The following is a 56,429-nucleotide window of genomic DNA, read 5'->3' as shown; positions in this document are numbered from 1 at the left end:
GACCTGGGCGTAGGTGAGGCGGGCGCGGGAGCGGACGAGGGCGCGCTCGACGCGCGCCGAGAGGACGCGGCCGGTGACGTCGAGCTCGATGGTCCACAGGCAGCTGGGCCGCTCCTGATTCGGGAGGAGGGAGGCGGCGCCGTGCGAGAGGACCTCCGGGTGGAGGGGAGTCGAGTGGTCGGGGGCGTAGACGGTCTCGCCGCGGCGGGAGAGCTCGGCGTCGAGGGCGCCGCCGGGGACGACGAAGGCGGCGAGGTCGGCGATGGCGTAGGTGACGCGGTAGGCGGCGGGACCGGTGGCGCTGCCGCAGGAGACGGCGGTGGGCGCGACGGAGCCCGTGCTGACCGCCTCGTCTGCGGCTGCCGGCGGGGCCGTGGCCGCAGCCGCCTCACGGGACTCCTCGGCCGCGTCGAGGCGCTCGAGGAGGACCGCCTGGTCGAGGTCCATGGAGCCCGGCGGGTCGATGGTGACGAGGGCGAGGTCACGGGCGTCGCGCACCGGGATGCCGTCACGGTGGCCCTGAGCCAGGTAGCGCTCTGCACCGCCGTCCTCCCAGGCCTGCGCCGCCTTCTCCGCCTCGGCGAGGGCCTCGGACGGGAACGCGGCAGGGACGCCGGCCTTCTCGCGCAGGGCGTCGAGGGCGGTGACGACGTCGGCGGGCGGGGCGGTGTAGGAGGTGAGACGCGTGCGAGCCATGTCACGAACCTACCCGGGGCACCCCGACCCGGCAGGCCGAAGCGCCAGGGCCGGCCCCCTCCTGCAACGCGCCGTCGGGCGGGTCCCGGTGGTCCGGGGCCCGCCCGACGGCGGTTGGTGGCGGTGCCGCGCCAGGGGGCACGACTGGGGCGCTCGGGCGCCGCTGCTCAGGCCGCGGCGGCGGCGGGCACCTCCGCGGAGGCAGCCGTCTTGCGGGCCCCCATCCGCTTGAGGAGCAGCGTGAGGGCGCAGGAGATGAGGGCGCCGATGACGATCGACAGGACGAACCAGAGCTTCCCGTCGATGGCGAAGAGGACGAAGATGCCGCCGTGCGGGGCGCGGGAGCCCACGTGCATCGCCATGGAGAGGGCACCGGTGACGGCGCCGCCCACCATGGCGGGCGGGATGATGCGGGCCGGGTCCGCGGCGGCGAAGGGGATCGCGCCCTCGGAGATGAAGGAGGCGCCGAGCAGCCAGGAGGCGCGCCCGTTCTCCTTCTCCGCGGCGGTGAAGAGCTCGGGGCGCAGGGTCGTGGCAAGCGCGAGGGCGAGCGGTGGGACCATGCCGGCGGCCATGACGGCCGCCATGATCTCGTAGGAGGCGGTGGTGGCCGAGGCGAGGCCGGCGGTGGCGAAGAGGTAGGCGGCCTTGTTGACGGGACCGCCCAGGTCGAAGCACATCATGAGGCCGAGGACGATGCCGAGGAGGACGCCGGCGCCGTTGTTCGCCATGGAGGTGAGCCCGTTGTTGAGGCCGTCCATGAGGGCGGCGAGGGGCTTGCCGAGGAACATGTACATGAGGGCGCCGACGACGAGCGTCGTGACCAGCGGGATGATGACGACGGGCATGAGGCCGCGGAGCCACCTGGGTGCGTTGAGCCCGGCGAGCCAGGCGGCGAGGTAGCCGGCGAGGATGCCGCCGATGAGGCCGCCGATGAAGCCGGCGCCGACGGCGACGCTCACGAGGCCCATGATGAAGCCCGGGGCGATGCCGGGACGGCCCGCGAGCCCGAAGGCGATGTAGCCGGCGAGCGCGGGGACGAGCAGGCCCATGCCGGTGGAGCCGAGCAGGTAGAGCACGGCGCCGAGGTAGGCGCAGAAGGCGGAGTGCCCGAGGGCGTGCGGCGCGGCGTAGGCGGCGTTGCTGAGGTCGGGCAGGTGCCACAGGGAGGTGGCGGTGATGCCGTTCGTGCCGTCGCCGACGACGATCGCGGAGGCCGTCTTGGTGATGTCGTAGCCGCCGAAGAGGAAGCCGAGGGCGATGAGGAGGCCGCCGGCCGCGACGAAGGGGATCATGTAGGAGACGCCGGTCATGACGGCCCGCTGGAGCCGGCGTGCCCAGTGCTCGTCCTTCTGCTCGGCCTCGGAGTCGGCGTCGCCGGTGGCAGCGGGGACCGTGGGCGCGTTCGGGTCGTCGATGAGGGCGAGGGCCCGGTCGAGCAGGGAGCCGGCGTCATTGACGGCGGCCTTGACGCCGACGTCGACGACCTTCTTCCCGGCGAAGCGGGACCGGTCCTTGACGGGGAGGTCGTGTGCGAAGACGACGGCGTCGGCGCGCTCGATGAGGGCGGGGTCGAGCCAGTCGATCTTGCCTGAGCCCTGTCCCTCGGCGTGGACCTCGACGCTCCTGTCCTTGCCGGCCTGCTCGAGGGCCTCGGCGGCCATGAAGGTGTGGGCGATGCCGGTGGGGCAGGAGGTGACGGCGACGATGAGGCGCTCGTTCCCGGCCGCGTTCGCGGGGGCGCTCGTGCGCTGGGAGGCGGCGTCGCCCGCGTCCGCGGCGGTGGCCCCGGCGCTCCGGCCTGCGTCGGCGTCGGCGTCGTCGAGGAGCTCGGGCTGGACCTGGCTCGTCACGAGGCGGACGACCTCCTCGGGGCTGCTCGCGGCGCGGAGGGCGTCCGTGAAGTCCTTGCGCATGAGGCCTCGGGCCAGCTTGGCGAGGAGCTGGAGGTGGAGGTCGTCGGCACCGGCGGGCGCGGCGATCATGAAGACGAGGTCGGCGTCCTCGCCGTCGGCCGCGCCGAAGCTCACGGGGCTGGCCAGGCGGGCGAAGCCGAGGGAGGCCTCGAGCACGTGCGGGCTGCGGCAGTGCGGGATGGCGATCCCGCCGGGGATGCCGGTCGGCGCGGTGGCCTCACGGGCGAGGGCGTCGGTGGCGAGGCCGTCGGGGGTGTCGGCGCGTCCGGCGTCAGCGACCACCTGGGCGAGGTACTCGATGACGTCCTTCTTGTCCGAGCCCGTGGGCGCGTCGAGACGGACGAGCTCCGGGACGATGAGCGGCGTGCTCGCCGTTGCTGGTGTGGACATGGTGCTTCCTTGCTGTCCGGGGGTGGGGATGTGCGTCGGTGCGGGTTCAGGGGCCGTCATGCGGGCGGCGAGGGCTCAGGCGAGCCGGGTGACGACGGAGGCCTGGGCGGGCAGGTCCTCCGTGGTGGGCAGGGTGGTGCCGGGCAGGCCTGCGGCCGCGGAGCCGTAGGCCATGGCGGTGGCGACACGGGTCTCCTCGTCACCGCCGCGGACGTCGGCGAGGACGTAGCCGGCGACGGAGGAGTCGCCCGCACCGACGGTGGAGATCACCGGGACGTCGGGTGCGGTGGCGTGCCAGGCGCCGTCGCGGGTGACGAGGACGGCGCCGGCGGGGCCGAGCGTCGCCATGACGGAGCCGATCCCGAGGTCGACGAGGACACGGGCGGCGGAAACGACGGGCTCGAGCTCGCCGCGGACCGCGCCGTCCTCGAGGGCCATGGCGCGCTCGGCGGGCAGGCCGGCGAGCTGGCCGAGCTCCTCGCCGTTGGGCTTGATGAGGTCGGGAGCGGCGTCGGGCAGGTGCGCGGCGAGGGCGGCGAGGGGCGCGTCGGAGGTGTCGACGGCGATGCGCAGGCCGGGGACGGCTGCGCGCAGGCGCGACACGAGCCGGACGTACCAGTCGGTGGGGACGCCCGGGGGCAGGGAGCCGGAGAGGACGGCCCAGTCGTGGTGCCCGGGGTCGGTGCTGCCGGCGGCCGCGGTGCGCGCCGCCTCGACGAGCGCGTCCTCGACGGCGGCGGCCTCGGCCTCGGTGAGGCCCGCGCCGCGCTCGTTGAGCTTGGTGGTGGTGCCGTCGGGCTCGGTGACGGCGGTGTTGACGCGCGCGGCGCCGGCGACCGGCACGGGCAGGACGGTGAGGCGCTCGGCGTCGACGGCCTCGAGTGCCCGGACGAGCGGGTCGTGCTCCGCGGCGGGGAGGACGGCGGTGGCGGCCTCGCCGGCTGAGGTGACGACGCGGGCGACGTTGACGCCCTTGCCGCCGGGCTCGACGGTGACCGTGTCGAGCCTGTTGACACCTCCGCGGACGAGGGCGCCCGGGAGCGTGACGGTTCGGTCGAGCGAGGGGTTGGGGGTGAGTGTGAGGATCATGCGACGAGGACCTCGGTTCCGGTGTCGGTCAGGTGGGTTGAGAGAGGGGCTGGGACGGGGGCGTCGGTGACGAGGAGGTCGACGTCGTCCGTGTCGGCGAAGGAGACGAGGTGCTCCTGCCCGATCTTGGTGGCGTCGGCGAGGACGACGACGCGACGTCCTGCGGCGGTCATGGCGCGCTTGACGGCCGCCTCGTCCGCGTCCGGGGTGGACAGGCCGTGCTGGGCGCTGAGCCCGTTGGTGCCGAGGACGGCGACGTCGGCACGAAGGTGCGAGAGGACGTCGAGAGCCTCAGGACCGACGGCGGCCTGGGTGAGGCCGCGGACGAGGCCGCCGAGGGCGCGCACGGTGAGGTCGTCGCGGGCGGCGAGGCCCGCCGCGATGAGCACCGAGTCGGTGACGACGGTGAGCCCGAGCCCCTCCGGCAGGTGCCGGGCGAAGGCGCCCGTGGTGGTGCCGGCGTCGAGGAGGACCGTGGCGCCACGGGGCAGGTCGAGGGCGGCGACGGCGCGGGCGGCGATGCGGTCCTTGGCAGCGGAGCGGGAGGCCTCGCGCTCGACGACGCCGGTCTCCGGGGTGGCGAGGGCTGGTGCTGGAACGGCCCCGCCGTGGACCTTGCGCAGGGCGCCGGCTCGGTCGAGGGCGGCAAGGTCGCGCCTGATGGTCTCGACGGTGACGCCGTGGGCTCGCGCGAGATCGGTGACGGCTGCACGGCCGTCGCGCTCGACGGCGGCGACGATCGCGTGCTGACGTGCCTGGGCGTTCACGCGGCCTCCTCGCCTGCCCGGGGGCGGTGCCGTCATGGCACTACCCGATGTCCGTTCGGGCACCATTGTAGACATTATTGCGTCCGAGCGGAAGGCTGCGGCACAAATGCTGGTCGAAGTGGGGAACAAACATGCCCGAACGGGCAGCGAGGACGTGGGGTCGGGGTGCGCCCGCTCTCCTCTCAGGCGCGAACGAGCGGGAGGTAGGGCGAGAGGTCGCAGCGCTCGCCCGAGGCGTGCAGCGCCCCGGAGGCGAGGGCCTCGTCCCAGGAGAGACGACCGGTCGCGAGGGCGAGCCAGGTGGCGGCCTCGGTCTCGACGACGCTCGGCGGGGTGCCACGGCGGTGGACGGTGCCGGAGACCGCCTGGGTGACTCCGTGGGGAGGGACCCGGACCTCGACGGCGTGGCCCGGCGCGCAGGCCGTGAGCTCCTCAAGGGTGAAGCGGACGGCCGTCGCGAGGGTCCTGCGATCCGGTGCCGCGCCCGACGTCGGCGCGCCCTCGTCTGCGGCGGCGTCCTGGGACTCGGCCCACTGGCGCAGGGCGTGGACGCCTGCGGCGGTCTCGATGCGACGGCGTGCTGGCATGGCGGCCACGCTACCCCGCGCACGACGGAGCCCCGGGCCGCACGTGGCGGTCCGGGGCTCCGTACCGTGCACCTGGGTCTGCGCGACACTTCCCCGAGGGGCGCGCCCGGGTCAGGCCCTCATGGGCGGGTGCTCACAGGCCGGGCCAGAGAAGGCCGATCCAGTGGCCGATGTGCCCGATGACGTGCTTGAGGAAGGAGACGAAGCCCTCGACGAAGCCATTGCTACCGGCGCCAGGGGTCGGCCGGACGGTCGGCCACGCGGTGGGCTGGGCCGTCGGTGCGGCGGTCGAGCTCGCGCTCGGCTGCGCAGTGGGCGTGCTCGTGGGCTCGATGGTCGGCGAGGCCGTCGGCTCCGTGGTCGCCGAGTCAGGCACGGGCACCTCAACGGCGTACGTGCCGGTCGTGTCACCACCGTTGCTCGTCACCGCGAGAGTGACCGTGGCGCACAGGGTGATGGTGGACGAGGTCGAGGTCGAGCACGCCTGGGTGGCGGCGTCGGCCGGGAGCGTGAAGGAGAGCGTCGCCTTGCCGGTCTCCGGCAGACCGGCGGTGACGGCGCCGTCGACGTCAGCGGTCGCGAGCGTCATCGTGTCTCCCTCCGTCGTCGGCACCATCGCGGAGACGGACTTCGCCGCGCCGCTCGCGGCCTGCTCCGAGGCCGGGGTGAAGAGGAGCCCGGTGAGGCCGACCGTCGCCTCACCGGTCGCCGAGTCCGTGCTCACCGACTCGCCGACCTGGCGCTTCGTGTATGAGGCGGACAGGGGCTGCTCCGCCTTGAGGTACTCCGCGGTAACGTCACGGTCGAGGAAGCCGGTGTCGCTCATGGTGGCGTCGCCGAGGGTCGTGAAGCTGTCACCGCCGGCGAGGAGGAAGGTGCTCGACGCGACGACGACGCTCGCGGTGTCGGAGAGCTCCTTGCCGTCGATCGTCACCGTGGAGATGACCTTGGCGCGGGCCGCGGCGATCTTGTCCGCGAGGGAGTCAGCGCTGGCCGCTCCGCTCGAGATCTGGGCGAAGTAGCCCTCGAGCTCGGTGGCGGCGTCCTGGTCGACGACGACCTTCACGTTGCTCGAGACGCCGAGCGTGAGGGTGGCACGGGTCGTCGTCGGCTGCCACTGCTCGGCGAGGACCTCCTTGATCTGCGCGCCTGTGTAGGTCGCGTAGGCCATGTCGTTGCCGAAGGGCTGGACCATGTAGGCGTCGCCCGAGGTGAGGTCGCCCGCGGCGAAGTCGGCGCGGACGCCACCGGGGTTCATGAGGCCGATCGTGAAGTCACCGGTCGGCTTGATGTCCTTCGCGATCCAGGACTGGAAGGAGTCGGCGAGGAGGTTCGAGGCGGTCGACTCGGTCGAGCGGTTGGAGCCGGCCGAGGAGGAGTCCGTCGAGCCGTCGTTCGTGCCGCGGTAGAAGGCCGTGTCGAGGGTGGCGATCGTCTTGCTGCCCTCGGTCTCGGCCTGCGAGTCGGCGTCGCTCACGATCGTCGAGACGCCGTAGGCGTCGGTCGTGCAGTCGGACTTCGTGAGGTCGGTGTTGGTCGCGGTCGCGGCGGTCACCTTCTTCGTCGTCGTGTTGACAGTGAGGTCGATGTCGCCGAGCTTGTAGCCGTAGTGGTCGGCCTGGACGATCGGCAGGGGGGAACCGTCAGCGCGCGTGATCGTCTGGGCGTAGGGCAGGTGCGTGTGCCCGCCGAAGACGGCGTCGACGTCGTCGGTGAACTGGCTGCCGTAGATCTCGGCATCCTCGTGGGCGAGCACGACGACGACGTCGGCCTCGCCGGAGTCCTTGAGGGTCTTGGCCTCAGCGTTGGCCGTCTCGATGGAGCTCGTCATCGTGAGGTCGGAGAGGGCGGACTTGGAGACGAGGCTCGGCAGGTCGTCGGTGACGACGCCGATGAAGCCGACCTTGATCCCGTTGACCGTCTTGATGTACGTCCCGTCCCCGTTCCCCTCGGAGCTCAGGACCGAGCTGCCGGTGACGTTGGCGGACAGGACCGGGGCGTCGAGCTCGGGGATGATCCGGTCGGCGAGGTCCGTGATGCCCTGGTCGAACTCGTGGTTGCCGGCCGCCGTGACGTCGAGCTTCATGGCGTTGAGGGCGGCGATCGTCGGCTCGTCGTCGAGGACCGACGAGGTGTAGGCGGAGCCGCCGACGTTGTCCCCGGCGGAGACGAAGAGGGTGCTCGGGTCGGCGGTGCGCGCCTTCTGGACCTCGCAGGCCAGGGTGACGGCGCCCGGCTCCGAGACCGTGCCGTCGGCCGCGACCGAGCGGTCGATGTGACCGTGGAAGTCCGTGATGCCGAGCAGGTTGACGGTGGTGGTGTCGCCCTCGGTGGCGGCGGCCGGGGCAGGGGTCACCGGGAGGACGGCGGCGAGGGCGAGCGTCGCGAGGGCGGCGGTCGCGCGCAGGGGCGGAGTGGTGCGCATGGGGATCCTCTGTGGGGACGGGGTGGTCCCCATCAGGCTAGCCCGGCGCCGTGACCATATCGAGACACTTTTCGACGTGGTCACCGCACGGTTCCTGCGGCGTCGGTCCGGACGCGACGAGGCCGACGCGACCTCTCAGGGCGCCCACCGCGGCCGTCTCCCCCGGGGCGGGCGCACGGCCGCCAGCCAGTGACGCACGTGCGCGCGACCGGGTCAGACGACGCCGTGCGCGATCATCGCATCGGCCACGCGCGTGAAGCCGGCGGCGTTGGCGCCGAGGACGTAGTCCCCCGGGCGTCCGTAGGTCTCAGCCGCCTCGACGCACGAGTCGTGGATGTCCACCATGATCGTGGTGAGTCGGGCCTCAGCGGTCTCAGCGTCCCAGCGGTTCCTGCTGGCGTTCTGCTCCATCTCGAGGGCGGAGGTGGCGACGCCGCCCGCGTTCGAGGCCTTGCCCGGCGCATAGAGGACGCTGGCCTCCTGGAAGGCCTCGATGGCCTCCGGGGTGCAGGGCATGTTGGCCCCCTCGGCGACGACGCTCACACCGTTCCTCAGGAGATCACGAGCGTCGTCGAGTCCGAGCTCGTTCTGCGTGGCGCACGGGAGGGCGACGTCGACGGGCACGGACCAGGGCCTGCCCTCGGTGCGCAGCTCTGCACCGGGCTTGCGCGCGACGTAGTCGGAGACGCGTCCGCGCTCGACCTCCTTGACCTGCTTGAGGAGCTCGAGGTCGATGCCGTCCTCGTCGAGGACCCAGCCGGAGGAGTCGGAGATCGTCACCGGCTTCGCCCCCAGCTGCTGCGCCTTCTCGATGGCGTAGATGGCGACGTTGCCGGCACCGGAGACGGCCACGCGCTTGCCCTCGAGGTCCTGCCCGGTGGTGGCGAGCATGGACTGGGCGAACAGGACGGTGCCGTAGCCGGTGGCCTCGGTGCGGATGAGGGAACCGCCCCAACCGAGCCCCTTGCCGGTGAGGACGCCGGTGTCGTAGCGGTTGGTGATGCGCTTGTACTGGCCGAAGAGGTAGCCGATCTCGCGACCACCGACCCCGATGTCACCGGCGGGGACGTCGGTGTAGGGGCCGACGTGGCGGGAGAGCTCGGTCATGAAGGACTGGCAGAAGCGCATGACCTCGGCGTCGGAGCGGCCGTGCGGGTCGAAGTCGGAACCGCCCTTGCCGCCGCCGATCGCCTGGTTCGTGAGGGCGTTCTTGAAGACCTGCTCGAAGCCCAGGAACTTGATGATCCCGGCGTTGACGCTGGGGTGGAAGCGGAGGCCCCCCTTGTAGGGGCCGAGGGCGGAGCTGAACTCGATGCGGAATCCTCTGTTGACGTGGATCCGGCCGCCGTCGTCGGCCCACGGGACCCGGAACATGATCTGCCGCTCGGGCTCCACGAGCCGCTCGAGGAGGGCGTTGTCGGCGTAGTCGGGGTGCTTGTCGAGGGCGGGGCGCAGTGAGTCGAGCACCTCGCGCACAGCCTGATGGAACTCGGCCTCACCCTGGTTGCGGGCGACAACCTGCTCGAACACGTTCTCGATGACGTCCTGCATGGGGCTTCCTTCGCATGTCGCGCGGGGCCGGGCGCCCCACCGCGATTCCATCATGCCAGGCGTCCCACGGCTCGGACGATTCGTGACCAGTGACCGAGCACTTCGCCCGGCTGACGCGCGAACCGCCGCCTCCCCGTGCCGGGGAGACGGCCGCCCGGGTGCCCCTCACAGGGCCGTCGCCCGCGAGGACGCCCCCCTGACCGCCTCCCCGACCTCTGGGGGCGTCGCGACGAACGGTGTCCGCGCCGTCGGTGGCGCCGCGCGGGGCTGCGCCCTCGGGTATGGGGGCGCCGTGCGCGCCGTCCGGAGCGCGACCGCGGTGGGACGCGGCGCCGTCGGAGAGCCTCAGCGGCTCGGCGGGGACGTCGGTGGAGCGCACGGCGGTGACCCGCACGGGGCGCAGGACGTGCAGCTCGCGCTCGGCCTCGTAGCGCCTGTAGTACTCGGGGACGATGGCGCTGCTGGGCCGGGACTCGTCCATGTGCCCGGCGGGGAAGCGGGGAAGGTCGGCGATGCGGTGGGCCCTGCCGATGGTGAGGGAGTCCCAGCGGTGGCGCCAGGCACCGCCCGGGCCGTCCTCAGCGTCGAGGACGAGAAGGTCCTCGCCGACGACGGCGCCGCGCCGCACGAGCTCGCCGGCCGCGGAGAGACCCGCCTGGCCGGCACCGATGACGATGACGCCGAGGGGGATCTCAGGGGACTGGCCGGGGACGGGGCGCTCGGTCGCGTGTCTTCCGCTCACCGGGCCATGCAACCACGGGTGCCAGGCGGGCGACGGCAGCCCGGAGCGATGCGCCGGCTGCCCCCGCCCAGCAGCACCCCGTCAGCGCGAGTCAGCCCGTTCGGCGCGAGACCGCCGGCTCAAGGGGCTGACTCGCGCCGAACGGGCTGACTCGTCGTCACCGCCGGCGTCCTCGCCGCCGAGTCGTGTCAGCCGACGACGGGCAGGTAGACGCGCGACCCCTCCTCGCGGAACTCGCGCGACTTCTCCGCCATGCCGGCCTCGATCTCCTCGACGGTCTCCATGCCGTTGGCCGCCGCGTAGTCGCGCACGTCCTGGGAGATGCGCATCGAGCAGAACTTCGGACCGCACATCGAGCAGAAGTGCGCCGTCTTGGCGGGCTCGGCGGGCAGGGTCTCGTCGTGGAAGGCGATCGCCGTGTCCGGGTCCAGGGGGAGCGCGAACTGGTCCATCCAGCGGAACTCGAAGCGCGCCCGGCTCATGGCGTCGTCGCGGTCCTGCGCGCCGGGCAGGCCCTTGGCGAGGTCGGCCGCGTGGGCCGCGATCTTGTAGGTGATGACGCCATCCTTGACGTCATCGCGGTCCGGGAGACCCAGGTGCTCCTTGGGCGTGACGTAGCAGAGCATCGCCGTCCCGGCCCGCGCGATCATCGCCGCACCGATCGCCGAGGTGATGTGGTCGTAGCCGGGGGCGATGTCCGTGGTGAGGGGCCCGAGCGTGTAGAAGGGCGCCTCGGCGCACTCGCGCTCCTCCTCGGTGACGTTGACGTCGATCATGCGCATCGGGATGTGCCCGGACCCCTGGATCATGACCTGGACGCCGTGCTCGTGGGCGATGCGGGTGAGACTCACCGAGGGTCCGCAGCTCGGCGAGCTGTGCCTCGTCGTTGGCGTCCGCGATGGAGCCGGGACGCAGGCCGTCGCCCAGGGAGAAGACGACGTCGTAGCGGGCGAGGATGTCGCACAGCTCGGCGAAGCGCTCGTAGAGGAAGGACTCTCGGTGCTCCTGGAGGCACCAGCCCACCATGATGGCGCCACCGCGCGAGACGATGCCGGTGACGCGCTCGGCGGTGAGCGGGATGTAGCGCAGGAGGACCCCGGCGTGGACGGTCATGTAGTCGACGCCCTGCTCGGCCTGCTCGGTGACGGTGTCGCGGTAGATCTCCCAGGTGAGGGCGGTGTGGTCGCCGTTCACCTTCTCCAGCGCCTGGTAGATGGGGACGGTGCCGACGGGGACGGGGCAGTTCCGCAGGACCCACTCGCGCGTGGCGTGGATGTCGGGGCCGGTCGAGAGGTCCATGAGCGTGTCGGCACCCCACCGGGTCGCCCACACCATCTTCTCGACCTCCTCGAAGATGGAGGAGGTGACGGCGGAGTTACCGATGTTGGCGTTGATCTTGACGGCGAAGCGCTTGCCGATGATGGCGGGCTCGAGCTCGGGGTGCTTGGGGTTGGCGGGGATGACGGCCCGTCCGGCGGCGACCTCCTCGCGGACGACCTCGGGGTCGACGTCCTCACGGGCGGCGCAGTAGGCCATCTCGGCCGTGACGACGCCGACGCGCGCCCACGCGAGCTGCGTGCGCACGGGGGTCGAGTCGGTCGGGGAGGCGGGGACGGCGTCGTGCACGGGCCAGTCGGAGCGCACGGGCGGCAGGCCGCGCTCGAGGTCGAGGTGCTCTGCGGCGTCGAGCTCAGTGTAGGGACCGGACGTGTCGTAGACGTCGAGGCGGTCGCCGTTGGTGAGAGTGATGCGGCGTGCGGGCACGTGCAGGAGGACGCCGTCGTGCTCGACGTCGGTGTACCGCTTGCTCGAGCTCATGAGCGGCCCGGTGGTGACCGTGCCCGGCTCGGGCGGCGCGGGCGGACGCAGGGGTGGCGGGCTGGCTGGCGGCCATGGTGTCCCCTCTCCTCAGTCGGCATTACCCGACTGGTGACCGGTCGGCGCTCCGGGGGACGGGCCTCGTGCCCGCTCCACGCCCTCTCAGCCCGTCCGACGGGCTCCCGTGGTGTGCCTCCAGGCTAGTCCGCGAGGCGCCGACGCGCGGCCCGTCGCCAGGAGCACCGCACGCGCGAGTCAGCCCGTTCGGCGCGAGACCGCCCGCTCAGGGGGCTGGCTCGCGCCGAACGGGCTGACTCATCCGTCCAGCGGGGCTGGGACTCAGAAGATCGCGGGCAGGGTGCCCTCGACGCCCGCGCGCAGCTCGTCCAGGTCGAGGACGAGCGGCTGGCCGTCGCCCCCGTCGGCGAGGACGTCGGAGCCGTTGATGACGAGGAGCTCGCCACCGGTGGTGCCGAGGCGGCCCCAGGCGACGTCCTCCGCCTCGGCGGCCGCGGCGACCACGGGCAGCGCGTCCTCGGGGACCGCGATGACGGCGCGGGCGCCGGACTCCGAGAAGAGGGCGGTGAAGTCGTCGACGTCGCCCGGCAGCGCGGACAGGTCGACGCTGGCGCCGACACCCTGGCGCAGGACCCCATCGACGAGGGTCTGAACCAGGCCGCCGGCAGCGAGGTCGTGGGCGGCGCGCACGATGCGTGAGCCGTCGGGCATGTCCGCCTCGGACAGGGCGAGCAGGACGCGGCCGAGGGCCATCTCCTCCTCGAGGTCCACCTTGGGGGGCAGGCCGCCGAGGTGGTCGTGGACGACGCGGGTCCAGGCGGAGCCGTCGAGCTCGTCCTCGGTGGTGCCCAGGGCGATGATGGCGAGGCCCTCCTCGGACCAGCCCGAGGGGTTGGCGCGGCGCACGTCGTCGATGACGCCGAGGACGCAGACGACCGGGGTCGGGTTGATCGAGGAGTCGAGGAGGCCCTTGACGTTGCCGTGCGAGTTGTAGAGGGAGACGTTGCCGCCGGTGACGGGCACGCCCATGACCTTGCAGGCGTCGGCCAGGCCCGTGATGGCCTCGACGAGCTGCCACATGGCGTCGGGGTCCTCCGGGGAGCCGAAGTTGAGGCAGTCGGAGACGGCGAGCGGCTTGGCGCCGACGGTGCACACGTTGCGGTAGGACTCGGCGAGGGCCTGGGCGGCTCCGGTGGCCGGGTCGAGCTTGGTGAAGCGGCCGTTGGCGTCGGTAGCGATCGCGATGCCGCGGCCGGTGGACTCGTCGACGCGGATGACGCCGGCGTCGTCGGGCTGGGCGAGGCCGGTGTTGCCGCGCACGAAGCGGTCGTACTGGTTGGTGACCCAGGCCGGGGAGGCCTGGTTGACGCTGGTGACGACGGCGGTGACCTGCTCGGCGAGGGCCTCCTTGGTCTCGGGGCGCTCGAGGCTCTCCGAGGTGTCGGCCTGGAGGTCGTCCTGCCAGGAGGGGCGGGCGTAGGGGCGGTCGTAGGTGGGGCCCTCGTGGGCGACGGTCTTGGGGTCGACGTCGACGATGCGCTCGCCGAAGTGGTCGATGGTGAGGCGGCCGGAGCCGTTGACCTCGCCGATGACGGCGGCCTCGACGTCCCACTTGTCGATGACGGCCATGAAGTCGTCGAGCTTGTCCGGGGAGACGACGGCCATCATGCGCTCCTGGGACTCGCTCATGAGGATCTCACCGGCGGTCAGCGACGGGTCGCGCAGGAGGACGTTCTCAAGGTCGACGTGCATGCCGCCGTCGCCGTTGGAGGCGAGCTCGCTGGTGGCGCAGGAGATGCCGGCGGCACCGAGGTCCTGGATGCCGAGGACGAGGTCCTCCTTGAACAGGTCGAGGCAGCACTCGATGAGGACCTTCTCCATGAAGGGGTCACCCACCTGGACGCTGGGCCGCTTGGCCGGCATGCCGTCCTCGAAGGACTCCGAGGCGAGGATGGAGGCGCCGCCGATGCCGTCGCCGCCGGTGCGTGCGCCGAAGAGGACGACCTTGTTGCCGGCGCCGGAGGCGTTGGCGAGGTGGATGTCGTCGTGGCGCAGGACGCCGACGCACAGGGCGTTGACAAGGGGGTTCTCCTGGTAGGAGGGGTCGAACTCGGTCTCGCCGCCGATGTTGGGCAGGCCGAGGCAGTTGCCGTAGCCGCCGACGCCGGCGACGACGCCGTGGACGACGCGCTGCGTGTCGGGGTGGTCGGCGGCGCCGAAGCGCAGCTGGTCCATGACGGCCACCGGGCGGGCGCCCATCGAGATGATGTCGCGGACGATGCCGCCGACGCCGGTGGCCGCGCCCTGGTAGGGCTCGACGAAGCTGGGGTGGTTGTGGGACTCGACCTTGTAGGTGACGGCCCATCCGTCGCCGATGTCGACGACGCCGGCGTTCTCGCCCATGCCGACGAGGAGGTGCTCCTTCATCTCGGGCGTGACCTTCTGGCCGAACTGCTTGAGGTGGATCTTGCTCGACTTGTAGGAGCAGTGCTCGGACCACATGACCGAGTACATGGCGAGCTCGGCGTTGGTGGGACGGCGGCCGAGGAGCTCCTTGATGGAGGCGTACTCGTCGTCCTTGAGGCCGAGCTCCTTGTAGGGCATCTCCTGGTCCGGGGTGCCGGCGGCGTCCTGGACGGTGTCGGGGTGCTCGACGGGGACAGGCTGCGCCTTCGGGATCTGCGTCGTCTCGCCGGCGGCGTCGGTGGTGGACGGCTGCGCGCTCTCAGCGACCATGGGTGCTCCTGTGTGAGGACGGAGGGGGACCGCCTTGAAGGATACCCGCGCCCGGCTGGGCGGTGACCGCCCCGTCCGCGCTCGGGGCAGGCTGCTCCGCGCGTCGAGAGGACGAGGGGGACGACGCACCAGCGATAGTGCTGCACCTCACACGAAAAGGGGGCAGGATCGGTCCATGAGAACGATCGACGTCGCACCGCTGCCCCTGTCGGATCTCGAGAGTCACCTCGATGAGCTCGCCGTCCGCCGTCTCCACGACGGGGTCGAGGCCGCGCACGGCCTGCTCGAGGGGCGCACCGTGTGGACGGTGACCCCCTCGGCCGCGCCGGGCTCGGGCCCCGCGGAGACCGTCGCCCCGCTGGTCGGCTACGCCCGCGGGCTCGACGTCGACGCCCGCTGGCTCGCCCTGGACGCCCCGGCCGACTTCGTCACGCTGGCCGCCCGCCTGCACGCCGGGATCCACGGCTCGGAGGGGGACGGCGGCCGCCTCGGCGAGAAGCAGCGCGACCTGTACGAGCACGTCCTCGCCTCCAACGCCGAGAACGTGCTCGACGAGGTCCGCGAGGGCGACGTCGTCATCCTCCACGACCCGTCGACGGCAGGCCTGGCCAGGGCCTTCCACCAGGCCGGGGCGACGGTCGTGTGGCGATGCCACGCGGGCGTCGCGGAGGCGGGCGAGGCCGGGCAGCGCGTCTGGGCCTTCCTTGACCGCTACCTCGAGGACGTCGACCTCGTCGTCGTCTCGCGGCCCGAGTACCGACCGCCGTACATCGAGGAGGAGCGCTGCGCCGTCGTCCGCCCCTCCATCAACCCCGACTCACCCAAGAACCGACCCCTGGACCGCGACGAGGCCTGGGCGGTCGTGCGCCTGGCGGGGATCGCGGACGGCGAGGCTCCCTTCGACGCCGTCCCGCTCCTGCGCGACGACGGTCGCCCGGACGCCTTCCGCGGCCTCGAGGACGAGGCCGTGCTCGCCGACGGACCGGTTCCGCTCGGCGCACGGCTCGTGACGCAGGTGCAGCGCTGGGACCGCCTCAAGGGCGGACTCGAGCTCGTCGAGGCATTCGCCTCGCAGGCCGGCAGCCTGCCGGAGGACGTTCACCTGCTCCTGGCCGGGCCGGCCGTCGACCCCGAGCGCGAGCCCGGGGCGGCCGCGGTGCTGCGGGAGGTGCTGGAGCGGGTGGAGACGCTGCCGCCGTCGGTGGTGGCGCGCGTCCACGTCCTCGGCATCCCGACGGCGGACCGCGAGGTCAACGCGACCGTCGTCAACGCGGTCCAGCGCGTGAGCGACGTCGTGACGCAGCGCTCCCAGGTCGAGGCCTTCGGGCTGACGGTCGCGGAGGCGATGTGGAAGAAGGCGCCCGTGGTGGCGAGCGCGGTCGGCGGGATCGTCGACCAGGTCGAGGACGGCGTCGACGGCGTCCTCGTCGCCCCGGATGACGCCAGGGCGTGGGCGGAGGCGGTCAGGGACCTGCTCCTGCTGTCGGAGAGAGCGACGGAGATGGGGCTGGCGGCGCACGAGGCCGTGCGCCGTGAGTACCTGCCGGACCGGCACCTCATCGAGGTGGTCGACGTCATCGGAAGGGCTGCCGAGACCTGATCGTCCGGAGCGACCGAGCCCGGCACGCAGGAGGACCGCGCCACGCCGACGAGGTTTTCCACAGACTGAACCCACAGCCTTGTGCACAGCAGTGCGGAAGCGCGCGATGACGCGATTCGCCCTGTGGCTACCGACCGGAGCGCTCCCGTGCCACCCGCGTGCGTGCAACTTCGTGTCGGCCGGGTTGCGAGATCGCGTCCGATAGACCGACACGAGGAACGACGTCAAATCGTTGATATTTCGGGCATCTTGCGGAGATCTCTTCGGGGCTTCACACCCCGGATCCGCACGAGAGCGCGGTTTTCTGCCTCAATCCGAACGCTCCGGGCCGACCGGACGTCAGCACGGGAGGATCCGAAATTCACCCTTTCGTGACCTTTCCCGCACATCGTTATCCACAGCCGCACCCCTCACATCTGTGGACAGAAGGAGGGCGTGTTCCGGGTGCGGCACGAGGCCGATGACGTCGGCCAACGCCGCCCGCTCGAAGGGGCACGATGAATCGGGTACGATGACCACCGTCATTGACGTGAGCAACGAGCTACTTTGGATCGTGGTCGACCGCCCTCGTGGACACATCATGGAGAAGCACAGAGCAGTGCCGTCGTCCATGCAGTGGAAGTCGCTCCCGCACCTGCACCGACAGGAGCCATCGTGACACGTGCGAGCTCAGCTCGAGTCGCAACGGCGATGAACAGCGTGACCGCCCTGAAGAAGACGGTCACGCCTATCGGAGCCATCAGTCCCACACTCGCTCCGGCTCGGAACGGCTCCCAGCACAAGCGGTACGGCGCTGCAGTCGAGCGGACACTCAAGGCATTCATGGACCAGGGTAAGAGCGCACTCTTCGGCGCCCTGGGAATTGGCGGTTGCTACGACGCGTACACGGAGTTGCGCCGATGATCGGGGGCCTGCTGATCGGCGTCACGGCGATGGCGGTGGCGTCCGTCGCGCGCTCGATGATCCGCGGCCGGGGCGGAAGGGGCGAGCTGCTGCGGAACGCGGTCTCCGTCTGCGGAGTGGTCCCCTTGGCTCTCATGTGCGTGCGCGGTGCGCTCACGACGGGCTGGACGGCACTCGGCATCGTGTTGGGAATCATTCTGAGCACGGTCATCCAGCTCGTCCTCGATCGACTGCGGTCTCAGTCGTCTGAAGCCTGAGTCCGGCTCAGCGCCGCGCCAACGCGGCCCACGCGACAGGGCCGCCGCCTCCGAGAGGGAGGCGGCGGCCCTGATCGTGATCGCTGCCGGGCTCAGGCGCTCACGAGGGAGCTGATCGCGGACTGGAAAAGCCGCAGGCCGTCGGTGCCGGTGCGGGGGCCGGCGGCGGAGTCCGGGCCGAAGCCGGGCTCGACGGCGTGCTCGGGGTGCGGCATGAGGCCGACGACGTTGCCGCGCTCGTTGCGGACGCCGGCGATGTCGTTCGCGGAGCCGTTGGGGTTGTCGAGGTAGCGGAAGACGATGCGCCCCTCGCCCTCGAGACGCTCGAGCTCGGCCGGGGAGGCGATGAAGTTGCCCTCGCCGTTCTTGAGCGGAACGGTGATCTCCGCGCCGTCCTCGAACAGGCTGGTCCAGGCGGTCGTGGTCGACTCGACGCGCAGACGCTGCTCGCGGCAGATGAACTTCTGCTGCTCGTTGCGGATGAGGGCTCCGGGCAGGAGATGGGCCTCGGCGAGGATCTGGAAGCCGTTGCAGATGCCGAGGACGGGCATGCCCTTGCCGGCGGCCTCGACGACCTCGGTCATGACGGGGGCGAAGCGGGCGATGGCGCCGCAGCGCAGGTAGTCGCCGTAGGAGAAGCCTCCGGGGACGACGACGGCGTCGACGCCGTGGAGGTCGGCGTCCTTGTGCCACACGGAGACCGGCTCGGCCCCGGCGAGGCGGACGGCGCGCAGGGCGTCGACGTCGTCGAGGGTGCCGGGGAAGGTGATGACGCCGATGCGGGTCACGCCTGCGCTCCCTCGCCCGCGCGCACGGAGATGACGTCCTCGATGATGGGGTTCGACAGCAGGGTCTCCGCGGCCTTGGCGGCGGCGTCGAGGTCCTCCTGCGTGACCTCCCCGTCCACCGTCAGCTCGAAGCGGCGCCCCTGGCGCACGGAGGTGAACTGGTCGAATCCGAGTCGCGGGAGGCTTCCCACGACCGCCTTGCCCTGCGGGTCAAGGATCTCCGGCTTGGGCATGACCTCGACGACGATGCGTCCCATCGGTCCTCCTGGGTTGTCTGGGGAGAGGAAGGTCCGCGCACAGGGTACCCGCTCACTGACGGCGAGACCCCACGGTCTCAGGCCCCGACCGGAGGCGGCCAGGGAGCCCGCCCGCCTGGTCAGACGTGCCCGAGCCAGTCCCCGGCGAGACGGATCGCGAGGGTCCCGCCGACGGCGAGGGCGGCGGTCCCGAGCAGCCAGGCGGGGCCGAGGACGAGGGCGACGACGGCGCAGACGACGGCCCCGGCGAGCATGAAGCCACCGATGGCGCCGGCGACCCCGGCAGGAGCCTGTCGGGAGGTGTCGAGGGTCGAGGTGCCCATGACGTGGACGGGGGCAGGCAGGCCGTCCCGGGCGGAGCGGTCCTCGGTGAGGCCGGCGAGCGCGTCGACCTCGCGCGGGGTCCAGCGCTCGGACTCGCGTGCGACGGGTGTGCCGCCCGCCCAGGCGAGGTACCCGGCGGCCGAGACGAGGCCGGCACCACCGAGGACGACGACGAGCCACGGCGGGACCCAGGGGTGGCCGGCGTCGGCGGCGGTGGCGAGGTTCATGGCGGACCAGGTGGCCAGCACGAGGCCGAGGAGCGCGTAGAGGACGCCGGTGAGGCGCTGGCGCCGAAGGGCGGCGGGCCAGGGCGTGCAGGCGCGCTGGCCCGGGGTCGGCTCCGGCTCGGGGCCCCCGCGACCGACGCCCCAGTCGACCTCGGGCTCAGCCGGGGCGGAGGCGCCTGCCGCGCGCGCGGTGCTCGGACCGTCCGTGCTGGGACGGGGCGCGCCCGTCCCCCAGTCGACGGGCTCGTGCTCCTGGGAGGGGCGGCTCTGGCGGCCGATCGGCGGCGTCACCGGATCACCTGCCCGAGGACGCTGGCGAGGCCGAGGGCGACGAGGACGAAGCCCACGCAGCCGCCGAGCAGCTGGAGCACGCGCATGAGCCCCTCCCCCGCGCTCGTGCCGGCGAGGCGCTCGTCGGCGGCGATGCCGAGGCGGCTCGATGCCAGGATCGTCGAGACCGGCCCGGTGACGACGTCGCGTGTGGTGAGCTCGCGCCGCCCGGTCGAGGGCGGGAGGCTGAGGTCCGTACCGAGGACGGGGCGCACGAGGTCCGTGCCGGGGGCCGGGCGGGACGCAGTGGCACCGCGGCCGGCCGCCCTGCCGCGCGGCGAGGCGTCGGCCGGACGCGGGGCGCTGGAGGCGCCGTCGGCGTCGTCCCCCTCAGCCCGACGCCGCTGGGCCGCGACGGCGCGGTTGCGCTCGAGGCGCAGGCGCGGGGCGTTGACGACGAGGGAGCGTGCGGGGACCCGGAGCCAGGCGATGAGCCCGCCGCCGAGGATGACGAGGGCGATCCCGCCGAGGACTGCCGATGCGCCCTTGGCCCCGAGCGAGGCGGTGACGGCCGCGGCGAGGGCGAGCACGATGACGAGCAGGACGCCGGCTCCGACCACGATGAGGCCGGGGCCCGGCGTGAACCGGCGCTGCGTCGTCGGCGCCCCGTGGGGTGCGGGGCCGTCACCCGCCGGCGTGCTCACAGCGCGAGGGGCGAGCCGGTGAGGCGCTCGTAGGCCTCGAGGTAGCGGGCGCGCGTACGCTCGACGACCTCGGTGGGCAGGGCGGGGGGCTCGGCGTCACCGTGGCGGTCCCAGCCGGACTCCTCGGTGAGCCAGTCGCGGACGAACTGCTTGTCGTAGGAGGGGGTCACCTCGCCGGGGACCCACTCGGTGGCGGGCCAGAAGCGCGAGGAGTCCGGGGTGAGGACCTCGTCGCCCAGGACGACCCGTCCGGAGTCGTCCGTGCCGAACTCGAACTTGGTGTCCGCGAGGATGATGCCGCGCTCGCGCGCGATCTCCGCGGCCCGGGAGTAGAGGCGCACGGTGATCTCGCGCAGGGCGGCCGCGGGGCGGTCCCCGATCATCTCCTTGACGCGCTCGAGGGAGACGTTCTCGTCGTGGTCGCCGAGCTCGGCCTTGGCGGCGGGCGTGAAGATCGGGCGCGGGAGGCGGGACGCCTCGGTGAGGCCGTCCGGCAGGGCGACGCCGCAGACCTCACCGCCGGCGCGGTACTCGACGAGCCCGGAGCCGGTGAGGTAGCCGCGGGCGACGCACTCGACGGGGTACATGTCGAGGCGCTCGCAGACCATGGCGCGGCCGGCGACCTGCTCAGGCACGTCCATGGAGACGAGGTGGTTGGGGACGACGTCGGCGAGCTGCTCGAACCACCAGGCGCTCAGGGCGGTGAGGACCTTGCCCTTGTCCGGGATCTCGGTGGAGAGGATGTGGTCGTAGGCGCTGATGCGGTCCGAGGCGACGACGAGGAGGACGTCCTTGCCCTCCCAGTCTCCGCCGGCGGCGGGCCGGTAGACGTCGCGGACCTTGCCGGAGGAGACGTGCTCCCAGCCGGGGACCTCAGGGGCAGGGGGGATGACGGGCTTGCTCGCGCTCATGGCCCCATCCTGCCACCGGACTGTGACACGCATCGCCAGCGGTCCGAGTGCCGTGACCGGTCCCAGCAAGGCGAAGGGCGTGACCCCGGCCGGTCGTCGGTGGGGCCACGCCCTCGTGAGCGCCGGGCCGTGGTCTCAGCGACCGAGCGCGATGTCGGTGCGGTGCTGGGAGCCCTCGAGGTGGATGCGGGACAGGCCCTCGTAGGCCCGCTCGCGCGCGGCCTGGACGGAGTCGCCGAGCGCGACGACCGACAGGACGCGGCCACCGGTCGCGATGAGGTTCCCGTCGTCGTCGATGCCGGTGCCGGCGTGGAGGACGTGGACGCCCTCGACCTGCTCGGCCTCCTCCACGCCGGTGATGACGCCGCCGGTGGTGACGGCACCCGGGTAGCCGGGGGCGGCGAGGACGACGTCGACGGCGGCCTGGTCCGCCCAGGTGGGAGCCGGGACCTCGTCCAGGCTCCCGGTGGCGGCGGCGAGCAGGAGCTCGGGGAGGGAGGAGGTGAGGCGCGCGAGGACGGCCTGGGTCTCCGGATCGCCGAAACGGACGTTGAACTCGACGACGCGGGTGCCCTTGCTGGTGAGGGCGACGCCGCAGTAGAGGAGGCCGGAGAAGGGGGTGCCGCGGCGGGCCATCTCGTCGACGACGGGCTGGGCGACGTCGCGGACGACCTCCTCCGTGAGGCCCTCGGGGGCCCAGGTCAGCGGGGTGTAGGCACCCATGCCGCCGGTGTTGGGGCCCTCGTCGCCGTCGCCGAGGCGCTTGAAGTCCTGGGCGGGCGCGAGAGGGCGGACGGTGGCGCCGTCGCAGACGCAGAACAGGGAGACCTCGGGGCCGTCGAGGAAGTCCTCGATGACGACGCGGCCACCCTCCTTGTCGAGGCAGGCGCGGCCGTGGTCGAGGGCGGCGGCGCGGTCGGAGGTGACGACGACGCCCTTGCCCGCAGCGAGTCCGTCCTCCTTGACGACGTAGGGGGCGCCGAAGCGGTCGAGGGCGGCGGTGAGCTGCTCCTCGGTGTCGCAGACGGCGGCCTCGGCGGTGGGGACGCCGGCGGCCTCCATGACCTCCTTGGCGAAGGCCTTCGAGCCCTCGAGGCGGGCGGCCTCGACACCCGGGCCGAAGACGGGGATCCCGGCGTCGCGCACGGCGTCGGCGACACCGGCGACGAGCGGCGCCTCGGGGCCGACGACGACGAGGTCCGCCTCCATCTCGGTGGCGAGGGAGACGACCGCGGCGGGGTCGGAGGCGTCGGCCTTGAGGTTCGTGGCGACGGCCGCGGTACCGGGGTTGCCGGGGGCGACGACGAGCTCGGTGGTGGTGGGATCGGCGGCGAGGGCGCGGGCCAGGGCGTGCTCGCGCGCGCCGGACCCGAGAAGCAGGATCTTCACGGGATCAGCGTAGCGGGACTGCGCGTCGCCCGGCGCGGGTGACTGCCGCACGACCGACGGCGAGCCCCCGGTGCCCTCGCAGCCGTCGGTGAGGAGGCAGTCTCTCATCACCTGCCCGCTCCACTCCCCGTGGCGGTCCCGCTGGGAGCGCGTCATCCCTCGGAAACGCGGGAAGCACGACGGCAACCTCGCGCGAACACGCCCGTGACCGGCGTCTCCCTACGGTGCGGTCATGGCACGTGAGCCCGCCCCCGCGGGCGCCGGATCGCAGCCGAGCGAAGGAGAGCACCCATGAGCGCCCTGACGACCACGGCCGCCCCGACCGCCGCCTCGCGGACCTGGGTGCGGGTCTACCGCGTCGAGCAGCTGCCGCCGAGCCGCGGACAGGCGGCCCTCATCAACGGCCAGCAGGTCGCTCTCTTCCGGCTCCACTGCGGGGAGCTCCACGCCGTCTCCCGCAAGGACCCCGTGTCCGGCTCCAACGTCATGGCCCGCCGCATCGTCGGCTCGACCGGCGGCGACGTCCCCACGATCACCTCGCCCCTGTACAAGGAGGTCTATGACCTTCGTGACGGCTCCAGCGTCTCGGACCCGCAGTACAGCCTGGGGGTCTGGCCGGTGCGCGTCGACGGCGACGTCCTCATCGCCGTCGACGCCGCCTGAGCCGCACAGGCACCCGACACGCCGACGGGGCGGACGCGCATCGTGCGCGTCCGCCCCGTCGGCGTCTGCGAGGGCCGTCCTGACTGGTCAGTCCCCGTCGGGCGTCTCGGTCCGGTCTGTTCCAGCGCCGTCCGCGCCGGAGCCGGCGCCGGTCGCGGCGCTCTCCCCCACCGACTCGTCCTCGTCCCGCCGACGGCGTCGGGCGAGCAGCCAGACGCCGAGGGCGACGAGGGCGATGGCGAGGAGGCCCACGGTGATGCTCGCACCGGTGTGGGCGAGGGCCGCCTTGCGGACGGGCTGCGGCAGCGGCCGCGTCACCACCTCGACGACCTTGTGGGTGGCCTTCTTGCCCTGGTCGATGATCTTGTCCGGGACGCTCGCCTTGGGATCGGCGACGAGCCTGGCGTTGCCGGTGGCGGGGTCGTCGAGGGTGAGGGCGGCGACGGCGCCGTTGAGGTCGGTCGCGGCGCCCACGGTCGTGAGGTCGAAGGGCACGGGGTCGGACAGGAGCCGGTACCCGGCCGGCGCGTCGGTCTCGACGAGGCAGTAGTGCCGCATGCTCGAGCCTGAGACGACGGCGCCGTCGACGTAGTCCGAGACCTGGATGCCCCGGAGCACCGCCACGCCCGTGTCGTCACTGGTCATCGTGCCGACGCGGCGCTCCTCGGTAAGGGCGTCGGAGCCGCAGGCCTGCGCGAGCGGGACACCGGTCGTGCCGCGGTAGACGGCGAAGGCCGCCCCGGGCAGGAGCCTGGTGCCGTCGATCGAGACCTTCTTGATGATGAGGTCGCCGAGGTGCGTCTCGACCGTGGTCGCCTCGAGCGGGTCGCTCGTCCCGTGCGTCTCGGCGTAGCGGGCGTTGGGCACGAAACTCGCGGTGTTCTTGATGACACCGCTGGTGAGGCCCGTGCCGACGTAGCTGTCGGCGCGCGTGCGCAGGTCGGTGAGGACGACGGCGTCGGGGTGCGCGTTCTTCGCGGCCGCGAGCTTGGCGAGCCCGGAGGCCGTCATCTCGATCTCGATGAGCGGGCCGCCGCTGATGCCGGCTGCCTCGGCGGCGCTGACGCGGCGGCGCACGCCGTCGGTGCCGGTCGCCCAGATGAGGTAGTCGCCCTCGGTGGAGTCGGCGGCCGCCGCGCTGAGGCTGGCGAGGACGGTGCCGTCGGCGTCGACGACGCTCACGACCGCCCCCAGGTAGGACAGGCGCGGGTCGAGGTCGTCGCTCACGGTGTAGGTGCCGATCCCGTCGGCGGTCTGCGGGATGAGCTTGCCGTCGGCGTCCCGGCCGAGGAGCGAGGGGGTGATGGTCGAGCGGATGAGGTAGCGGATCCGACGAGACGCGACCGCCGCGTGGTTGGGCTGCTGCTCGGTGACGACGCCGTCGTCGACGACCTCGATGCTGATCGAGTCGACGGCGTTCTTGGGGTAGACGTCGATGTCGTACTGGAGCGCGGCCCCTTCCGCGGGGTAGCCCGGCACGGAGACGACGAAGGGCAACGACGGCGTCACGCCGGCGGGCGTGGAGGTCTCCTCGACGTAGTAGAGACCGAGGGGCAGGTCGGAGAAGGCGAGGCTGCCGTCGGCGGCGGTCGTGCCGGTGCGGGCGGTCGTCCTGTCGAGGTGCGCGGCGGCGCTGGACGGCGAGGCCTCGTAGGCCGCGATCTTGTCGCCCGCTGAGCCGCCCAGGACATCGACGCCCTCGACCTGGGTCACGGTGAAGGTCACTCCGGCGACCGGGCTCGCGTCCCCGGCGCACTCGGTCGGGAGGCTGGCGCCGTTTGCGGGGCAGGTGACCGGGTTCCAGTACGGGGTCTCCATCTTGTGGAGCGTGAGGGAGCCCTTCGCACTCGGGTCGACGGCCAGCGGCGCCGTGCCGACAGCGGCGTGGGCCGTGGCGGAGGCGAGGAGCGGCGCCGCCAGTGCGACGACGAGGGCGAGGGCCAGGAGCACTCCGAGGAGGGCCCGTGCGCGACCTCGGCGGCGGGCGCGTGCGGCGCGTGCCTGGCGCTCGACAGTGGCGTGGTGCGTCGTCATCTCGGTCATCTCCTCTCGTGGGTCGCGGGTCATGGGCGAGTGCCGTCGGGATCGGTCGGCTCGGCGGCTGGTTCAGGGGCCGGGCCGACGTGCTGCGGCCCCTTGTTTTCAGTGCCCGCGCCCACGCTGGCCTCGTTGTCCTCGTCGTCGTCCTTCTTGCGGCGCAGCGCGGCCCAGAGGTTCCACAGCGCGCCGAGGAGGGCGAGGAGCGCACCGACGCCGGCGGCCCACATCCAGATCGTGAGCGTCCCGAGAAGGCTCCAGCCGTCCTTGCTGCCGGCGACCTTCTGAGCCTGGTCGAGCGGGATGCGCTCACCCGTGACGAGGAGCCGGTGGTCGTTGACGCCGTAGGGGGTGCAGGTGATGAGGGTCGCGAGGTCCTTGCCGGGTACCCGCTTGAGGAGGTCGGTCTGCTCCGGGAGCACGACGTCGACGCGGGTGACCTTGTAGGCCATGGTGCGGCCGTAGGTGTCGATGTAGAAGACGTCGCCGACCTTCATGTCGATGAGGTGGTCGAAGAGCGTGGCGGTGGGGATGCCGGTGTGCCCGGTGAGGACGGTGTGCCGGTTCGTACCGCCGACGGGGAGGTCGGTGCCGTAGAGGTGGCCGACTCCCTTGGCGAGGGTCGAGTCCTCGGTGCCGTGGTAGACGGGCAGGTCGATCTTCTGGGAGGGCACGCGGACCCGGGCCATGACGTCCGTGGTGGAGAGCTGGTCGAGGTAGTCGAGGTACTTGCGGTAGGCGTCGTCCTGCTTCACGCGCTGGAGCCAGGGGTCGAGGATGGGGAGCCCGTCGATGGACTCGTTGTACTTCTCCGCGGCGGCGAGGACGTCCTTGAGCTCGCTGGGATCAGCCGCTGCGACGGCCTGGTTGTACTGCTCGGAGAACTGGTGCTGGCGCCAGTTGTTGTAGAGCGTGGAGGTGACGGGGTACCCCAGGATGATCGCGCCGACGAGGAAGAGGACCACGGGCAGCCACCATCCGCGGGGACGGCGGCGTTGTTGCTCGTTCCTCGTCTCCTCGTCCGTCGCCTCGCCGACGCCGGTGCCGGTCGTGCCGGCACGCGGCGCGGTCGGCCGCCCGGTGCGGTCGCGGCGGCGGAGGAGGTTCATGGGGCTGGGCGCTCCTTGTCTCAGGGTGGATCGTGGTGGTGCGCTACGACCCGGCTGGGGGACGGTTCCAGGTCACCGTCCCCCGCCGGGTCATCCGCTCAGGCGCGCTTGTTGCGGCGCGACGCCCAGATGGCTCCGCCGACGACGGCGCCCCCGACGATGATGATGAGCGCCATGCCCATGCCACCGGTCGAGGGCAGCTTGTTGAGCAGGTTGTCGGGCTGGTCGACGACGCTGGCCGCGGCGGCGGCGAGCGTGGTGCTGTCCGCGGAGCTGACGTCGAAGACGATCGGCTCGGCCTTGAGCTGGTAGCCGCTGGGAGCCTTGGTCTCGACGAGGCAGTAGTGCTGGAGCGTCGTCTGGGTCTCGCCGTTGTAGTAGTTCGAGGCGTCGAGTCCCTTGAAGGTCACCGTGCCGTCAGCTCCGGTCGCGGACGTATCACCGATCTTGTTGGCGTCCGTGATCTGGCTGGAGGGGCACGCGCCCGAGTCATTGGCGGTGGTGGAGGTGGTACCCCGGTAGACGGCGAAGGTCGCGCCGGCGAGGGCGGCGCCGTTGTTGTCCGCAGAGGTCTTGGTGACGGTGACGTCGCCGTAGCGGGAGTCGACCGTGTTCGAGGTGATCTCGGCGACCTCAGGCGAGCTGTTGGGCACGAGGGTCGCGGCGTTCGTGATGACGCCGGTCGTCACGGCCGGATCAACACCATCTGCGGTGTTCTCCGTCTTGACGTCGGCGGCGATGGTGGTGCGCACCTGGGCGGTCGTGTTCGCGTCCTTCTGCGTCTTCATCTTCGTCATGCCCTCAGTCGTCATGGACATGGTGACGGTGTTGGTGCCGGTGTCGTACGCCCAGGTGTAGTCCGTGCCCTCAGCAAGGGTCGCGACGCTCGTGTAGGGAGCGGCGGAGCCGGTGACGATCTCGACCGTGGACTCGCCCTGGTTGAAGGTGAGGCGGGAGTCGAGGGGGTCTTTCACCGTGTAGCTGCCGCGCTCGGCGGCCGTGAGCGCGGAGATCGAGGAGAGAAGGGTGTACGCCAGGGTCGTCTGCGAGCCGTCGGTGCCGTCGGTGGAGGCGTTCTCCGCGGTGTTGGTGCCCGCGTCGGCGACGGTCTTGGTGATCTTGTCGACCGAGTTCTTCGGGTAGACGTTGACCGAGTAGTTCCAGCCGTCGTCGGTCTTGTTCGTCATCGGCAGGACGATCACGAAGGGCTCGGCCTTGGTCGTGCCGGCGGGAGCCTCGGTCTCCTGGACGTAGTAGACGCCGAGGGGCAGACCGCTGAGCGAGGTGACACCGTGAGTACCGGTTGGGTCCGTCGTGTGGATGTCACCGGCGGCCGTCGAGAGATGCTCCTCAGCGGTCGTCACGCCGTCGGCCGACATGTAGCTCTGGGCGGCAGCCCAGCCGGCGTTGGTCGCGAGGTCGATCTCCGAGCCGTCCGTGTTGAGGACGCGGGTCGCCGTGAAGGTGACGCCGGCCAGCGGGCTGTTCCCGGAGAGGCAGCTCGACGGCAGCTCCTCGCCACCATTGGCGTTGACCTGGCACGAGTCGTCAGAGCTGTACGGCGTCTCGTACTTGTGGAAGGTCAGGGTCGCGGTCTGCGACGAGTCGATGAGGTGCTGGTCGGCGGCCTGCGCGGCCGGGGTCAGTGCCTCAGGGGCGACGCCGGCGATGCCGGACACGCCCAGCGCGAGGGCGGCGAGCCCGGAGAGCAGAGCTCCGGCCCGGGTCCTGGTCTTGGTCATTCGAGTCTCCTGGCTCGTGGGGTGGGGATCCGGCGGGTTACCGGGAGCGCGTCGCGCCATCCGGTTGCGAACCGGAGGGTCAGCTTCCTTGCCTCGCCGAAACGGGTTGGGGAAGGGACGACTCGTGAACTGCTGCCGGGGTGCCGTGCCCGTCAGACAGTTCCCAGTGTAATCGTGTCACACCTGATGAGTGGAGAGGTACTAGCACCCGCGTTTGAGAGGGTCGTCCCACCGCCCCTTTGAGCACGGTGGGAGCACCGCCTGATGGCTCCGACGTCGGGACGGGGACTACGGGCACCACCCGCCCCCCCTCACCACGCGTCGGCCCCGACCCGTCACGGGGACGGACCGGGGCCGACGCTGCTGACAGAACCGGTCGAGCCGGCGTCTGACGTCGTCCTGGCGCGGCGCTCAGGCCTCCTTGGTCGTCGCGATGCGCTCGCGGAACCTCGCGAGCTGCTCGGTGATAGCGGCGGGGACCTTGTCACCGAACTGCTTGAAGTACTCCTCCGTATCATCCATCTCGGCCGCCCAGGCGTCCGGGTCGACGTCGTACATCGTGTCCCAGGCCGCGCGGTCCACGTCGACGCCCTCGAGGTTGAAGTCCTCGAACTTCGGGTAGCGGCCCGTGACGCCGTCGACGGCCTCGACCTCGCCGGCGGCGCGCCGGACGATCCAGTCGAGGACGCGGGAGTTGTCGCCGTAGCCGGGCCAGAGGAACCTGCCGTCGTCGTCCTTGCGGAACCAGTTGACCTGGTAGACCTTCGGGAACTTCTCCCCCAGCCGCTCCTGCATCTCGAGCCAGTGGCCCCAGTAGTCGGCCATGTTGTAGCCGCAGAAGGGCAGCATGGCGAAGGGGTCGTGGCGCAGGGAGCCGGCCTTGACGTCAGTGGCTGCCGCCGTGACCTCAGAGGCCACGGAGGCGCCGATGAAGACGCCGTGGGCGGGCTCGTACTGCTCGGCGACGAGCGGGACGTTCGTGGCGCGGCGGCCGCCGAACAGGATCGCGTCGATCGGGACGCCCTCGGGGGCCTCCCAGTCGGGGCAGATGATCGGGCACTGCGAGGCGGGCGTCGTGAACCGCGAGTTCGGGTGCGCCGCCTTCTTCCCGGCGGCGGCGTCCGCCGGGGTGAAGTCGTTGCCCTGCCAGTCGATGAGGTGCTCGGGCTGCGGGTCGTCGATGCCCTCCCACCACACGTCGCCGTCGTCCGTGAGGGCGACGTTGGTGAAGATCGTGTTGGCCTTCATCGTGTCCATGGCCATCGGGTTCGTCTTGTAGGACGTGCCCGGGGCGACGCCGAAGAAGCCGGCCTCCGGGTTGATGGCGCGCAGGGTGCCGTCCGGGCCCGGGCGCATCCAGGCGATGTCGTCGCCGACGGTCTCGACCTTGTAGCCGGGGATCGTGGGCTGGAGCATGGCGAGGTTCGTCTTGCCGCAGGCGCTCGGGAAGGCGGCGGTGACGTGGTAGCGCTGGCCGGACTTCTCGTCGGTGAGACGCAGGATGAGCATGTGCTCGGCCATCCAGCCGTCCCGGCGGGCCATGGTCGAGGCGATGCGCAGCGCGTAGCACTTCTTGCCGAGGAGGGCGTTGCCGCCGTAGCCGGAGCCGTAGGACCAGATCTCGTTGGTCTCGGGGAAGTGGGTGATGTACTTCTCCTCGTTGCACGGCCAGGCGGTGTCCTTCTCGCCCGGGGCGAGCGGCGCCCCGACGGAGTGCACGGCCGGGACCCACGGGCGCCCCTCGGCGATGAGGTCCATGGCCGGGGTGCCGGTGCGGGCCATGATCCGCATAGAGACGACGACGTAGGGAGAGTCCGTGATCTCGATGCCGAGCTGGGAGATCGGGCCGCCCAACGGGCCCATCGAGAAGGGGATGACGTACATGGTGCGCCCGGCGTAGGTGCCGTCGAACTTCTCGTTGAGGATCTTCTTCATCTCGGCCGGGTCGTACCAGTGGTTGGTCGGGCCGGCGTCCTCCTCCTTCTCGGAGCAGATGAAGGTCCGGGACTCGACTCGTGCGACGTCGCTCGGCAGCGAGCGGGCGAGGAAGGAGTTGGGGCGCTTCTCGGGGTTGAGGCGGGTGAGCATCCCGGAGGCGACCATCTCGTCGGTGAGACGGGTCCACTCCTCGTCGGAGCCGTCGGTGAAGACCACCTTCTCGGGCTTGCCGAGAGCCGCGATCCGTGTCGCGAAGTCGATGACGTCCTGCGGAGCGTTGGCCGGCGCGGCGTTGCGCACGTCCTGCTCAGTCACAGCCATTGTGATTCCCTCCATTGGGTTCAGCGCGTGTGGTGAGACCAATGGTGCCGCACGAACCTGGCCCGCGTCTCCGTTCCGGGGTGATGATCGCCTGCACCTATGCACGACCTGCAGGAGACCCAATGCACCGAGGTGCAGCGGCCGTGCACGACATCGCACGTGTACCGTCCAGGCGTGTCTACCTCCGTCCTCACCGTGTCCGACGCCGAGCCCACCGCGCCCAGCGGCCCGCGCCCCGCGCCCGGGCGCCGTCGTCGACGCCTGGTCGGTGCCGCCGTCGCCGCGAGCGCCCTGACCCTCGCGGGCTGCACCGCCCACATGGACATGACGATCTCCGCCGCGGGCACCTACGACGTCACCCTCGACATGCGGGACACGACGGGCTCCGTCTTCACCAGCTCGACGGACTGCTCGCAGTACGCGGATCCCTCGCTCATCGGCGCCACGCAGGACGCGAAGGTCACCGCGAAGCAGGTCGGCTCCGCGGACGACGACGGGGGCGTCGGCTGCGAGGTGACGATCACGGGCGTCGCGGTCCCTGACGCGAGCGACGCGGCCACGGGGACGAGCGCACCCCTCGTCGTCCGCGACGGCGACCTGTACAAGGTCAACGTGTCCGGCTTCGACACGGGCAGCGAGCTCACCGACTCCCAGTCCTCCACGGCGCAGCAGCAGGCCGGGGCGAGCGCGACCGCCACGGACGGCGCCGCCGCTGAGCCGACGGCCTCCGGCAGCGCGGCCGCAGGATCGCTCAACTCGGTCGTCGACGCGAGGGCCTCCATCACCTTCCCGGGCGCCGTCGTCGACGCCGACGGCGGCTCCGTCTCCGGCACGACCGTCACCTGGACGGACGCGGACGCCCTCTCCGACGGCGTCACCGCCACCGGCTACGCGACCACCAACGAGGGACGCAGCGTCTGGAACCGCTTCAGCGCCTGGATCATCGCCGGAGTCGTCGCTGCGGGCGTCGTCGTCGGGGCGCTGGCCTGGCGCCGTCACCGCCACTGAGGGCCCGGGCAGCACGGGGGCGCTCCCCGGTCACGGTCCCGCATCGGCACGCCTCCACGACTGTGACGCGCCTTACACTCCCGGGCATGAGCACCCACTCACGAAGCTCCCTCAGGCGCGTCGGCGCCCTCGCGACCATCCCGGCCGTCCTCCTGCTGAGCGCCTGCGGGCTCAAGCAGGACTACTCGATCTCCAAGGACGAGACCGTCAACCTCACGTACACGATGACGGACGACTCCGGCAGCGGCTACCTCACGGAGTCCAGCTGCTCGGCCGGCTCCTCGGACACCTCGTCGATCCCCGCCGGGGCCCACGTCACGTACAAGTACTCCCAGAGCTCCTCGGGCGATGACGTCTGCACCGTGACGGCGACGAACATGCCGCTGTCCGAGTTCGACGGCTCCGACAGCAGCGTCCCGAAGATCACCCACGAGGGCAGGACCTTCGTCTTCGACCAGAAGGTCTCCTCCTCCGACGTCTCCGACATCGAGTCCTACGGCGGCGACGTCGACGCCACGGTCAACGTCACCTTCCCGGGCAAGGTGAAGTCCGTCTCCGGCAACGGGACCAAGAGCGGCAACACGGCCACGTGGAACGACGTCCTGAGCGAGAAGGAGAACCTGCACGCCGTCGGCGCCGACGGCTCGACGAACGTCCTGCTCTGGGTGCTCATCGGGGTGCTCGCGCTGATCCTCATCGCCGGCGCCGTCGTGGCGGTCATTCTCGTCAACCGCGGGAAGAAGAAGGGGGCCGCACCGGCCGACTACGTGCCCGGTCAGCCGGGCCAGCCCGCCGCTTACGGGCAGCCGACCCCCGCGAGCCAGGGCGCCTCCGCCTACGGCCAGCCGGGCGCAGCGGGCTACAAGCCCGCCCAGACCAGCGGTGGGGCCTACGCCCAGCCGTCGCAGACCGGCGGCTCGCCCTACGGCCAGGCGCCCACGGGCCAGACCGGCAACCAGCAGGGCTCCACGGGGACGGGCGATGAACGGTTCCGACCCAACACCCAGGGCTGAGCACTTAGTCATCCCCCACGCAGAGGAAGACATCCTCGGCAGACAACGACGTCGACGACGTCACTGCTTGCCGAGGATGTCTTCCTCTGCGTCTTGCTCTCGGAGGCGGTGCAGCGAGATCAGCCCAGCGGACGCCGCAGGCGGTGTAGCGAGATCAGCCCAGCGGACGCCGCAGGCGGTGTAGCGAGATCAGCCCAGCAGGTCGTGGCGCACGATGGTGGCCTCGCGGCCAGCACCGACGCCGATCGCGGACACGCGCACGCGGGCGAGCTCCTCGATGCGCTCGACGTAGCGCTGCGCGTTGACCGGGAGGTCCTCGAAGCGGCGAACGCCGGTGATGTCCTCGGTCCAGCCGGGCAGCTCCTCGTAGACCGGCTTGGCGTGGTGGAAGCCGGACTGGGTCAGGGGCATCTCGGTGACGCGCTCGCCGTCGACGTCGTAGGCGACGCAGACGGGGATGGTGTCGTGGCCGGTGAGGACGTCGAGCTTGGTCATGACGAGGTCGGTGAGGCCGTTGACGCGGGCGGCATACCGGGTGACGACGGCGTCGTGCCAGCCGCAGCGGCGCGGGCGGCCCGTGGTGACGCCGTACTCGCCGCCCTCCTCGCGGAGGCGGTCGCCGTCGGCGTCAAGGAGCTCGGTCGGGAAGGGGCCCTCGCCGACGCGGGTGGTGTAGGCCTTGACGACGCCGACGACGGAGTCGATGCGGGTCGGGCCGACCCCGGTCCCCGTGCAGGCCCCGCCGGCGGTGGGGTTGGAGGAGGTGACGAAGGGGTAGGTGCCGTGGTCGATGTCGAGCATGGTCGCCTGGCCCGCCTCGAACAGGACGGTCTTGCCGGCGTCGAGGGCGTCGTTGAGGACGAACGAGTCGTCGATGACCAGGGGACGGACGCGGTCCGCGTAGGAGAGGAGCTCGTCCGCGACGGTCTCGGGGTCGATCGGCTCGACACCGAGGACCTTCTCGAAGAGGTCGTTCTTCTGGTCGAGGGCGCCGCGGACCTTCTGCCGCAGGATGGACTCGTCGAAGAGGTCCTGGATCCGGATGCCGATGCGGTTCATCTTGTCCGCGTAGGTGGGGCCGATGCCGCGGCCGGTGGTCCCGAGCTGGCGGTCGCCGAGGAACTTCTCGGTGGCACGGTCCATGAGGCGGTTGTAGCTCGGGATGACGTGGGCGTTGGCGGAGATCTTGAGGGAGTCCGCGGACTTGCCGCGCTCCTCTATCTCTGCGATCTCGGCGAAGAGGACCTCGAGGTCGACGACGACGCCGTTGCCGATGATCGGAGTGACACCGGGGGTGAGGACACCGGCCGGCAGGAGGTGGAAGGCGAACTTCTCGCCGTCGATGACGACGGTGTGGCCGGCGTTGTTGCCGCCGTTGAACTTGACGACGTAGTCGACGTCCTGACCGAGCTGGTCGGTCGCCTTTCCCTTGCCCTCGTCGCCCCACTGGGTTCCGACGACCACGACGGCTGGCATGTGCTGCTCCCTGGCTCGCTTGCGGCATGACGGCGGTCACGCCGTCGCCCAGCCTACCGGAGGGGCGCGAGGCCAGCGAAGACGGTCCGAAAACCCACGAGTCAGCCCGTTTAGCGCGAGACCGCCCACCGGACGGGCTGACTCGCGCCAGACGGGCTGACTCGCGCGGTCAGAGCGAGAGCGACGCCAGCTTGCGATAACCGTCGTGAGTATCATTATCCTTCAGGGCACGAGAACCCCCACCCTTCGACGTCCCCTGTCCATCGTCGCGACGCTCGGCGCCGCCCTCGCCCTGGCCGCCTGCGGCTCGAACGGCTCCAGCACCGCCGCGTCCGGCTCCGCCACGTCCGGTTCCGCGGCCACCGCGAGCGCCGGCGCCTCCACCGACGCCACCGCCTCCGAGTACAAGGAGGTCGAGGTCTCCGACCTCGAGCCCCGCGCCGCCATCGCCTAAGACGGCGGCGTCCAGGTCCTCGACACGGCCACCGGCGAGGTCCTCGCCGACATCAAGAAGGAGGGCTTCCTTCGCCTCAACCCCGCCGGCGACGGCCGCCACGTCCTCGTCTCCTCCTCCGAGGGCTTCGAGGTCCTCGACCTCGGCCTCGTCGTCAAGCCCCATGGCGACCACAACCACTACTACGAGGTCACCCCCCACCTCACCGGCAGCGTCGTCGCCGCCGAGCACCCCGGCCACGTCGTCACCCACGCCGGCCGCACCGCGCTCTTCGCCGACGGCACCGTCACCACCTTCAGCCTTGCCGCCCTTGACGACGGGCAGCTCGCGAAGAAAGAGCTCACCAGCTTTCACACCTCCTCCCCGCACCACGGTGTCGCCGTCCCGCTGACCAACGGCAACTGGCTCGTCGCCGACGGCATCGAGGACGAGCGGCGCACGATCCAGGAGCGCGACGCCTCGAGCACGGTCGTCACCGAGACCACTGACTGCCCCGGCGTCCACGGCGAGGCCACTGCCAAGGGCGACGGCGACGTCGCCTCCTTCGGCTGCGAGAACGGCCCCGTCGTGTACTCAGGCGGCGGCTTCCACAAGGTGAGTGTCCCCGAGGAGTACCAGCGCTCCGGAAACCAGGCCGGCTCCGAGGACTCCGAGTACGTCCTCACGGACTACAAGGTCGTCAAGCCAACCGACGACGGCCAGCCCGAGCACCCCACGAGTATCGGGATCCTCAGTACCACCGACGCCACGGTCTCCACCGTCGACCTCGGCTCCGCGTACTGGTTCCGCTCACTGGGGCGGGGTGAGGACGGCGAGGCGGTCGTCCTCACCGGGGACGCAGGCTCCAGGTCATCGACCCCGAGCCCCGCCAGGTGCTCCGCACCACCGACGTCGTCAAGCCGTGGAAGGAGAACGAGGACTGGCAGAAGCCCGGCCCGAACCTGCGCACGGTCGGTGACCTCGCCTACGTCACCGACGCCGCCGCCAGGCCCCTCAGCCTCGTCCAGGTCTCCACCGGTGACGTCCCGTCCACCACGCGGCTGAGCATCACGCCCAACGAGATGGCCGTCGTCGACGCCGAGGAGGCCGCGGCGCACGGGCACTGAGCCCGCGCGCCCAGCTCCACCCCGAGTCAGCCCGCTTGGAGCGAGACCGCCCGTTGAGAGGGCTGACTCGCGCCAGACGGGCTGACTCGCGCGAGGACACAACTCAGTGCCTGGATGGCAGCTCAGCGAGCCGCGTCGCGCAGGCGGTCGATGACGCCACGCTGGACTAACGCGATGAGGTACCAGGCGAAGGCCGTGCCGAGCAGCACCTCGAACCAGGCGACGGCGATCCGCGAGGCAGGCAGGACAGCTGCGAGTACGGCGGGGGCGACGAGCACCGCCAGGCAGACGACGGTGCGGCCCAGTCCTCCCACCGCGAGACGGACGGCATTGCTCACGTGCCCCGCCACGGTGTTCTCGAAGAACGCGACAAGCGGCACGAGCCAGACGAGAACACCCGCGAGCGCGGCGCTCCCGGCGATCACGAGACCTGAGACGACGCCCGCCTCGCCCGCTCCCCCGGCGGCGCCGGTCCCGGCGAGCACGAAGGCGGAGCCGCCCACCGCAGCGAGCGCGAGCGCGGGCAGCCACCAGGCGAGGGACTGGACGAGGTTGCCCCGGAAGGAGCGCCACCAGGTTCGAAGGACGTACCCCTCCTCCTCGCGCGCCACCTCCATCGTGACGCGCGCGCACGCGGTGAGCGCGGCGCCGGCCGTGACCACGGGCAGGCACGCGACGAGCGTGACGACGTTGACGAGGACAAGGTCCGCCGCCGAGGACCACGCCCGGTAGAACGGTGTGCCGGGGCTGAGGAGTCCTGCCACGTGCGCTTCCTTCCTGGTTGCGGGCGCCGGACCGTGACGTCGGGGCCGGTCGGCCGCCCCAGGATCTCTCACGATCCCGGTGACGGTCGACCGGCCCCGACTGCGCGTCAGGCCCTGGAGCCTCAGCCCTTGACGGCGCCGGCGGCGACGCCCTCGACGATGTGCTTCTGACCGAAGAGGTAGAAGATGACGATCGGGATGATCGCCAGCACGAGCATGGCCATCTGGGCACCCATGTCACGGTTGCCGTTAGAGCCGATGAGCATCTGGATGACGATCGGGATCGTCTTGTAGCGCTCGTCCTGACCGATGACGAGGTTCGGCAGGAGGAAGTCGTTCCACACCCACATCGCGTTGAGGATGGCGACCGTGACCGCCGTCGGCTTGAGCAGCGGCATGACCACCCGGAAGTACGACTGCAGCGGCGAGCAGCCGTCCATGTAGGCGGCCTCCTCGATCTCCAGCGGGATCGACTTGATGAAGCCGGCGAAGAGGAACACGGACAGTCCTCCGCCGAAGCCCAGGTAGAGGACGATCATGCCCCAGGGGGTCGCCAGGCCGAGCATGTCCGCGATCTTGACGGTCGGGAACATGACCATCTGGAAGGGCGCGATCATGGAGAACGCGAAGAGGTAGTAGATGAGGCTCGTCCACCACGTCTTGACGCGGGTGATGTAGTACGCGGTCATCGCGGTCAGCAGGACGATGACGGCCACGGACCCGACCGTGATGAAGAGGGACCAGCCGATCGCGCGGGCGAAGCCGGAGAGCTGGAGGCCGGTGACGTAGTTGTCGAAGCCCGAGAAGGTCTCCCCGGTCGGCAGGCTGAAGGGGCTGCGCGAGATGAAGAACTTGCCCTTGAAGGAGTTCACCAGGATGAACAGCAGCGGGATGACCCAGATGAGGGACAGGAGCGCCAGGAGGACCGTGAGGACGTTCTGACCCGCGGTCTGCTTCTTGCGGGGCGGCTTGGCGGACGCGCGGCGCGCGGCCACGCGGCTCCCGTCGGCGGCGACGGCGTCGGTGCCCGCGGCGGTGGTCTCCGGGCTGGTTGTGTCCTGGCTGGCGGTGACGGCGGTGCTCACGCGTCGACCTCCTTCGAACGGGTCGCGCGCAGCTGGATGAGCGCGATGACGGCGACGATGACGAAGAAGATGACGGCCTCGGCCTGGGCGACGCCCTGCTTGCCGACCTGCTTGTACATCGCCTCGACGATGTTGAGTGCCGCCATCTGCGTCTGCTTGAGCGGTGCGCCGTTGGTGAGCGCGAGGTTCTGGTCGTACATCTTGAAGGTGTTCGCCAGCGTGAGGAACAGGCAGATCGTGATGGAGGGCATGACCATCGGGATGGTGACGTTGCGCAGGGTGCCCCAGCGCGTGGCGCCGTCGATCTGGGCGGCCTCGATGAGCTCGGGCGGTACGTTCTGCAGGCCCGCGATGTAGATGATCATCATGTAGCCCATGAGCTGCCAGTTCACGAGCAGGATGAGGCCCGCCATGCCCAGGTGCCAGTCGTTGACGATGGTCTGGCCCCAGCGCTGGAGGATCGCGTTGAGCATGACCTGCCAGGTGTAGCCCAGCACGATGCCGCCGATGAGATTCGGCATGAAGAACACCGAGCGGAAGAAGTTGGTGCCGCGCAGGTGGCGGGTGAGCAGGTACGCCAGGACGAAGGCGCCCAGGTTGACCGTGATGATCGAGATGATCGAGACCGCGGCGGTGAAGCCGAGGGCGTGGACGAAGCCCGATCGCTCAGCGAAGGCCTTGGCGTAGTTCTCGGTGCCGACCCAACGCGCGTTGGTGAGGGTCGTGAACTTCGTGAACGACAGGTAGAGCCCCATGAAGAAGGGGACGATGAATGCGATGAGGAAGGCCAACAGTGTTGGCCCCGCGAAGATGGGGAAGTACTTCTTGAGTGCCTTGGTCATGGTGCCTCTGTCAGGGTGACCCTGGCCGGTCGGTGGGGCTCGGCCCCGCCGACCTGCTTCCAGGTGGGGAGGGTGCGCCGACGGCGCCCGGCCCGTGGGGGTCGGGCGCCGTCGGCGTGTCCGGTCAGGCCTTCTTCTCGGCGGCCCACTCGGTGACGAAGTAGTCCTTCACGGCGGACCAGTCCTCGCTGCCGGCGGCGTACTGGGCGAGGTGCTGACCGAGCTGGTCCTTGAAGTCCTGGCTCGGGAAGGTCTGGAAGACCCAGTTGATGGGCGTGAGGTCCTTGTTGTTGAGGTAGTCGACCAGGTCGGAGCCGAGCGGGTCGGCCGGCTTGAGGTCGGCGAACGCCTTGTACGGCGAGGCGGAGACGACGGAGTTGTCGGTGAGGAGCTTGGCGCCCTCGGCGTCCGTGAGCAGCCAGGTGAGGAAGTCGGTGCTGGCCTTCTGAGCCTCCTCGGAGGCCTGCGAGTTGACGGCGAGGTAGTTCTCGGTGCCCAGCGCGATGCCGGTCTTGTCCTCGCCGTCGACGCCGACGTAGATCGGCATGAAGTGGACGTCCTCCGCCTTGACGGTGTTGCCGTCGACGTCGGAGATCTGGGACCAGGCCCACTGGCCGTTCTGGACGAAGGCGCACTGGCCGAGCGCGAACTCGGACATGGAGTCCGTGACCGTCTTGGCGGAGGTCTCGGAGGGCTTCACGGTCGAGTTGTTGAGGTACAGGTCGAAGATCTGCTGGTAGTTCTTCGAGTAGGTGAGCTTGAGGTCCTTGGTGTCCGTCACGTCGTCGTCGCGGAACTCGTAGAACACGGGGTAGTTGGCGAGGTGGGTCTGCCAACGCCAGTCCTCGCCGGGGGCGAGGGAGGTGCACGCGAAGGCGCCCTTGATGCCCAGGTCATCCTTCTTGGCCTGGATGTCCTCGGCGAGGGCCTTGAGCTTGTCGAAGCCCTTGACCTCGTCGATGGAGGAGACGACGGCGCCGTCGGTGGCGAAGTACTTCTGGAGGATGGCGTCGTTGTAGATGATGCCGTAGCCCTCGGTGGCGAGCGGCGAGCCGTAGATGGTGCCGTCCTCGCTCTTGAGCGCCATCGAGTCGTCGGTGAGAGCCTTGACGAAGTCGGTGTCCGACAGGTCGAGGGCGTAGTCCTGCCACGTGGCCAGGCCGACCGGGCCGTTGATGTTGAAGATGGTCGGCGGGTTGGACTTGGCGACCTCGCTCTGGAGGGTCTGCTCGTAGGTGCCGGAGGCCGCGGTGACGACCTTGACCTCGACGCCGGTCTTCTCCTTGTACGTCGAGGCGATCTTCTTGAACGCCTCCTCGGCCTCGGGCTTGAAGTTGAGGAAGTAGACGCTGCCGGACGAGCCGGAGTCGGACGAGCCGGAGCTCGCGGAGTCGGAGCCGCTGGAGCAGGCGGCGAGGGTGGCCGCGACGGCGGCTGCGAGGGAGCCTCCGAGAACGGTGCGGCGGGAGACGGGGCGCATGGTGGTCCTCCTTTGGACACGTCCGGTTCGCGGGCTGGACCCGCTGTGCACTGGATCCGGTGGGGGCTGCGCGGTGAGCGGCCACCCCCGTCGGTGACGCCCCATCCTTGCACAGGGCGGACCAGATTTCTGCAAACCTTGCAGGATTCACCTCGCGTTCACCCGCGCACTCCGGAAGAGAGCGGCTGCGGGCCGTACCGCAAAGGTGAACGTCGTGAGACGCTCACCCGCCCTGCGGGCCGTCCTGGTGCTGACGCTGGCCGGCCCCGACTAGCCAAACCGGACTCGCAGTCGTGAGCAGACCCGCCCTCGACAGCTCCACCCCGAGTCAGCCCGCTTGGAGCGAGACCGCCCGTTGAGAGGGCTGACTCGCGCCAGACGGGCTGACCCGCGCAAGTAAGAGGTGGCCCCGGCACCACGAGAGTGCCGGGGCCACTGGTGAGTTCCGAACCGGCGCTGGGCCCAGCGCCGGACGGGCTCAGTGCTGCTTCGAGGCGGAGCCGACGGAGCCGAGGCGCTCGCAGGCCTCGACGACGCGGGCGGCCATGCCGTCCTCAGCGGCCTTGCCCCAGGCGCGCGGGTCGTAGGCCTTCTTGGAGCCGACCTCGCCGTCGATCTTGAGGACGCCGTCGTAGTTCTTGAACATGTGGTCGGCGACAGGACGCGTGAAGGCGTACTGGGTGTCGGTGTCCACGTTCATCTTGATGACGCCGTTGCGGACCGCCGTGGCGATCTCCTCGGCGGTCGAGCCGGAGCCGCCGTGCATGACGAGGTCGAACGGGGAGGACTTGTCGCCCACCTTGGAGGAGAGGCGGTCGCCGAGACGCTTCGCGACGTCCTCCTGGATCTCGCCGAGGAGCTCGGGCTTGAGCTTGACGTGACCGGGCTTGTAGGAGCCGTGGACGTTGCCGAAGGTGAGGGCGGTCGTGTAGCGGCCGTTCTCGCCGAGGCCGAGGGCCTCGACGGCCTTCCACGCGTCGTCCGCGGTGGTGTACAGGCTGGCGTTCTCGTCGCCCTTGATCCCGTCCTCCTCGCCGCCGACGGCGCCGATCTCGATCTCCAGGATGGTGTTGGCCTGCTTGCTCAGGGCGAGCAGCTCGACGGCGATCTCGATGTTGTCCTCGAGGGACTCGGCGGAGCCGTCCCACATGTGCGACTGGAAGGCGGTGGGCTCGCCGCGCTTGGCCTGCTCGATCTCGATCTCGAGGAGGGGCTTGAGCCAGGTGTCAACCAGCTTGCGCGGGCAGTGGTCCGTGTGGAGGGCGAAGGTGCCCGGGTAGAGGTCGCCGACGGCGTAGCCGTAGGCGGACAGGGCGAGGGAGCCCTTGACGCGGTCAGCGATGGTGTGACCGGACCAGTAGGCGGCGCCACCGTTGGAGACCTGGATGATGCCGTCGGACTCAGCCTCGGCGAAGCCCTGGAGGGCGGCCGAGAGGGTCTGCGACGAGGTGACGTTGATCGCGGGGATGGCGTACTTGCCAGCCTTCGCGCGGTCGATCATGTCGGCGTAGGACTCCGGGGTTGCAATGGCCACTGGGTGCCTCCTGAGGAAAGTGAATAGTCAGTGGTGCAGGTCCGATTCTCCCACGAATCGCTGATGACGTGAACCGGGCGATGGTCCCGGATCACCATCCAGGCGCCTGTGGGCTCCGTGGCGCCCGGGTCGCCTCCCCGTCGTGCTCCCTGCTCTCCTTGGTCTCGCGATGGGTCTGGGCCTCCCCGTCCAGACCGCCGTCAACTCCCGTTTGCGGCACGCCGCCGACTCGCCGCTGTTCGCCTCGCTCATCAACTTCGCGGTCGGGACGGCCTTCCTGTGGACGCTCCTGCTGATCACGGGGAGCCTCGGTGCGCTGGCGGCCGCGGGCTCCGCGGGCACGAGCTGGTGGATGTGGTGCGGCGGAGCCCTCGGCTTCGTCTTCCTCACGGCGAACATCCTCCTGTTCCCCCAGCTCGGCAGCGTGGAGACGGCGATCTGGCCGGTGGTCGGGCAGATCCTCATGGCGCTCGCGCTTGACGCCGGAGGGTGGCTCGGCACGCCGCGGCGGAGCCTCTCGGTCGTTCGGGGGCTGGGGACTCTCCTGGTCATCGGGCGCGTGCTGGGAGGCACCGACGTCTTCCTCACGAGCGTCCTCGTGCCGCTCATCGGCACGGGGATGGCGATGGTGCTCGCTCTCATCGGACAGGTGACCGGCTCGGTGTGCGTCGACCACCTCGGCTGGCGCGGGGCCGCACGGGACCGCGTCGTCCCGCTGCAGGTGCTCGGTCTGCTCGTCATGGTGGCAGGCGCCGTGCTCGTCAGGCTCGGCTGAGGAGGCAGGAGCCTCGCGCACGCCGCCGCGCTCAGTCCGGCGCGGGACCGGCGTGCTGGAGCACCCAGGAGTGCATGGCGACGGCGGCCGCCGCGGCCACGTTGATGGACCGCGTCGAGCCGTACTGCCCGATGCGCAGGAGCCGTGAGGCGCCGGCGAGGAGCTCGTCGGAGATGCCGGCTCCCTCGGAGCCGAAGACGAGGAGGCACCGCTCGGGCAGCGCCTCTCCCTCGAGCTGCTTGGAGCCCGGGCCGTTGTCGATAGCGACGACCTCGTATCCCTCGACGGAGGCCCACGCGAGGAGGCCGGCGGGCTCGGGGTGGTGGCGCACGTCGAGGTAGCGGTTGGTGACCATGGCGCCGCGCTTGTTCCAGCGGTGGCGGCCGACGACGTGAACGGCGCCGACGTTGAAGGCGTTGGCGGTGCGCACGATCGACCCGATGTTGAGGTCCTGGGTCACGTTCTCGATGGCGACGTGCAGCGGGTGGGCGCGGGCGGCGAGGTCGGCGCGGACCGCCTCGACGGTCCAGTAGCGGTAGCGGTCGACGACGTTGCGGCGGTCGCCGTCCCGCAGGAGGTCGCGGTCGTACTGGGGGTCGTCGGGCCAGGCGGCCTCTCCCCCGGGCCACGGCCCGACGCCGACGATGCGCTGGTCCGCGGGCTCGTCCCGCTCGGGAGGGAGCCCCGCCCAGTGGTCCGGCGCGGCGGCACCGGAACCCTTGCCGGGAGCGGCGCCCGCCACGGGAGCGGCGACGTGGTCGACGGCGTCGTTCACAGGTCCGCGACGCTGGTACCGATCTCCCCCATGGCCCCGGGGAAGAAGTTCTCAGCGGCGCGGCGCCCCAGGCGACGGGTGTGCGCCGTGTTGAAGACGCCGTGCGTGAGGCGGTTGTAGCCGGGAACGAGGTAGTTGTAGCGCGCTCCGGCGGTGTCGACGTCGTCCCAGGCCTGCTCGTACGCGGCCTGCGCGGCCTTGACCTCGGCGTCCCCGCCCTGCGCCCTGCAGGAGGCGTCGAGGACGGCGCCGAGCGCCGTGACGGCCTCGTTGAGCCGGGACTCGCGACGGGCCCGGTCCGACGGCGTCCCGGTGCGGGCGGCGTCAGCGACGGCGGACTCGACGGCCTCGCGCTGGGCCCCGGTGACGAGACCGTGCTCGTCCGCGGTCCGGATGAGGGTCTCGGCCGCCTCGTGGTGGCCGACGAGGGAGGCCTCGACCGCGCGCCAGGCGTCGTCGATGTTCTCCCCCGCGGCCTCGAGGTGGCGCCCCCGCACGCCGACGCCGTAGTAGTAGGCGGCGACGAGCAGCAGGACGAGAACGACGATGACGCCGATCCACGTGGCGGTCATGGGGAGCCTCCTGTCAGCGGTGCAGGGCCGTCAGTCGAGCCCCAGGTCGGACAGCCCGAGGGCGGCGTGGTAGGGCAGCCCCTCGGCCTCGATCCGCTCCTTGGCGCCCGTGTCGCGGTCGACGATGACGGCGACGGCGAGGACGTTGGCGCCGGCCTCGCGCAGGGCGGCGACGGCCTCGATCGGGGAGCCGCCGGTGGTCGAGGTGTCCTCGAGGACCACGACGTTCCTGCCGGCGACGTCCGGGCCCTCGACGCGGCGCTTCATGCCGTGGTCCTTGGCGGCCTTGCGGACGACGAAGGCGTCGAGGTCGAGACCGCGGGAGGCGGCGGCGTGGAGCATGGCGGTGGCGACCGGGTCGGCTCCCATGGTGAGGCCGCCGACGGCGTCGACCTCGCCCGTGCCGAGGCCGGCCTCCTCGAGCATGTCGAGCATGACGTGCCCGATGAGCGGGGCGGCCTCGTGGTGGAGGGTCGCGCGGCGCATGTCGACGTAGAAGTCGGACTCGAGCCCGGAGGCGAGGGTGACCTTGCCGCGGACGACGGCGAGGTCGGAGACGAGCTGGGCGAGGCGTGCGCGCTGGGCGTCGTTGGTGGTCACGCCCCCAGGCTAGGCGACCACCGTGCAAGAGGACGCCCGCAAGACCGAGGGGTGGCCCGGATCATGGTCGCGGTCCCGGTCACGGAGCGGCTCGTGCCCTCGTCAGCGGACGCGCGCCGGCCCCGCGGCGGGTGGCGCCGCGGGGCCGGGGCGGTCGTGCTTCGGCGCGGTGCGCGCCGTCGACGACGTGCGGGCGTCAGGCGAGGGCCGCGAGCGCAGCGTCGTAGTCGGGCTCGTCGGTGACCTCGGAGACCTGCTGCGTGTAGACGACCTTGCCCTGCTCGTCGATGACGACGACGGCGCGCGAGAGGAGACCCTCGAGGGGGCCGTCGGTCATGGTGACGCCGTAGTCCTCGCCGAGCGAGGAGCGGAAGGCGGAGCCGGTGGAGACGTTCTCGATGCCCTCGGCGGAGCAGAAGCGCTCGGCGGCGAAGGGGAGGTCCTTGCTGGCGCACACCACGGTCGTGTTCTCCAGCGCGGTGGCGCGCTCGTTGAACTCGCGCAGCGCCTTGGCGCACACGCCGGTGTCGAGCGACGGGAAAATGGACAGGATGACGCGGCGACCGGCGAGCTCCTCGCTGCTCACGGGGGCGAGGTCCGCTCCGACGAGCTCGAAGGAGGGTGCCTGGGCGCCGACCTCCGGCAACTCGCCGACGGTCTGGACGGGATTTCCCTGGAAGGTGATCGAAGCCATGCACTCATCATGACAGCCGATCAGTCGCTGCGCCAGGGCGATCAGGAACTTCTCAGTTCGCCGAGGGCGGCGACGACCCGGGCTGAGGTCGGTACCGGCCGGTTCAGTACCTCGTCCGCACGCTCGCGTGTCCAGCCACGCGGCGCACCAGCCAGCGGGGGCTCACCCGCAGCGCGGCGTTGACGGCGAGGTAGCGCGCCGAGGGCGTGCAGATGACCTGCCCGCGCCGCACGGCCGCGAGCGCGGAGCGCGCCACGTCCTCCGCGCGCAGCCAGGCGACGCCCGGCCACTGGTCGCCCATCCCGGCGCGGTCGTGGAACTCGGAGCGGGTGAGTCCCGGGTTGACCTCGGTGGCGGTGACCCCGGTGCCGCGCAGCTCGGAGGCCAGGCCCTCCGTGAAGGTTCGGACCCAGGCCTTGTGGGCGGCGTAGGTGCCCATGGCGGTGAGTGCCGTCGCGCTGGAGACGTTGAGTACGGCGCCGTGCCCGCGCTCGACCATGCCGGGGACGGCGGCGTGGGTGAGCTCGAGGACGGCCTGGACCATGACGGCCAGGGCACGCTGCTCCTGAGCGAGGTCGCCGCCGACGAAGCTCTGCCCGACGGCGAAGCCGGCGTCGTTGACGAGGAGGTCGACGGGGCGGTCGGCGACGTCGTCAGCCGTGTGGGGGCGGTCGGCGGTGACCCGAACGGTCGCGGCGCCGGCGGCTGCTCCCCCGACGCGCAGGCGCTCGGCGACGGCGGCTCGTCCCTCGGGCGTGGAGAGGTCGGCGGGCAGGACCTGGGCGCCGACGCCCGCGACCTGGTGGAGCCGCTCGGAGAGGGTCTCGAGGCGCTCGCGATCGCGGGCGACGAGCACGAGGTCGTGGTGAGCCTCGGCGAGCTGCCAGACGATCTCCTGGCCGATGCCGCTCGTGGCGCCGGTGACGAGTGCGGTTCCCATGGGTCCTCCTGCAGTGCTGCGGTGGTGGGGGCATGACGCCCGCGCTGGGCTCCCCGACCGCAGTCTCGCACCCGGCCGGTACCCTGCCCGCATGCGACTGGCCACCTGGAACGTCAACTCCGTCCGCACCCGCGTCGACCGCGTCGTCGCCTTCCTGGAGCGGGAGGACGTCGACGTCCTCGCCATGCAGGAGATCAAGTGCAAGCCCGAGCAGTTCCCGCGCGAGGCCTTCGAGGCGGCCGGCTATGAGCTCGCCGTGCACGGGCTCAACCAGTGGAACGGCGTCGCCATCGCCTCACGGGTGGGCCTGACCGACGTCGAGGCCGGTTTCCCGGGCCAGCCGACGTGGTCCTCGAAGGAGGGCGTCGAGCCCGTCGTCGAGGCGCGGGCGCTCGGCGCGACCGTGGGCGGGCGGCCCGGGGCGGGCGGGGCGGTCTCCGAGCCCGTGCGCCTGTGGAGCCTGTACGTCCCCAACGGCCGCGAGCTCGACCACCCGCACTACGCGTACAAGCTCGAGTGGCTGCGGGTCCTGCGCGACGACGTCGCCAGCTGGCTCGCCCAGGACCCGGAGCAGGCGCTGGCGCTCGCCGGCGACTGGAACGTAGCGCCGCACGACGAGGACGTGTGGGACATGAGCGTCTTCGAGGGAGCCACGCACGTCTCGGCCCCCGAGCGCGAGGCCTTCGCCGCCTTCGAGGGCGCCGGGCTGACCGAGGTGACTCGCGAGCGGGTCACGAACTACACGTACTGGGACTACCAGAAGCTGCGCTTCCCCCGGAACGAGGGCATGCGCATCGACTTTGTCTACGGCTCGGCCGCCTTCGAGGAGCGGGTGCGCGGCGCGGCGATCGACCGGAACGAGCGCAAGGGCAAGGGCGCCTCGGACCACGTCCCGGTCATCGTCGACGTCGCCTGAGCCGCGCCTCACCCACCCACGCCGAGCCTGACGCCTTCCCGCCGAGGCACACGTTCTGTCACGCAGCGTCGACGGGAAACCGTCAGTCTGGACGGAACGACCGCGTGCGGCGACGGCTCCGGCGGGAAACCGTCAGTCTCGACGAGCCAAGCGCGTCAGAGCGCGAGGACCTGATCGTTGAGCGCGGGCCAAGCCGCCTTGTGGGCCTTGCTGAAGGGCTTCGCGCCGAGAAACACGGCCTGGCGCCCGGCCAGCGGGTCCACCCAGAGGAAGGAGCCGGACTGGCCGAAGTGCCCGAAGGTCTCCGGGGAGTTCCCCTCCCCCGTCCAGTGCGGGTGCTTGTGCCCGCGGATGGAGACGCCGAGGCCGAAGTCGTTGGGCGTCTGACGCCCGTACCCGGGCAGAACACCGTCGAGCCCGGGGTGGACGACGCGGCGCGCCTGCTCCGCGAGCCCGGCGGAGACGAGGGTCGGCGCCGCGAGCTCGCGGGCGAAGAGGCTGAGGTCGCGGGCGTTGCCGGACCCTGAGTGAGCCGGGGAGCCGGGCACGAGGACGCTGGCCATGCCGAGGGGCTCGAGGACGGTCGTCTCGATCCACTCCTCGAGGTCGGTGCCGGTGGCCTCCTCCAGGCGCTGACCGAGGATCTCGATGCCGCGGTTGGAGTAGACGCGGCGCTTGCGCGGCGGCCCGAGGACGGTGTCCGCGCCGTCGGCGCCGTCGAAGGAGATGCCCGAGGAGTGCGACATGAGGTCGCGGACCGTGGCGCCGGGGAGCTGCTCGCCTGCGGGGTCGTCGAGGCTCATGAGCCCGCGGTCGACGGCGATGAGGGCGCTCCACACGGCGATGGGCTTGGTGACGGAGGCGAAGGGGAAGGTCTCCTCGACCTCGCCGGCCTCCGCGACGACCTGGCCGCCCTCGGTGACGACGAGGGCGCAGGGGAAGTCGAGCTGGTCCAGGGCGGGCAGGGCGGCGCGGGCGGCCTCACCGGTCAGGGGAGCACTCATCGCAGGCACAGCCCCTGCTCGTGGAGGACCTCGAGGACGGGCGAGCTGGAGGAGCCGCCGTTGCCGAGGGTGCGCACCACCTGCGCGGTGAAGGTGTCGGAGCGCTTGTTGGCGTCGCGCAGGTCGTAGTACTCGCGCACGGTGCGGTCGTAGGCCTCGAGGGCCTCGAGGTGGTCCGTCACCTCCGGGTAGGTGTCGACGGCGGTGGTGATCTCGCGGGGCAGGCGCGGCTTGAACTGGGGCTCCTGGTCCGGGTGTCCGACGAGGAGGCCGAGCAGCGGGTAGGTGTGCCGCGGCAGGCCGAGCGCGGTGATGATCCGGCGCGGGTCCGTGGCGATGGAACCGAGGTACGTCGTGCCCAGCCCCAGGGACTCGGCGGCGACGACGACGTTCTGCGCCGCGATGACGGTGTCCTCGACGGCCTGGAGGAAGAGGTTGGTGCGCTCGACGGGCTGGGCGTCGGCGCCGGCGCGCTCGCGCAGGACGGCGTTGCGGTGGAGGTCGACGACGAACATGAGGAGCTCGCCGCGGGTGCCGCCGACGTAGGGCTGACCGGAGACGGCGTGGATCTCCTCGCGGAGAGCGGGGTCGAGGACGCGGATGACGGTGACCTGCTGACGGAAGGAGGAGGTGGCCGAGTGCCGGGCGACGTCGAGGAGGGTCGTGACGACGTCCTCGCCGACGGGCTCCTCGGTGTAGGCGCGGATGGTGCGGTGCGCGAGCTGGACGTCGATGGTCGGGCCGCTCACGAGGGAGGTGACGGGCCGGTTGAGGGCGTCGTTCGGGGCGTCCGTGCGCTGCGGGCCGTTGCCGTGGTCGAGCGGGGCGGCGCCCGTGGACTCGTTGCTGGTCTCGGTCATGTCCCCGACTCTAACGCCGCGCCGGTCGTGACCGTCCGGGCCGATACGATGCCCGCGATGCCCTTCTACCACCGTCCTCCGCACGACCGCGGCCCTCTGAGGCCGCGCACCGCGACGGTCGCGCCGGCGGCGCACGCCCGGGCCGCCGAGGACAGGGAGTCGCTGGCGAGCGCGGCCCGCGAGGTCGGCTACGCCGTCATCGACCTGGAGACGACGGGCCTGTCCCCCGCCGGGGACGAGATCCTCGAGATCGGGCTCGTACTGGCCGGTCCCGACGGCGCCGAGGAGCGCGCCTGGTCCACGCTCGTCGACCCGGGCGCCGGCGTCGACGTCGGCCCGACGTTCATCCACGGGATCGTCGCGGAGGACCTCGTCGGGGCACCGAGCCTCGACGACCTCGCCGACCTCCTCGTGCGGGACCTCGCCGGGCGGGCCGTGGTGGCGCACAACGCCCGCTTCGACGTCGGCTTCCTCACCCAGGCGCTGGGCCGCCGGGACCGGCTGGCCCGCGGAGCCCGGGTGCCGCGCGTGTGCACGATGGAGTGGGCACGGCACTACATCACGACGCCGTCGCGCCGGCTCACGACCTGCTGCGAGGTCTGCGGGGTGGAGATCGGTCACCACCACTCGGCCCTCGACGACGCCCGGGCCTCCGCGGGCCTGCTGCGGCACTACCTGGCGATCGGCGCCGAGCGCGGCGAGGAGCCCGTCGCCTGGGCGCGGGCGCTGGCAGACGCTCGGGCCTTCACCGGCTGGACCTGGGACCCGGAGGGGGCGGAGCGCGCCGAGGCGCTGCTCGTACCGCGTCGTGGCCCGGGGGTCCCGCGTGAGGGCGTGCCGGACCACCTCTGAGCCTCCGGGGAGGGCCCCGCGGTGCTCAGGAGTGCTCAGTCGAGGACGACGAGGAATCCGTCGTCGTCGACGACTGCGCCACCGGCGGCACGCTGGACGGCGGCCGTCACGGCCTCGATGACCTCACCGGCCGCGGCGCGGTCCACGAGGTCCGGGGCCGCGGGATCGAGCGGGCGCCACACGCTCTGGTAGGCGACCAGCGGCCCGTCCGCCCAGGGCTCGCCGCGCAGGGCCAGCGGCAGCGTCTCGACGCCCTGGACGCGCAGCTCGACGACGGAGTCGTCGGAGGCTCCGGCCACGGGCACGTGCACGGCGTAGCCGTCGAGGACCGTCTCCTCCGGAGTCTCGACTGCCCGGTTGCGCGCAGCCTCCTCGGCCCGCGCGAGGGCCTCGGCGCCGATGAGGCCCTCGAGGCGACGGCGCTCCTCGTCACCGAGCGACGCGAGGCCGGTTGCCCCCGCGCTCGGTGCGGGCATGTCGAGCTGGGCGCGCGCCCCGGGGACGACGTCAGCGAGCAGCGTCTCGAGGCCGTCCGGGGCGATCCAGACGGGGGCGACGAGCGTGAGGCCGACGTGCTCGTCGGGGTCGGGGACGTAGAGCTCGGGGACGATGCCGTCGCCGACGAGGCGCAGGCCGCCGCGCAGGCGCCGCGCGATGGCGCGCAGTCTCTGGAGCGCGAGGAGCTCCGTGCCCTCGGGCTGGTGGAGGGCGAAGGCGTCGGCGAGCGGGTCCAGGCCGGCGAGCTCGACGGGCAGCGGGCCGCCGCGCTGGGGCTCGCAAGCCAGGGCCATCACCTGGTCGGCCCACTCGGGCAGGTCGAGGCGCCGGCGCAGCGCGTCGTCGAGGTGCCAGGGGCCGTGGAGCTCGACGTCGGGCATGAGGCCGATCGAGGAGACGGAGAGCCAGCCGGCGCGGGCGTCCTGGGAGACGGCGAGGGCCTCGACCTCCTCGGTCTCGACGTCGTCAGGCAGGACGAGGAGGTGGCGGGAGTCGAGCTCGTCGGTGGGCAGGGCCCTCGGGACGATGAGGACGCCAGTGTCGAGCGGGAGGGCCGCGGCGGTGTCCGTCGGCCGCTCGGAGCCCGGCTGGTCCGGGGCGGTTCCGGTGGAGTCGGTCATGGCTCGCTCAGCGCTCGTCGGCTGCTGAGGACGACGGTGCGACGTCGTCGAAGGTGGTCACGCCCTCGGCCAGGGGGCCGGGGTCGGTGATGCGAACGCGGTCGAAGCGCACGTGGGAGCGCGAGGCGGTCGGGCCGCGCTGCCCCTGGTAGTGCGACCCGGTGGTCCCCGAGCCGTAGGGGTGGTCGGAGGGGCTGGACAGGCGGAAGAAGCACAGCTGCCCGACCTTTATCCCGGGCCAGAGCCTGATGGGCATCGTCGCCGTGTTGGAGAGCTCGAGGGTGACGTGGCCGGTGAAGCCCGGGTCGATGAAGCCGGCGGTGGAGTGGGTGAGGAGGCCCAGGCGGCCCAGGGAGGACTTGCCCTCGAGGCGGGCGGCGACGTCGTCGGGGAGGGTGACGCGCTCGTAGGTGGCGCCGAGGACGAACTCGCCGGGGTGGAGGATGAAGGGCTCGTCGGGGCCGACGTCGATGAGGTGCGTGAGCTCGGACTGCTCGACGGCAGGGTCGATGACCGGGTAGCGGTGGTTGTCGAAGAGCCGGAACCAGCGGTCCAGTCGCACGTCGATGGAGGCGGGCTGGATCATCGCCGGGTCGTAGGGGTCGAGGACGACGCGGCCCGCGTCGAGCTCGGCGCGGATGTCATGGTCGGAGAGCAGCACGTGCCCGATTGTGCCAGGGCGGTGCCGTGAGCGGGCTGTGAGCGGCGGGGGTGACGGGGCGTGGGGGACGTCGTCGGGGTCCAGCCGCGGGCTGCGGCGTCCGCCGGGACGAGGTCGGCCCCGCACCACGCTCGGTGGTACGGGGCCGACCGGCCCTCGCGGGCCCGTGGTCAGGAGCGGCTCACACGAACCACTCGGGCCGCCACAGCTCGACGTGACGCTCGGTGATGAGGAGGACGAGCAGCCAGATCGGGCCGATGACGGGCACGAGGCAGATGAAGTACCACGCTCCGGACCTGCCGGAGTCGTGGAGACGGCGCCAGGTGATCGCGAGGCTCGGCACGAGCACCGCGAGGCCGATGACGAGGAGAAGGATGTAGCCGACGACCATGAGCGCGGGCGAGCCCGTGGACTCGACGTGGCCGTACTCGTCATAGGTCGTCCCCGCGGCCATGGTACCGATCCCCACCGTGATGAGGATGGCCGGGATGAGCTCGATGAGGAAGACGCCCAGGTAGGCCCACCAGTACTCGGAGCGGGACGCGGCGCCGCGGAACTGGGCGTACTTCTTGAAGAACAGCTTGATGGCGTCGCCGAAGCCGACGTTGCTCGGCGCCGTCTCCGCCGTGACGAAGGGGGGCAGGCCGGGCACGGAGGCGGCGCCGAGGGTCGAGTAGCCCGGGTAGCCCTGGGCGGCGTCGGCGTAGCCGGTCTGGCCGTAGCCCTGCTGCTGGTAGGCAGGCTGACCGTAGCCGGGCTGGCCGTAGGCGACGTCGGCGCTCTGGCCGTAGGCGGGCGAGGTGGACTGGCCGTAGCCGTAGCCCTCTGACGGGCTGGGCTGCTGGGCGCCCTGGGGCTGGTTGTAGGGGTCGTATCCGGTGCTCACGGTGTGCTCCTGGCGTGTAGTCGGGGACAGCTCTGGGTGGGGTGCGCGGGAGGGCGGTGGTCGGCCGTGTCCCGATGAGGCTAGCGGCGACCGTGACGGCCTGTCAGTGGGGACCGGTCCCCACGCGCGGGGCGGGAGGCCGGTGCCGTGGGTCAGTTGCTCAGCGGGACGCCACGGGCGTCGACTCCCCACGGCACGGCGCCGGGCGTCGCCGCGAGGATGAGGATGCCCTCGACGAGGGCCCAGACCTCGATGCCGAGGACGAGGAAGAACCCGATGAAGATGAAGCTGAGGATGAGGCCGACGATCGTGAGGCCGAGCTGGAGCCCGCCGCGGGCGTTGCGCCCCAGGTAGAAGTTGTGGACGCCGAGGGCGCCGAGGAAGATGCCGAGGAGGCCCGCGGCGATCTTGGACTTCGGGGCGACCGGGTACCCGCCGACGTAGGGCTGCTGGTAGGGCTGCTGATAGTCCTGCTGCTGGTAGGGCTGCTGATACCCGGCGGCCTGGTAGTCGGTCCCGTAGGGCTGCTGGTACCCGGCTCCGTTCGCGGAGGGCGCGGAGGCGTAGCCGCCCTGGTACTGCTGGTAGCCGGCTCCCGGGTAGGCCTGACCGCCCTGGTCGTAGGGCTGGTTGTACGGCTGGACGGCACCGCCCTGCGCACCGTCGGACGGCGCCTGGTACGGGTTGGCCTGCCCCTGGGGGTAGTCGGACGGGTTGTAGGGGTCGCTCATGCGGGGGGGCTCTCTGGGGAGGGAGTGTCGTTACCGCGACGGGCCACGCGGCCAGGTGCGGGGGTAGCGGGCTCGGTGCCCGCTGCGGTCACAGTAGCCGCGGATCCCGGTCACCCGGCGCATCTGCGTGCTTCACGGCTGGTCCGTGGCCGAATCGTGCCGTTTTCGGTGCTGGCGTGCGCGTGGGGTATGCTGCTCCAGCACCTCACCACTGGTGAGCGCGCGGGTGTAGTTCAATGGTAGAACTTCAGCTTCCCAAGCTGACAGCGCGGGTTCGATTCCCGTCACCCGCTCCGCCGCAAGGCCCGGAACCGCACGGTTCCGGGCCTTTGTCGTGCCCTGCGTGCGGGCGCGAGCCCAGGAGCGGCAGGACACGAGTGAGCCGGCCCCCAGGTGGGAGACCGGCTCACTCGTGCGCGGGCCCGGGCGTCAACGTCGTCGTGCCGCGAGACGCCGAGGCTGACGCTCAGCTGGCGGCGACCATGAGGAGGCCGCCGGCGACCGCCGTGTTGGAGGCGAAGGAGGTCATCTGCGTCTGCTTCGCGGCATCCTCGGTCTCCTTCCAGAAGGGGTGGCCGACGATCGTCGTGGGGACGAGGAGGCCGACGAGGCTGAGGGCGGAGACGTGGGGCAGGATGCCCAGGGCCATGGCGGAGCCGGCGGCCATCATGCCGGCGCCGTTGAGCTTGACGAGGGTCTCGCCGGGGACGTCGACGTCGATCGCGTACTCCTCCTTGGCGGAGTCGACGACCGGGCCGAGCTGGGCGGCGCTCTTGAGCTGGTTGAGGCCACCGCCGATGAACACGGTGGCGAGCATGGCGCGTCCGGCCATCTTGACGGGGTTGATCATGGTGAGTCCTCTCGTTGCGGGGCGCCCAGGCGGCGCCTGCTCCTGCGGGGAGACTAGCGGCCGCCGGGGAGCCTCGCCCAGGGGGTGCCGGTCCTCGCCGTCCGGATCAGCCCAGCGCGGACGCGCTGCGGCCCCCTCCGCGGACGGCTCGTGCGAAGCGCGAGTCGACGTCCTCCGGCAGCTCGCCGGCGACGTTTCCGTGTGCCTCGGGCAGGGCCTCGGCGACCCGGTAGACGCCGTTGGCGCGAGTGAGGAAGCCGTAGTCGACGAGCTCACGACGAAGGTAGGCGACGTCCTCGTGAACGGGCCGGAGGATGTCGTTGACCTCCCGCTCGGGGTAGGCACGGCCCGCCTCGAAGAGCCCGAGAAGCTCCAGCAGGATGACGACGCGAGCCCGTCGCCGCGCCGGGACGGAGACGAGCCGGCCGTCGCGCAGGAAGGAGCGCACGGTGCGGTCGTGGAAGCGCTGCGCCTCGTCGCGATGCTCGAGGAGCGCGGCACGGGCGGCCGTGTACGGCTCGCCCGTCTCGATCATGCGTGCGCGTACGAGGTTCTTGAAGTCGCGGTCAGTCGTCACGACGGGTCCTTCCGGCGGATTCGACCCCGGTCGTCGCCGCCTCGGCTGGTCCATCGGGTGCGTCGCACGGTCGTGGGACGACGACTCTGGTGGTGACTACGTCGGTGGCGCCGGAGGATTCGCTCCCCTTCGCGGAGGTCTCGACGGGACCGGGCCGTCGTCCGCTCGGCGTTGGCGCGCCGTGCCCGAGATGGTAGCAGCGTCGATCCGTCGAGTCCCCCTGCTCCCGCGATCGCCGCGTCCCCCGGGACCCCGTCTAGACCCCGAGGACCCGGGCCGCCGCCCACAGCGCCGTCGTGCACGCGACGAGGGAGACCGGCACGACCATGAGGCCGAGCCGCGTGAACTCGACCAGCTCGGACCGGGCGCCGTGACCGAGGAGGACCCGCCGCCACAGGAGCGTCGCGAGCGATCCGACGTAGGTGAGGTTGGGGCCCACGTTGACGCCGATGAGGACGGCGAGGACAGCGACGGGCCCGAGGGGGGCGGTCAGTGGCACGAGCATGAGCGTCGCCGGGAGGTTGTTGACGAGGTTGGCGGCCACCGCGGCCGCGACGGCGAGACCGAGGAGGGAGAGCAGCCCCGTCGAGGAGGGCAGGACTCGGCCGACGAGGTCGCCCAGCCCGTGGTCGACGGCGCCGTCCACGACGACGCCCAGCGCGAGGACGAAGAGGAGGAAGAGCGGGTTCGCGGCGCGCACGACGGCGCCGAGCTCGTGCCGCACGCGGCCGGGACGGCTCTCCGGGGCGGCGCCGTCGTCGTCACCTGCATCAGCGGGACGCAGCAGCCGCTTGACCAGGAGGATGACGGCCCCGGCCACGGCGGGCCAGACGATCGCGATCCCCAGCGCCGAGCACGCCGCGAAGCCGACGAGCACGAGCGCCAGGACCACGAGTGCCACGGTAGGGACAGGAGCATCTCGTTCCTCGCCCGCTGCCGGCCGCCCCGTCCGCAGCCTCGAGGCGAAGCGCAGCCGCAGGACGACGTAGTCGAGGCCGATCGCGAGGAGCCACGGAACGGCCATGAGGACCGCGAAGCGCCCGAAGGACAGGCCCGACGTCTGGAAGGCGAGCAGGTTGGTGAGGTTGGAGACGGGCAGGAGCAGCGAGGCGGCGTTGGCGAGGTGCGCGGTGGCGTAGACGTGCGGCTCGGCGTCCGCGCCGACGCGGGCGGCCGTCGCGAGGACGACCGGGGTCAGGAGCACGACGGTGGCGTCCAGGCTGAGGACGGCGGTCGTGAGCGAGGCGATGAGGAAGACGAGGAGGAGGAGCCTGCCCGGCGACCCGTGCGCCCGACGCGAGGTCCACCGCCCCGCGTAGTCGAACAGGCCCTCCGCCTCGCACAGGTGCGCGAGCACGAGGATGACGGCCAGGAAGGCGACGGTTCCTCCGAGCTCGTGGAGGACCGCGACGACGCGGTCGGTGGTGACGGCCCCGGTCACGAGGAGCAGCGCGGCGGCGGGGACGGCCGACGCTGCCTCGGGCAGCCCGCGCGGCCGGGTGATCGCCAGGGCGAGGACCACCACGAGGCACAGGAGGCTCAGGGCCTCAGCGGAGACGCCGGACAGATGGGGCACGGCCTGATCCAACCACGACCCGATGTCGCTTCAATCCACAACCCACTCGCCGCTTCGCACCCTCTGCGCGCCCTTGCACCGTCTGCGCCCGCTCATGACGGACCGAGGGCGAGCAGACGGTGCGAGGAGCAGCCGTCGGTGCGCGGGCGCGCGAGAGACGCTCAGACCATCCTCAGCACAGGGAGGACCGTCCACGCCGCGAGCGCGGTCGCGGCGGCGTCGGCGAGGAACCAGGTGAGGAGCCAGAACCCGGCGGGCAAGGGCGTGAGAGAAGCGAGGGTGCCGTGGTCCTGGTGGCGGTCGCGGCTGGCGGCGACGTCGCGCAGGGAGTCCCAGGCGCCCAGGAGGAGGGCGAGGCCGATCCCGCCGACGACGCCGTCGCGCCACGGCCCGCCCCACCACCACAGGGCTGCCGTCAGCGCCCCGACGAGGAGGACGAGGCCGGCCGTGCGCCAGGAGCGGGACATGACGAGAAGGACGAGCCCTGCCGCGAGCGCGCAGACGAGGACGACGCCGCCCCAGCCGTGGACGGCGGCAACGACGACGAGCGCACCGAGGACGGCTGGCGTCGGGTACCCCGCCCAGGTGGTCGCGATCCGTCCCGGGCCGCGGCTGCGTCCGGCGGTGACGGCGTGCCCGGACAGGTCGCGCTCGACGACGAATCCCTGGAATCGCCGCCCCACCAGGACGCCGACCCCGGCGTGACCGGCCTCGTGGACGATGGTGACGAGGGTGCGGCCCCAGCGCCGGGCCGGGCGCCAGGCGAGCACGACGACGAGCAGGGCGAGCGCGGGCCACAGGGCACGGGCGTCCGCGAGCCCGTCGGGGCGGGTGCGCGCGACCGCGTCCTGCCAGAGCGCCTCCCAGTCCGTGTTCACGGCCCGCAGTGTGCCAGGCGTTGCTGTGCGCGCCTCCGTCCGCCCCAGTCGCTCCGCTAGGGTCGCAGCCATGACCTTCTCCGCCGACGACGCTTCCACCGGCCCCACTCCCCTCGCCGGCCCGAAGCGCTCCGAGATCCCCTCGCCCGCCTCGCGCCTCGTCGTCGCCGCGGCCGTCCTCGACTCCCTCGAGCACCCGACGACGATGCTGTGCACCGCCCGCTCCT

52 protein-coding genes, 1 tRNA gene and 1 pseudogene (2 of these 54 running past the window's edge) are annotated in these 56,429 nt (G+C 71.7%); 11 read left to right on the top strand and 43 right to left on the bottom strand.

From position 1 onward, the window contains the following. The 11 genes and pseudogenes from IXW69_RS06130 to purL all read right to left on the bottom strand — a co-directional run. A protein-coding gene (locus IXW69_RS06130) for an RNB domain-containing ribonuclease (RefSeq protein WP_194785469.1) crosses the window boundary here: on the bottom strand, positions 1-696 show its 5' portion. Its footprint begins 1,008 nt before the window's first position; 696 of the gene's 1,704 nt are visible here — the first part of the coding sequence; the start codon lies at positions 694-696; the stop codon falls past the left edge of the window. Between the two features lie 167 nt (positions 697-863). Continuing rightward, complete coding sequence (locus tag IXW69_RS06125) at positions 864-3,002, bottom strand: PTS fructose transporter subunit IIABC (RefSeq protein ID WP_194785468.1); 2,139 nt, start codon at positions 3,000-3,002, stop codon at positions 864-866. A 75-nt stretch (positions 3,003-3,077) separates the two neighbouring features. Further along, complete coding sequence (locus IXW69_RS06120; RefSeq protein WP_194785467.1) at positions 3,078-4,091, bottom strand: 1-phosphofructokinase family hexose kinase; 1,014 nt, start codon at positions 4,089-4,091, stop codon at positions 3,078-3,080. Beyond that, the gene (locus IXW69_RS06115) at positions 4,088-4,858 is read right to left on the bottom strand and encodes a DeoR/GlpR family DNA-binding transcription regulator (RefSeq protein ID WP_323745201.1); all 771 of its coding nucleotides are present in this window, start codon (positions 4,856-4,858) and stop codon (positions 4,088-4,090) included. Before IXW69_RS06115 ends, IXW69_RS06120 begins: the two co-directional genes overlap by 4 nt. 182 nt (positions 4,859-5,040) lie before the next feature. Then, positions 5,041-5,445, bottom strand: coding sequence for a sterol carrier family protein (locus IXW69_RS06110; RefSeq protein WP_194785465.1), 405 nt, complete (start codon positions 5,443-5,445; stop codon positions 5,041-5,043). Positions 5,446-5,578: 133 nt separating this feature from the next. Next, positions 5,579-7,870 carry a 5'-nucleotidase C-terminal domain-containing protein gene (locus IXW69_RS06105; protein ID WP_194785464.1) on the bottom strand — a complete coding sequence of 764 codons (2,292 nt, stop codon included), beginning with the start codon at positions 7,868-7,870 and terminating at the stop codon, positions 5,579-5,581. 213 nt (positions 7,871-8,083) lie between these two features. Then, positions 8,084-9,421: an NADP-specific glutamate dehydrogenase gene (gene gdhA, locus IXW69_RS06100; RefSeq protein ID WP_194785463.1), complete on the bottom strand. Its 1,338-nt coding sequence runs from the start codon at positions 9,419-9,421 to the stop codon at positions 8,084-8,086. After that, positions 9,366-10,163: an NAD(P)-binding protein gene (locus IXW69_RS06095; protein WP_194785462.1), complete on the bottom strand. Its 798-nt coding sequence runs from the start codon at positions 10,161-10,163 to the stop codon at positions 9,366-9,368. Before IXW69_RS06095 ends, gdhA begins: the two co-directional genes overlap by 56 nt. A 188-nt stretch (positions 10,164-10,351) precedes the next feature. Further along, positions 10,352-10,972, bottom strand: coding sequence for a phosphomethylpyrimidine synthase ThiC (locus IXW69_RS12250; RefSeq protein ID WP_323745200.1), 621 nt, complete (start codon positions 10,970-10,972; stop codon positions 10,352-10,354). A 52-nt stretch (positions 10,973-11,024) separates the two neighbouring features. Beyond that, positions 11,025-11,981 (bottom strand): annotated as a pseudogene (locus IXW69_RS12245) (phosphomethylpyrimidine synthase ThiC); the annotation flags it as partial. A 339-nt stretch (positions 11,982-12,320) separates the two neighbouring features. After that, positions 12,321-14,735, bottom strand: coding sequence for a phosphoribosylformylglycinamidine synthase subunit PurL (purL, locus tag IXW69_RS06085; RefSeq protein WP_194785461.1), 2,415 nt, complete (start codon positions 14,733-14,735; stop codon positions 12,321-12,323). 175 nt (positions 14,736-14,910) lie between these two features. Between purL and IXW69_RS06080 the strand changes: the two genes are divergently transcribed. Together IXW69_RS06080 and IXW69_RS06075 are read left to right on the top strand one after the other, a co-directional pair. Further along, entirely contained in the window at positions 14,911-16,335 is a 1,425-nt protein-coding gene (locus IXW69_RS06080) for a glycosyltransferase (protein WP_194785460.1), read from the top strand. An 899-nt stretch (positions 16,336-17,234) separates the two neighbouring features. Then, a complete protein-coding gene (locus tag IXW69_RS06075) occupies positions 17,235-17,495 on the top strand; it encodes a hypothetical protein (protein ID WP_194785459.1) in 261 nt (86 codons plus the stop codon). A 92-nt stretch (positions 17,496-17,587) separates the two neighbouring features. On the opposite strand, the gene purQ is transcribed toward IXW69_RS06075, so the two are convergent. The 6 genes from purQ to purD form a co-directional block, all read right to left on the bottom strand. Then, positions 17,588-18,283 carry a phosphoribosylformylglycinamidine synthase subunit PurQ gene (gene purQ, locus IXW69_RS06070; RefSeq protein WP_194785458.1) on the bottom strand — a complete coding sequence of 232 codons (696 nt, stop codon included), beginning with the start codon at positions 18,281-18,283 and terminating at the stop codon, positions 17,588-17,590. Next, complete coding sequence (gene purS / locus IXW69_RS06065; RefSeq protein ID WP_194785457.1) at positions 18,280-18,540, bottom strand: phosphoribosylformylglycinamidine synthase subunit PurS; 261 nt, start codon at positions 18,538-18,540, stop codon at positions 18,280-18,282. Before purS ends, purQ begins: the two co-directional genes overlap by 4 nt. Positions 18,541-18,659: 119 nt before the next feature. After that, the gene (locus tag IXW69_RS11590) at positions 18,660-19,382 is read right to left on the bottom strand and encodes a PsbA protein (RefSeq protein ID WP_228524881.1); all 723 of its coding nucleotides are present in this window, start codon (positions 19,380-19,382) and stop codon (positions 18,660-18,662) included. After that, complete coding sequence (locus tag IXW69_RS06055; protein ID WP_194785456.1) at positions 19,379-20,065, bottom strand: hypothetical protein; 687 nt, start codon at positions 20,063-20,065, stop codon at positions 19,379-19,381. The genes IXW69_RS11590 and IXW69_RS06055 overlap by 4 nt, the downstream gene beginning before the upstream one ends. Beyond that, positions 20,062-20,976 carry a phosphoribosylaminoimidazolesuccinocarboxamide synthase gene (locus IXW69_RS06050; RefSeq protein WP_194785455.1) on the bottom strand — a complete coding sequence of 305 codons (915 nt, stop codon included), beginning with the start codon at positions 20,974-20,976 and terminating at the stop codon, positions 20,062-20,064. Before IXW69_RS06050 ends, IXW69_RS06055 begins: the two co-directional genes overlap by 4 nt. Before the next feature lie 135 nt (positions 20,977-21,111). After that, positions 21,112-22,365, bottom strand: a complete 1,254-nt coding sequence (gene purD, locus IXW69_RS06045) for a phosphoribosylamine--glycine ligase (RefSeq protein WP_194785454.1) — start codon at positions 22,363-22,365, stop codon at positions 21,112-21,114. 291 nt (positions 22,366-22,656) lie between these two features. On the opposite strand from purD, the gene nirD reads away from it, so the two are divergent. Next, entirely contained in the window at positions 22,657-23,028 is a 372-nt protein-coding gene (gene nirD / locus IXW69_RS06040; RefSeq protein WP_194785453.1) for a nitrite reductase small subunit NirD, read from the top strand. An 87-nt stretch (positions 23,029-23,115) separates the two neighbouring features. On the opposite strand, the gene IXW69_RS06035 is transcribed toward nirD, so the two are convergent. The 4 genes from IXW69_RS06035 to IXW69_RS06020 form a co-directional block, all read right to left on the bottom strand. Next, entirely contained in the window at positions 23,116-25,062 is a 1,947-nt protein-coding gene (locus tag IXW69_RS06035; RefSeq protein ID WP_194785452.1) for a SpaH/EbpB family LPXTG-anchored major pilin, read from the bottom strand. Between the two features lie 29 nt (positions 25,063-25,091). Further along, positions 25,092-26,174, bottom strand: a complete 1,083-nt coding sequence (locus tag IXW69_RS06030; RefSeq protein WP_194785451.1) for a class C sortase — start codon at positions 26,172-26,174, stop codon at positions 25,092-25,094. Between the two features lie 98 nt (positions 26,175-26,272). Then, positions 26,273-27,916: a SpaH/EbpB family LPXTG-anchored major pilin gene (locus IXW69_RS06025; RefSeq protein ID WP_194785450.1), complete on the bottom strand. Its 1,644-nt coding sequence runs from the start codon at positions 27,914-27,916 to the stop codon at positions 26,273-26,275. A gap of 411 nt (positions 27,917-28,327) precedes the next feature. Continuing rightward, positions 28,328-30,175, bottom strand: a complete 1,848-nt coding sequence (locus tag IXW69_RS06020; RefSeq protein WP_194785449.1) for a phosphoenolpyruvate carboxykinase (GTP) — start codon at positions 30,173-30,175, stop codon at positions 28,328-28,330. A 174-nt stretch (positions 30,176-30,349) separates the two neighbouring features. Between IXW69_RS06020 and IXW69_RS06015 the strand changes: the two genes are divergently transcribed. Together IXW69_RS06015 and IXW69_RS06010 are read left to right on the top strand one after the other, a co-directional pair. Then, the gene (locus IXW69_RS06015; RefSeq protein WP_323745199.1) at positions 30,350-31,183 is read left to right on the top strand and encodes an LppM family (lipo)protein; all 834 of its coding nucleotides are present in this window, start codon (positions 30,350-30,352) and stop codon (positions 31,181-31,183) included. Positions 31,184-31,269: 86 nt separating this feature from the next. Then, positions 31,270-32,196 carry an LppM family (lipo)protein gene (locus IXW69_RS06010; protein ID WP_194785448.1) on the top strand — a complete coding sequence of 309 codons (927 nt, stop codon included), beginning with the start codon at positions 31,270-31,272 and terminating at the stop codon, positions 32,194-32,196. Positions 32,197-32,385: 189 nt separating this feature from the next. Here the strand turns inward: IXW69_RS06010 and IXW69_RS06005 are convergent, their stop codons facing one another. Further along, positions 32,386-33,672: an adenylosuccinate synthase gene (locus IXW69_RS06005; RefSeq protein WP_194785447.1), complete on the bottom strand. Its 1,287-nt coding sequence runs from the start codon at positions 33,670-33,672 to the stop codon at positions 32,386-32,388. Positions 33,673-33,841: 169 nt separating this feature from the next. After that, positions 33,842-34,630, bottom strand: coding sequence for a hypothetical protein (locus tag IXW69_RS06000; RefSeq protein WP_194785446.1), 789 nt, complete (start codon positions 34,628-34,630; stop codon positions 33,842-33,844). Positions 34,631-34,998: 368 nt separating this feature from the next. Here IXW69_RS06000 and IXW69_RS05995 point away from each other — a divergent pair, with 368 nt between their 5' ends. Further along, positions 34,999-35,232 (top strand): hypothetical protein, encoded by a 234-nt coding sequence (locus IXW69_RS05995; protein WP_194785445.1) that lies wholly within the window; start codon positions 34,999-35,001, stop codon positions 35,230-35,232. Positions 35,233-35,354: 122 nt separating this feature from the next. On the opposite strand, the gene IXW69_RS05990 is transcribed toward IXW69_RS05995, so the two are convergent. The 5 genes from IXW69_RS05990 to fbaA all read right to left on the bottom strand — a co-directional run bounded on the left by IXW69_RS05990 (position 35,355) and on the right by fbaA (position 40,937). Then, on the bottom strand, positions 35,355-35,996 hold the full coding sequence (locus IXW69_RS05990; protein WP_194785444.1) for a MusI family membrane protein: 642 nt from the start codon (positions 35,994-35,996) through the stop codon (positions 35,355-35,357). Between the two features lie 122 nt (positions 35,997-36,118). Next, positions 36,119-36,991 carry a carbohydrate ABC transporter permease gene (locus IXW69_RS05985; RefSeq protein ID WP_194785484.1) on the bottom strand — a complete coding sequence of 291 codons (873 nt, stop codon included), beginning with the start codon at positions 36,989-36,991 and terminating at the stop codon, positions 36,119-36,121. An 86-nt stretch (positions 36,992-37,077) separates the two neighbouring features. Continuing rightward, complete coding sequence (locus tag IXW69_RS05980; RefSeq protein ID WP_194785443.1) at positions 37,078-37,923, bottom strand: carbohydrate ABC transporter permease; 846 nt, start codon at positions 37,921-37,923, stop codon at positions 37,078-37,080. 124 nt (positions 37,924-38,047) lie between these two features. Then, positions 38,048-39,403 carry an ABC transporter substrate-binding protein gene (locus tag IXW69_RS05975; protein WP_194785442.1) on the bottom strand — a complete coding sequence of 452 codons (1,356 nt, stop codon included), beginning with the start codon at positions 39,401-39,403 and terminating at the stop codon, positions 38,048-38,050. A 478-nt stretch (positions 39,404-39,881) separates the two neighbouring features. Further along, positions 39,882-40,937, bottom strand: coding sequence for a class II fructose-bisphosphate aldolase (gene fbaA / locus IXW69_RS05970; protein ID WP_194785441.1), 1,056 nt, complete (start codon positions 40,935-40,937; stop codon positions 39,882-39,884). Positions 40,938-41,079: 142 nt separating this feature from the next. Here fbaA and IXW69_RS05965 point away from each other — a divergent pair, with 142 nt between their 5' ends. Then, positions 41,080-41,712 carry a DMT family transporter gene (locus IXW69_RS05965; RefSeq protein WP_194785440.1) on the top strand — a complete coding sequence of 211 codons (633 nt, stop codon included), beginning with the start codon at positions 41,080-41,082 and terminating at the stop codon, positions 41,710-41,712. A 31-nt stretch (positions 41,713-41,743) separates the two neighbouring features. On the opposite strand, the gene IXW69_RS05960 is transcribed toward IXW69_RS05965, so the two are convergent. From IXW69_RS05960 to IXW69_RS05940, 5 genes are all read right to left on the bottom strand, one after another. Further along, a complete protein-coding gene (locus IXW69_RS05960) occupies positions 41,744-42,454 on the bottom strand; it encodes a TrmH family RNA methyltransferase (RefSeq protein ID WP_194785483.1) in 711 nt (236 codons plus the stop codon). Positions 42,455-42,483: 29 nt separating this feature from the next. Next, positions 42,484-43,059: a hypothetical protein gene (locus IXW69_RS05955; RefSeq protein WP_194785439.1), complete on the bottom strand. Its 576-nt coding sequence runs from the start codon at positions 43,057-43,059 to the stop codon at positions 42,484-42,486. Positions 43,060-43,089: 30 nt separating this feature from the next. Then, positions 43,090-43,659, bottom strand: a complete 570-nt coding sequence (gene pyrE / locus IXW69_RS05950; RefSeq protein WP_194785438.1) for an orotate phosphoribosyltransferase — start codon at positions 43,657-43,659, stop codon at positions 43,090-43,092. Between the two features lie 196 nt (positions 43,660-43,855). Next, entirely contained in the window at positions 43,856-44,353 is a 498-nt protein-coding gene (tpx, locus tag IXW69_RS05945) for a thiol peroxidase (RefSeq protein WP_194785437.1), read from the bottom strand. A gap of 103 nt (positions 44,354-44,456) precedes the next feature. Continuing rightward, positions 44,457-45,293: an SDR family NAD(P)-dependent oxidoreductase gene (locus tag IXW69_RS05940; RefSeq protein ID WP_194785436.1), complete on the bottom strand. Its 837-nt coding sequence runs from the start codon at positions 45,291-45,293 to the stop codon at positions 44,457-44,459. Positions 45,294-45,384: 91 nt separating this feature from the next. Here IXW69_RS05940 and IXW69_RS05935 point away from each other — a divergent pair, with 91 nt between their 5' ends. Further along, a complete protein-coding gene (locus IXW69_RS05935) occupies positions 45,385-46,209 on the top strand; it encodes an exodeoxyribonuclease III (RefSeq protein ID WP_194785435.1) in 825 nt (274 codons plus the stop codon). Between the two features lie 155 nt (positions 46,210-46,364). Here IXW69_RS05935 and IXW69_RS05930 read toward each other — a convergent pair whose 3' ends face one another. Beyond that, positions 46,365-47,213 (bottom strand): serine hydrolase domain-containing protein, encoded by an 849-nt coding sequence (locus IXW69_RS05930; RefSeq protein ID WP_194785434.1) that lies wholly within the window; start codon positions 47,211-47,213, stop codon positions 46,365-46,367. After that, complete coding sequence (locus IXW69_RS05925; protein WP_323745203.1) at positions 47,210-47,962, bottom strand: NADPH-dependent oxidoreductase; 753 nt, start codon at positions 47,960-47,962, stop codon at positions 47,210-47,212. Before IXW69_RS05925 ends, IXW69_RS05930 begins: the two co-directional genes overlap by 4 nt. A 168-nt stretch (positions 47,963-48,130) precedes the next feature. Between IXW69_RS05925 and IXW69_RS05920 the strand changes: the two genes are divergently transcribed. Further along, positions 48,131-48,925 (top strand): 3'-5' exonuclease, encoded by a 795-nt coding sequence (locus tag IXW69_RS05920; RefSeq protein ID WP_194785432.1) that lies wholly within the window; start codon positions 48,131-48,133, stop codon positions 48,923-48,925. A 35-nt stretch (positions 48,926-48,960) separates the two neighbouring features. Here the strand turns inward: IXW69_RS05920 and IXW69_RS05915 are convergent, their stop codons facing one another. The 4 genes from IXW69_RS05915 to IXW69_RS05900 form a co-directional block, all read right to left on the bottom strand. Continuing rightward, a complete protein-coding gene (locus IXW69_RS05915; RefSeq protein ID WP_194785431.1) occupies positions 48,961-50,043 on the bottom strand; it encodes a hypothetical protein in 1,083 nt (360 codons plus the stop codon). 7 nt (positions 50,044-50,050) lie between these two features. Continuing rightward, positions 50,051-50,704, bottom strand: coding sequence for a dCTP deaminase (gene dcd / locus IXW69_RS05910; protein ID WP_194785430.1), 654 nt, complete (start codon positions 50,702-50,704; stop codon positions 50,051-50,053). Between the two features lie 181 nt (positions 50,705-50,885). Continuing rightward, the gene (locus IXW69_RS12005; RefSeq protein ID WP_194785429.1) at positions 50,886-51,590 is read right to left on the bottom strand and encodes a DUF805 domain-containing protein; all 705 of its coding nucleotides are present in this window, start codon (positions 51,588-51,590) and stop codon (positions 50,886-50,888) included. Positions 51,591-51,742: 152 nt separating this feature from the next. After that, entirely contained in the window at positions 51,743-52,321 is a 579-nt protein-coding gene (locus tag IXW69_RS05900; protein ID WP_194785428.1) for a TM2 domain-containing protein, read from the bottom strand. Between the two features lie 222 nt (positions 52,322-52,543). Between IXW69_RS05900 and IXW69_RS05895 the strand changes: the two genes are divergently transcribed. Then, positions 52,544-52,614 (top strand) — tRNA-Gly (locus IXW69_RS05895). A gap of 173 nt (positions 52,615-52,787) precedes the next feature. Here the strand turns inward: IXW69_RS05895 and IXW69_RS05890 are convergent. The 4 genes from IXW69_RS05890 to IXW69_RS05875 form a co-directional block, all read right to left on the bottom strand. Beyond that, on the bottom strand, positions 52,788-53,171 hold the full coding sequence (locus IXW69_RS05890) for a DoxX family membrane protein (RefSeq protein ID WP_194785427.1): 384 nt from the start codon (positions 53,169-53,171) through the stop codon (positions 52,788-52,790). A 106-nt stretch (positions 53,172-53,277) separates the two neighbouring features. Then, positions 53,278-53,748: a DUF2087 domain-containing protein gene (locus tag IXW69_RS05885; protein ID WP_194785426.1), complete on the bottom strand. Its 471-nt coding sequence runs from the start codon at positions 53,746-53,748 to the stop codon at positions 53,278-53,280. 256 nt (positions 53,749-54,004) lie between these two features. Further along, complete coding sequence (locus tag IXW69_RS05880; protein WP_323745198.1) at positions 54,005-55,324, bottom strand: SLC13 family permease; 1,320 nt, start codon at positions 55,322-55,324, stop codon at positions 54,005-54,007. A 161-nt stretch (positions 55,325-55,485) separates the two neighbouring features. Next, on the bottom strand, positions 55,486-56,202 hold the full coding sequence (locus tag IXW69_RS05875; RefSeq protein WP_407646533.1) for a M50 family metallopeptidase: 717 nt from the start codon (positions 56,200-56,202) through the stop codon (positions 55,486-55,488). A 136-nt stretch (positions 56,203-56,338) separates the two neighbouring features. Here IXW69_RS05875 and IXW69_RS05870 point away from each other — a divergent pair, with 136 nt between their 5' ends. Further along, positions 56,339-56,429, top strand: the 5' end (the start) of a protein-coding gene (locus IXW69_RS05870; RefSeq protein ID WP_323745202.1) for a (deoxy)nucleoside triphosphate pyrophosphohydrolase. 419 nt of this gene lie beyond the right edge of the window; 91 of the gene's 510 nt are visible here — the first part of the coding sequence; the start codon lies at positions 56,339-56,341; its stop codon lies beyond the right edge, outside the window.

The sequence above is a fragment of the Actinomyces haliotis genome (assembly GCF_015355765.1).
In the GTDB taxonomy this organism is placed as follows: Bacteria; Actinomycetota; Actinomycetes; order Actinomycetales; family Actinomycetaceae; genus Actinomyces; species Actinomyces haliotis.
The sequence above is the reverse complement of the archived record's forward strand: the minus strand, read 5'-3'. Positions and strand labels throughout refer to the sequence as shown.

Excerpts from the sequence above, each read along its gene's own strand:
- IXW69_RS06125 (WP_194785468.1), bottom strand. The coding sequence starts at position 3,002 with ATGTCCACACCAGCAACGGCGAGCACGCCGCTCATCGTCCCGGAGCTC.
- IXW69_RS06120 (WP_194785467.1), bottom strand. The coding sequence starts at position 4,091 with ATGATCCTCACACTCACCCCCAACCCCTCGCTCGACCGAACCGTCACG.
- IXW69_RS06110 (WP_194785465.1), bottom strand. The coding sequence starts at position 5,445 with ATGCCAGCACGCCGTCGCATCGAGACCGCCGCAGGCGTCCACGCCCTG.
- IXW69_RS06105 (WP_194785464.1), bottom strand. The coding sequence starts at position 7,870 with ATGCGCACCACTCCGCCCCTGCGCGCGACCGCCGCCCTCGCGACGCTC.
- gdhA (WP_194785463.1), bottom strand. The coding sequence starts at position 9,421 with ATGCAGGACGTCATCGAGAACGTGTTCGAGCAGGTTGTCGCCCGCAAC.
- IXW69_RS12250 (WP_323745200.1), bottom strand. The coding sequence starts at position 10,972 with ATGATCCAGGGGTCCGGGCACATCCCGATGCGCATGATCGACGTCAAC.
- purL (WP_194785461.1), bottom strand. The coding sequence starts at position 14,735 with ATGGTCGCTGAGAGCGCGCAGCCGTCCACCACCGACGCCGCCGGCGAG.
- IXW69_RS06080 (WP_194785460.1), top strand. The coding sequence starts at position 14,911 with ATGAGAACGATCGACGTCGCACCGCTGCCCCTGTCGGATCTCGAGAGT.
- IXW69_RS06075 (WP_194785459.1), top strand. The coding sequence starts at position 17,235 with ATGATCGGGGGCCTGCTGATCGGCGTCACGGCGATGGCGGTGGCGTCC.
- purS (WP_194785457.1), bottom strand. The coding sequence starts at position 18,540 with ATGGGACGCATCGTCGTCGAGGTCATGCCCAAGCCGGAGATCCTTGAC.
- IXW69_RS06050 (WP_194785455.1), bottom strand. The coding sequence starts at position 20,976 with ATGAGCGCGAGCAAGCCCGTCATCCCCCCTGCCCCTGAGGTCCCCGGC.
- nirD (WP_194785453.1), top strand. The coding sequence starts at position 22,657 with ATGAGCGCCCTGACGACCACGGCCGCCCCGACCGCCGCCTCGCGGACC.
- IXW69_RS06035 (WP_194785452.1), bottom strand. The coding sequence starts at position 25,062 with ATGACGACGCACCACGCCACTGTCGAGCGCCAGGCACGCGCCGCACGC.
- IXW69_RS06030 (WP_194785451.1), bottom strand. The coding sequence starts at position 26,174 with ATGAACCTCCTCCGCCGCCGCGACCGCACCGGGCGGCCGACCGCGCCG.
- IXW69_RS06025 (WP_194785450.1), bottom strand. The coding sequence starts at position 27,916 with ATGACCAAGACCAGGACCCGGGCCGGAGCTCTGCTCTCCGGGCTCGCC.
- IXW69_RS06020 (WP_194785449.1), bottom strand. The coding sequence starts at position 30,175 with ATGGCTGTGACTGAGCAGGACGTGCGCAACGCCGCGCCGGCCAACGCT.
- IXW69_RS06010 (WP_194785448.1), top strand. The coding sequence starts at position 31,270 with ATGAGCACCCACTCACGAAGCTCCCTCAGGCGCGTCGGCGCCCTCGCG.
- IXW69_RS06005 (WP_194785447.1), bottom strand. The coding sequence starts at position 33,672 with ATGCCAGCCGTCGTGGTCGTCGGAACCCAGTGGGGCGACGAGGGCAAG.
- IXW69_RS05980 (WP_194785443.1), bottom strand. The coding sequence starts at position 37,923 with ATGACCAAGGCACTCAAGAAGTACTTCCCCATCTTCGCGGGGCCAACA.
- IXW69_RS05975 (WP_194785442.1), bottom strand. The coding sequence starts at position 39,403 with ATGCGCCCCGTCTCCCGCCGCACCGTTCTCGGAGGCTCCCTCGCAGCC.
- IXW69_RS05955 (WP_194785439.1), bottom strand. The coding sequence starts at position 43,059 with ATGACCGCCACGTGGATCGGCGTCATCGTCGTTCTCGTCCTGCTGCTC.
- tpx (WP_194785437.1), bottom strand. The coding sequence starts at position 44,353 with ATGGCTTCGATCACCTTCCAGGGAAATCCCGTCCAGACCGTCGGCGAG.
- IXW69_RS05940 (WP_194785436.1), bottom strand. The coding sequence starts at position 45,293 with ATGGGAACCGCACTCGTCACCGGCGCCACGAGCGGCATCGGCCAGGAG.
- IXW69_RS05935 (WP_194785435.1), top strand. The coding sequence starts at position 45,385 with ATGCGACTGGCCACCTGGAACGTCAACTCCGTCCGCACCCGCGTCGAC.
- IXW69_RS05930 (WP_194785434.1), bottom strand. The coding sequence starts at position 47,213 with ATGAGTGCTCCCCTGACCGGTGAGGCCGCCCGCGCCGCCCTGCCCGCC.
- IXW69_RS05920 (WP_194785432.1), top strand. The coding sequence starts at position 48,131 with ATGCCCTTCTACCACCGTCCTCCGCACGACCGCGGCCCTCTGAGGCCG.
- IXW69_RS05915 (WP_194785431.1), bottom strand. The coding sequence starts at position 50,043 with ATGACCGACTCCACCGGAACCGCCCCGGACCAGCCGGGCTCCGAGCGG.
- IXW69_RS05900 (WP_194785428.1), bottom strand. The coding sequence starts at position 52,321 with ATGAGCGACCCCTACAACCCGTCCGACTACCCCCAGGGGCAGGCCAAC.
- IXW69_RS05890 (WP_194785427.1), bottom strand. The coding sequence starts at position 53,171 with ATGATCAACCCCGTCAAGATGGCCGGACGCGCCATGCTCGCCACCGTG.